Raw genomic sequence first — 51623 nt, 5'->3', positions numbered from 1 at the left:
GGTGGGGGGTGTGGAGGTGGAAGGGGTGGTTGCAGGTGGGGGGTTCGCGGTGGAGTTGCCGGGTGGGGATGGGGTGGGGTTGGGGGATGTGAGGGCTCGGGTGGAGACGGGGGATGGGTATTTGTTGTCGGAGGGGCCGGTTGTGGGTTGAGGGGGGGTGGTGGGGGTGGGTTTCGGTTGCGTTGTGGTCGCTCTGGCGAAGCCCGGCCCCCGGCGCGCGATTGTCTCAATGCCCCACCCCTGCTTGTCAAGACGGTGAAGCTGTCTTGACAAGCAGGGGTGGGGCAGGAGGGCGCTGTTTATCGGGGGCGGGAGGAGGTCTGGCTTCGCCAGCATCAGGCTGCGCCTGACACAGGCATCCTCGCTGCGCGTCGGACAAGGCATCGGCTGGCGCCGATAGGGCCCCAGGCGCTCCGCGCCGGAAGCGCGCAGGCGGGCTACGCCCAACGTGGGAACCCTCGACTCCGCCGTCGGGCAGGGCATCCTCGCTGCGCGTCGGACCAGGCATCGGCTGGCGCCGACAAGGCCCCAGGCGCTCCGCGCCGGATGCGCGCTGGCGGGCTGCGCCCGTGGCCGGATCCTCGCTGCGCGTCGGACAAAGCGGGCGGGCGCTCCGCGCCGGGTGCGCGTTGGCGGGCTTCGCCCAACGACGGATCCTCGCTGCGCGTCGGACTGGGCATCCTGGGCTTCGCCGTCGGACCAAGCATCCGCGCTGCGCGTTGGGATGGTGGTGGGCGGTTCGTGCTGGGTGTGGGTGGTGGACGTGTCGGTTGGGTGGCTGGGTCTCCTTGTTGGGTGGGGAGTGTGGTGGGTGGGTTAGTGGGTGGGCCAGACGACTCTGGCGGAGCCGCCGCCGCGGCGGGTGGGTTCTGCGGCGGCGTGTTGGTGGCCGTTGGGCAGGAGTTGGATGGCGGTGGTGGCGCCGATTTCCGTGGTGGCGGTGAACTTGTGGCCGAGTGCTTGCAGGGCGGTGGCTTCCGGGGTGGTCAGGAAGGCCTGTTCTGCTTGGGTGGTCGTGCTGTTGCGCTGGGAGGCGCGGGGGGCGGCGATGGCGTCCACCAGGGGTAGGTGGCGGTCGAGGGTGGCGGTGAGTACCTGGAGGACGGTGGTGATGATGCTGGCGCCGCCTGGGGAACCCAGGGCCAGTACGGCTTTGCCGTGGTTGAGGACGATGGTGGGGGCCATGGAGGAGCGGGGGCGTTTGGCGGGGCCGGGGAGGTTGGGGTCGGGGAGGCCGGGGGTGGTGGGGGTGAAGGAGAAGTCGGTGAGTTCGTTGTTGAGCAGGAAGCCTCGGCCGGGGACGACGATGCCGCTGCCGCCCTCCTGTTCGATGGTGAGGGTGTAGGCGACGACGTTGCCCCAGCGGTCGGCGGTGGTGAGGTGGGTGGTGTGCTCGCCCTCGTAAGGGGTGGGGGCGGGGACGCCGGAGGTGGCGCACGGAGTGGGGTTGCGGGGGTCGCCGGGCGCTACGGGGCTGGTGAGGGCCTTGTCGGGGGTGATGAGGCAGGCGCGGCTGTCGGCGAAGCGCTGCGAGAGCAGGTCGCGGGTGGGGACGTCGGTGAAGGCGGGGTCGCCGACCCAGCGGTTGCGGTCGGCGAAGGAGAGGCGGCTGGCCTCGAGGAAGCGGTGCAGGTACTGGGTGGGGGTCAGCGTGCCGACGTCCACGCCCTCCAGGATGTTGAGGGCCTCGCCGACGGTGGTGCCGCCGGAGGACGGAGGCGCCATGCCGTAGACGTCCAGGCCGCGGTAGGTGGTGCGGCTGGGCTCGCGGAGCGGGGCGGTGTAGCGGGAGAGGTCGGCCTTGGTGAGGTCGCCGGGGCGGACGACGCGGGTCGACGCCGGGTCGACGGGAGGGGTGCGGACGGTCTTCACGAGGTCGTCGCCGATGGGGCCGCGGTAGAGGGCGTCGGTGCCGTGGCGGGCCAGCTCGCGGTAGGTGTCGGCCAGGTCGGGGTTGCGGAAGCGGGTGCCGACGGCCGGGGCGGTGCCCTGCGGGAGGTAGAGGGCCCTGGTGGCCGGGAAGTCGGCGAAGCGGGCGGCGTTGTTGGCGACCTGCTGGTTGAACGTCGCGTCGACGGTGAACCCGTCGCGGGCGATCCGCTCGGCGGGCCCCAGCGCCTCGCGCAGGGAGAGGGTGCCCCAGCGGCGCAGGGCCTCCTGCCACGTCTTCGGCGTACCGGGCACGCCGACGGACAGGCCGCTGGTGACGGCCTGGTCGAACGGGATCGGGGTGCCGTTCTCCACGAACAGGTTCGCGGTCGCCGAGGCGGGCGCCGTCTCGCGGCCGTCCACAGTGGACACCCTGCGGGTGCGGGCGTCGTAGTAGACGAAGAAGCCGCCACCGCCGACACCCGCGGAGAACGGGTCGGTCACGCCGAGCGCGGCCGCCGTCGCGACGGCGGCGTCCACGGCGTTGCCGCCGTGGCGGAGCACGGAGATGCCGACCTCGGAGGCGTCCGGGTCGATGCTGGACACCGCGCCGCCCCAGCCGGTGGCCTCCGGCACGCGGGGCGGCGACTGGGCGGCCTGCGCGGTGCCCGGCAGCAGGACGGTGGACGCGACGAGCGCGGCGGCGATCAGACGGGTCATGGTGTCGTTCCTACCGGACGCGATCAGGGTCAGAGAACCTCCAGCGGGTCCAACTTCACCCGCACCGGGTCGGGGTCCTTGCGCGCGCTGCGCACGCCCAGGGCCTCCGTCAGCACCAGCGCCAGCGCACGCCCCTCGCTCCGGGACACCCGGACCAGCGCGCGCTCCTTCGTGCCCTCCTCGTCGAGCGGGACGGGGCCGAGGACCTCGCCGGTCGGGGGCAGCCGCAGCTCGTCCAGCAGGGCCGCGACCGCGTCCGGCGAGCCGTCGACGGTCGCCATCCGCACGGCGGGCGGGAACCCCAGCTCGGTGCGGGCTGCCAGCTCCTGGCGGGCGTGCCACACCGGGTCCCACCGGACCAGCGCCTGCACGGGCGCGAGCACCGAGTCGGCGATCACGACCACCCGGCCGCCGTCGGCACCCGGCTTCGCCAGCGCGGCGGCCGTCATCCAGCGCCGCAGCGCCTCCTCGGCCGCCCGCAGGTCGGCGCGGCCGAGCAGCGACCAGCCGTCGAGCAGCAGCACGGCCCCGTAGCCGCCCTCGGCCACCGGTTCGGCACCCGGTGTGGCCACGACCAGCGCGGGCCTGCCGGGCACCGACGCCAGCACCTCGTCACCGCCGGACGTGCGCACCGGGACGCCGGTGAACGCGCGGCCCAGCTCCTCCGCCGTCCGCCGGGCACCGACGACCTGCGCGCGCAGCTTCCGCGAGCCGCAGGCCGGGCAGCGGTAGGCGGCCTCGGTCGCACCGCACCAGCGGCAGTACGGCGGGCGCGGCACGCCGTCGTCCGAGCCGCCGGGCAGCGCGAGCGGCCCCGCGCAGCGGCGGCACCGGGTGGGCGCGCGGCAGCTGCCGCAGGCCAGCGCGGGCACGTACCCCCGACGCGGCACCTGGATCAGCACCGGCGCCTTGGCGGCCAGCGCGGCGCGGGCGGCGTCGAACGCGATCGAGGGCAGCCGGGCCGAGCGGGCCGCGGCGTCCTTGACCTCCTGCCAGTCGCTGTCCCCCACCGCGGCGACCCTCGGCGCGGCCGAGCGGAGGGTCTCGCGGGCGGCGACCACCTCGTGCGCCCAGTTGCTCTCCACCAGCAGCTGCGCCTCGGCGGTGCGGGCGAACCCGCCCGCGATGAACGCGGCCCCGGTGAGGTGCGCGCGCTGGACGAGGACGTCCCGGACGTTCGGGTACGGCATCCGCTGCTCGGAGTGCAGGTCGTCGCCGTCGTCCCAGACCACGACCAGCCCGAGGTCGGCCACCGGCGCGAACGCCGCCCCCCTGGTGCCGACCACGACCCGGACCGCGCCGCGCAGCACGGCGAGCCACCTCTTGTACCGCTCCGAGGGCCCCAGATCGGCCGAGAGCGCGACAACACCGCCCTCCCCCACCAACTCCGCGCACGCGGCGTGCACGCGCGTCACGTCGCGGTGGTCCGGCACCACCAGCAGCACGCCCTTGCCGGTGCTCGCCACCGTCGCGGCGGCCTCGGCCAGCCTGGTCGGCCAGTCCTCCGCGGGCAGCGCCTGCCACACCGCGCGGGCCTGCCGGCCGGTGCGCAGCGCGTCGAGCAGGTTCGGGCCGAACGGGTAGCGCGTCCAGCCCGGTGCCGTCGGCGCCTCCGGCGGCGGCGCGGGCTCCGGCGACGGCTGCGCCTCGGCACGGGCGTGCCGGGGCGGGATCGCCATCCGCAGCACGTCGATCAGCGTGCCCGCGAACCGGTCGGCGACCACCCGCGCCAGCTGGTGGACCTCCGGCGACAGCACGGCTTCCGGCGAGGTGACCCGTTCCAGGAACGCGAGCTTCTTGCCGTACTCCGACGCGTCCACCCGCTCCAGCACGTACCCGTCGACCAGCTGACCGGCGAACCGGACCCGGACCCGGCTGCCCGGCACCGCGTCCTGCGCCTGGTCTGCCGCGACCTGGTAGTCGAACGGCCGGTCGAGGTGCGCGAGCGGGACGTCCACGCAGACCCTGGCGACCGGCAGCACCTCGGCCGGGGTGCGCTCACCCCGCCTCGTCGTCGTTTTGCTCGCCATGGCTGTTGGTCTACCAGAGGGGTACGACAGCGCCGGACCGAGGCGCGGCGCCGGTGCCACCCGCTACCGTGCACGTCGAGCGCCACGGGGGGTGTGCCATGAGTCGGTTGTTCCTGATGTGCGGCTTGCCGGGGGCGGGCAAGACCACGCTGGCCAGGCGGTTGGCGGCGGAGCTGCCCGCGGTCAGGTTGTGCCCGGACGAGTGGATGGCGGGCCTGGGCGTCGACCTGTTCGACATCGCGTTCCGGGCCGAGCTGGAGGCGGTGTTCCGGCGGCACGCGCTGGAGCTGCTGGCGTCGGGGGTGGACGTGGTGCTGGAGAACGGCTTCTGGTCGCGGGCGGAGCGCGCGGAGCTGCTGCGGGACGGTCGGGCGGTCGGCGCGGCCGTGGAGCTGCGGTACCTCGACGTGCCGATCGAGGAGCTGGTCCGGCGGCTGGAGGTGCGCAACCGCGAGCCCGGCGAGGCCGTGATCACGCGGGCGATGCTGGAGGACTACGCCGGGCTGTTCGAGGCACCGGACGCCGCCGAGCTCGCACTGTTCGACCAGGGCTGATCCCGCCCGGCGCGGCGGAAACCGTTGGGCGGGAACGTTTTCAGCGCGGACGCGCGACCGCGGCCCGCTCGTCGTTCCACTGAGGACGTTGCCCGCGGGGATGCGGGACCACGAAGTGCCCGGCCCTTCCGGAGCGGTATTCGACACGCCCGGAGCGCGCGGCGGCGACAGCGGATCGACGAGTCCGCGAAGCTCGGATAGCGGATCCGGAACACCGTCGTCGTCGCGCCTTTCCGGCCGTCGAACTCGGCGTCGAACTCACCTCCGAACTCGCCTCCGATGAGCCGTTGTTCGACCCCCGTGCCGCAAACCGATCCGCCCGCTGTCGAAATAGGACCGTGATTGGGAGGCGGGAGCGCGCCCGTGATTGCCGCCAAAATGCGAAAAAGCACGGCGGACGAGCCGCCGTGCTTTACGCGCGAGTAAAACAGGAAAGTCAGGCGCCCGCCGCCTGGCGGAGGGCGTCCGCGCGGTCGGTGTGCTCCCAGGGCAGATCGATGTCCGTGCGACCGAAGTGCCCGTAGGCGGCGGTCGGCGCGTAGATCGGCCGCAGCAGGTCGAGGTCGCGGATGATCGCGGCGGGCCGGAGGTCGAAGACCTCGCTGATGGCCTGCTGGATCTTCGACGGGTCGACCGTCTCGGTGCCGAATGTTTCGACGAAGAGACCGACCGGAGTCGCCTTGCCGATGGCGTACGCGACCTGCACCTCGATGCGCGTCGCCAGGCCCGCGGCCACGGCGTTCTTTGCCACCCAACGCATCGCGTACGCGGCCGAACGGTCCACCTTGGACGGATCCTTGCCGGAGAAGGCACCGCCGCCGTGCCGCGCCATGCCCCCGTAAGTATCGACGATGATCTTGCGCCCGGTGAGGCCCGCGTCACCCATCGGGCCGCCGATGACGAACCGGCCCGTCGGGTTCACCAGCAGCCGCACGTCGGTGGCGTCCAGGCCCAGGTCGGCGATCTCGGGCGCGACCACGTTCTCGCGGATGTCGACGCCGAGCAGCTTTTCCAGGTCGATGCCGTCCGCGTGCTGGGTCGACACGACCACGGTGTCCAGCCGCACGGGCTGGTCACCGGCGTACTCGATGGTGACCTGCGTCTTGCCGTCCGGGCGCAGGTACGGCACCGAGCCGTCCTTGCGGACCGCGGTCAGCCTGCGCGAGAGCCGGTGCGCGAGCGCGATCGGCAGCGGCATCAGCTCGGGCGTGTCGGTGCAGGCGTAGCCGAACATCAGGCCCTGGTCACCGGCGCCCTGGCGGTCGATCTCGTCGGAGGAGTCGGAGACCCGCTCCTCGTAGGCGGTGTCGACGCCCTGGGCGATGTCGGGCGACTGCGACCCGATCGCCACGTTGACGCCGCACGAGTGGCCGTCGAAGCCCTTGGCCGAGGAGTCGTAGCCGATCTCGAGGATCTTCTCGCGCACGATGGACGGGATGTCGGCGTAGGCCTCGGTGGTCACCTCGCCCGCGACGTGCACCTGGCCCGTCGTGACCATCGTCTCGACCGCGACGCGGGAGCGGGGGTCCTTGCTCAGCAGTGCGTCCAGGATCGAGTCGCTGATCGCGTCGCAGATCTTGTCAGGATGTCCCTCGGTGACGGACTCACTGGTGAACAGCCTGCTTGCGTGCTGGCTCACGGCGTCTACCCCAAACCTTCGTATCTGCGCTGGACTTGGTCGAGTTTAACGAGCGTTCGCTCAACGATGCCTCAAGGTTCGACCAGGGCGCGGACCGCGTCCCACAGGACGGCACCGAGTTGCGCCTTGGAGCCGTGTGGGATAGGCGTCTCGGCCCCGGCGGAGGACAGCAGCCAGCCAGAGTTGTGCTCGACCTCGAAGGCCTTGCCGTCGCCGACCGCGTTCACCACCAGCAGGTCACAGCCCTTGCGCTTCAGCTTCGCCCGCCCGTAGTCGAGCACGTCGCCGCCCTCGTCGCCGGTCTCCGCGGCGAACCCGACGACGACCTGGCCGGGGCGGCGGCGCTCGACGAGCTCGGCGAGCACGTCCGCGTTGCGGGTCAACGCCACCGGATCGGGGTCGCGGTCGGTCTTCTTGATCTTGTGCCCGGTGAGCGAAACAGGGCGAAAATCCGCCACGGCGGCGGCCATGACCAGCACGTCCGCAGCGGGCGCGACCTCGTGCATGGCCCGGCGGAGCTCCTCGGCCGTGCCGACCCGGACCACGTCCACGCCCGCGGGCGCGACCAGGTCGGCGGTGTGCGCCGACACCAGCGTCACCCGCGCGCCGCGCTGGGCCGCGACCCTGGCCAGGGCGTACCCCTGCTTGCCCGAGGAGCGGTTGCCCAGGAAGCGCACCGGGTCGAGCGGTTCGCGGGTGCCGCCCGCGGACACGGCCACGTGCAGGCCCTCAAGATCGCGCGGGAGGGCTCCCGGACGCGCGAGCAGCAGCTTCGCCAGCTCCACGATCTCGGCGGGCTCGGGCAGCCTGCCCTTGCCGGTGTCCTTGCCGGTCAGCCTGCCGCTGGCGGGCTCGGCCACGACGACGCCGCGGGAACGCAGCAGCGCCACGTTGGCCTGCGTGGCCGGGTGCTCCCACATCTCGGTGTGCATGGCGGGCACCATCAGCACCGGGCAGCGGGCGGTGAGCAGCGTGTTGGTCAGCAGGTCGTCGGCCAGACCCCCCGCGGCCTTGGCGAGCAGGTTCGCCGTCGCGGGCGCCACGACCACCAGGTCGGCGGTCTGGCCGAGCCGCACGTGGGGCACCTCGGGCACGTCCTCGAACACACCCGTGTGCACGGGCTGGCCGGAGAGCGCCTCGAAGGTGGCCGCGCCGACGAACCGCAGCGCGCCGTCGGTGGGCACGACCCGGACCGAGTGGCCCGACTCGGTCAGCCTCCGCAGCACCTCGCACGCCTTGTACGCGGCAATGCCCCCGCCGACCCCGAGGACGACTCGGGGGCGGACAGGGGCATCCGGGTGGGGCTGGGTCGTCACTCGCCCTCGGTGTGCTCGAGCAGACCCGCGTGGATCTCCCGCAGCGCGATGGAGAGGGGCTTCTCGCGTGGGCCCGGCTCGACGAGCGGGCCCACGTACTCGAGCAGGCCCTCGCCCAGCTGGGCGTAGTAGTCGTTGATCTGGCGGGCGCGCTTGGCCGCGTAGATCACCAGCGCGTACTTCGAGCTGACCTGCTCGAGCAGGTCGTCGATGGGCGGGTTGGTGATGCCCTCGGGCGAACCCGTCAGCTGGCCCAGCTCGGTGTGCGTGGTCACTCGTCAACGCTCCTGCGGTTCGTGTATCGGCTGGGGTCGTCCCGCGCCACTCAAGATCATCGTCAAGCCGGAGGTCCGGCTATCGCACCTCGGGCTGCGGGCCGACCACCAAGTTTAGCAAATCGCGGGCCGCCGAGCGCACGTCGGCGTTCACGACGACCTCGTCGAACTCCTTCTCGGCCGCCATCTCCTCCCTGGCGATCTCGAGACGGCGCTCGATCACGTCGGGGTCCTCGGTGCCGCGGCCGACCAGGCGTTCGACCAGGTGGTCCCACGACGGGGGCGCCAGCATCACCAGCTGGGCCTCCGGCATCGCGGCCCTGACCTGGCGCGCGCCCTGCAGCTCGATCTCCAGCAGCGACGGCAGCCCGGACTCCAGGGCCCGCAGCACGGGGCCCCTGGGGGTGCCGTAGCGGTTGCCCGCGAACTCGGCGTGCTCCAGGAACTCGCCCGCGGCGGCCATCCGGTCGAACTCGACGCGGTCGACGAAGTGGTAGTGCTGCCCGTCGACCTCGCCCGGCCTCGGCTTCCTGGTGGTCACCGAGACGCTGAAGTGCACGTTCACCGGTCCCTGGCGGCGCAGCTCGGCCAGCACGCTGGACTTGCCCACGCCGGAGGGGCCGGAAAGTACGGTGAGGCGGGGCCGGGCAGATGAGCCCGACCCCGCCTCGGTGCCACTACTCACTCGCTGCTGAACTCGGCGAGCAGCGCCTTGCGCTGACGGTCGCCCAGGCCACGCAGACGACGGCTGGTAGCGATCTCAAGCCGCTCCATGATCTGTGCCGCACGAACCTTGCCGACGCCCGGAAGGGCCTCGAGCAACGCGGACACCTTCATCTTGCCCAGGATCTCGTCGCTCTCGGCGGCCTTGAGCACATCGGTCAGGTTCGTGCCGCCACGCTTGAGGCGCTCCTTGAGCTCAGCCCGAACGCGACGAGCGGCAGCAGCCTTCTCCAGCGCTGCGGCCCGCTGCTCCTCGGTAAGCTGGGGAAGGGCCACGATTTCCTCCGTGGTGTGGGAATTTAATTCAGGGATCTGTGCCGCGACCGTACCGACTGCAATTGCCTGGGTACAACGCGGGTCCGGAAGTCGATGGGTTTTGCTAAGACCCTTGCTTTCAACTTCGGCCCCAACCCAGTCGGGGTTGAGCTTTACAGCGATCAGTTGGTGCGCGGCGAGGGGTAGTAGTACCAACTCGCACCGACGGTCCTGTCACCGCCTCCGGGAACGCGATGACCACGACCTGTGTGGTATGCGCACCTCGGGCGGTAGAGCCGCCGGTGGCGTGGACCGTACCAGGGAACGTTTGCCCAGGTGAGCGGACACCGCAAGCGTGTCGGGAAACGGTCAGGGCCGCCCTGCGGCCGTCCAGGGCCCGCAGGACGGCCCCGACGGCCGTTTCGAGGGGTCAGGCCACCTCGTCGCGCACGCGCAGCGCAGCGGCCCGCAGGGAGGCCACGTCGGGGCCGTGCCGCAGCACGTCGCGCGAGGACGCGGGCAGCACGCCGCGCAGATCGGGCCCGAACAGACCGCGCAGGTCGGCCGCGGTGGCCCCCTGCGCGCCGAAGCCCGGCGCGAGCACCGGACCGTTCAGGTCGGACAGGTCGACGTCCAGGGTCGCCAGCGTCGCCCCGATCACCAGGCCGACGTCGCCCAGCGGCTCGGCGCCCGCGTTCGCCGCGGCCGCGCTGTCCACGACCGACTGCGCCACCGTGCGCCCGTCGGGCAGGACCGCGTGCTGCACGGTCGCACCCTCCGGGTTGGACGTCCGGGCGAGCACGAAGACGCCCCGGCCGCTCGCGCGGGCCGCCTCCACGGCCGGGTCGAGCGACCCGAAGCCGAGGAACGGCGAGACCGTCACGGCGTCGCCCGCGAGCGGCGAGCCGTCCGCGAGGTAGGCGGCCGCGTAGGCGGCCATCGTGGACCCGATGTCACCGCGCTTGGCGTCCACCAGCACCAGCGTGTCCGCCTCGCGCAGACCGGCGATCACGCGCTCCAGCACCGCCACGCCCTTCGAGCCGTGTGCCTCGAAGAACGCCGACTGCGGCTTGACGACGGCCACCTGTCCGCCCAGCGCCTCGACGCACGTCAGCGCGAACCGCTCCACACCGGACACGTCCTGCGGCAGCCCCCAGTCGCGCAGCAGCCCCGGATGCGGGTCGATGCCCACGCACAGGGGGCCGCGCTCGGCGACCGCTTTCGCCAGCCTGGCACCGAAGCTCACGCGCCCTCCCCCCGCAGCGAGGCCTGCAGCGACTGCAGGGAGCGGACGCCGATGTCGCCGCGGATCGCGGCCTCGATGCCATGCACGGCCGCCGCCGCGCCCTGGATCGTGGTCACGCACGGGATGTCCCGCGCGACCGCGGCGGTGCGGATCTCGTAGCCGTCGATGCGCGGCCCGCTGTTGCCGTAGGGCGTGTTTATGATCATGTCCACGTCGCCGGCGAGGATCATGTCCACGATGTTCTCGACGCCGTCGAAGTGCTTGCGCACCACCGTGCACGGGATCCCGTTGCGGCGCAGCACCTCGGCCGTGCCGGAGGTGGCCAGCACCTCGAAGCCGAGGTCGGCCAGCCGCTTCACCGGGAAGATCATCGCGCGCTTGTCGCGGTTCGCGACGGACACGAAGACCCTGCCGGAGGTCGGCAACGAGCCGTAGGACGCGGTCTGCGACTTGGCGAACGCCATGCCGAAGGACACGTCGATGCCCATCACCTCGCCGGTCGACTTCATCTCGGGGCCCAGCAAGGAGTCCACGCCCTTGCCCTCCGGCGTGCGGAACCGGTGGAACGGCAGCACGGCCTCCTTGACCGACACCGGGGCGTGCGCCGGCAGCTTCGCGCCGTCGCCGGTGGCGGGCAGGATCCCCTCGACGCGGAGCTCCTTGACCGTCGCGCCGAGCATGACCCTGGCGGCGGCCTTGGCCATCGACACGGCGGTCGCCTTGGACACGAACGGCACCGTGCGCGACGCGCGGGGGTTGGCCTCCAGGACGTAGAGCACGTCGTCCTTGAGCGCGTACTGGACGTTGAGCAGACCGCGCACGCCGATGCCCCTGGCGATGGCCTCGGTGGAGCGGCGGACCGCGTCGATGTCGGTCTCGCCGAGGGTGATGGGCGGCAGCGTGCAGGCGGAGTCGCCGGAGTGCACGCCCGCCTCCTCGATGTGCTCCATCACGCCGCCGATGAACACGTCGGTGCCGTCGTAGAGCGCGTCCACGTCGATCTCGATGGCGTCGTCGAGGAACCGGTCGACCAGCACCGGGTGCTCCGGGCTGACCTCGGTGGCGCGGGAGATGTACCCGGCGAGCGTCGGCTCGTCGTAGACGATCTCCATGCCGCGGCCGCCCAGCACGTAGGAGGGCCGCACGAGCACCGGGTAGCCGATCTCGTCGGCGATGGCCTTGGCCTCGTCGAACGAGGTCGCCATGCCGTACTTCGGCGCGGGCAGCCCGGCGTCGGTGAGCAGCTTGCCGAACGCGCCGCGCTCCTCGGCGAGGTGGATCGCCTCCGGCGGGGTGCCCACGATCGGCACGCCCGCGTCGGCGAGCCGCTGCGCGAGGCCCAGCGGCGTCTGGCCGCCGAGCTGCACGATCACGCCCGCGACCGTGCCGGAGCGCTGCTCGGAGTGCACGACCTCGATGACGTCCTCGAACGTCAGGGGCTCGAAGTACAGCCGGTCGGAGGTGTCGTAGTCGGTCGACACGGTCTCCGGGTTGCAGTTGACCATGACGGTCTCGAACCCGGCCGCCCGCAGAGCCATGGCGGCGTGCACGCAGGAGTAGTCGAACTCGATGCCCTGGCCGATGCGGTTGGGCCCGGAGCCGAGGATGAGGACCTTGGGCCGCTCGCGCTGCTCGGTCACCTCGGTCTCGGCGTTCGGGTCCAGCTCGTAGGCGCTGTAGTGGTAGGGCGTCTTCGCGGCGAACTCGGCCGCGCAGGTGTCCACCGTCTTGTAGACCGGTCGGACCCCCAGGCGGTGCCGCAGCGTCCGCACGCCGTCCTCACCGGCCAGCTCGGACCGCAGCACGGCGATCTGCCGGTCGGACAGCCCGGCCCGCTTCGCCTTGCGCAGCAAGGTCTCGTCCAGCACCGGGGCGGCCTCGATCTCGCCGCGCAGCTCGTTGAGCCAGGCGATCTGCTCGATGAACCACGGGTCGATGCCGGACGCCTCGTGCACCTGCTCGACGGTGGCGCCGAAGCGCAGCGCGCGGTCCACCGTGTACAGCCTGCCGTCGTGCCCGGCGCCCAGCGCCTCCAGGAGCCCTTCGAGGGTGGTGCCCTCGGGGTCCGGCCGCGTCCAGAAGCCCGCGTCCTTGGTCTCCATGGAGCGCATGGCCTTGCCCAGCGCCTCCACGAAGTTGCGGCCCATGGACATGGCCTCGCCGACGGACTTCATCGTCGTGGTGAGCGCGGGGTCGGCGCCGGGGAACTTCTCGAACGCGAACCGCGGGATCTTCACGACCACGTAGTCCAGCGTGGGCTCGAAGCTCGCCGGGGTCTCGCCGGTGATGTCGTTGCGGATCTCGTCGAGCGAGTAGCCGATCGCGAGCTTGGCGGCGATCTTGGCGATCGGGAAGCCGGTCGCCTTGGACGCCAGCGCGGAGGACCGCGAGACGCGGGGGTTCATCTCGATCACGACCATGCGGCCGGTGCCGGGGTGGATCGCGAACTGGATGTTGCAGCCGCCGGTGTCCACACCGACCTCGCGGATGACGTCGATGCCGACGTCGCGCATGTGCTGGAACTCGCGGTCGGTCAGCGTCATCGCGGGCGCGACGGTGACCGAGTCGCCGGTGTGCACGCCCATCGGGTCGATGTTCTCGATGGAGCAGACGACCACGACGTTGTCGTTGCGGTCGCGCATCAGCTCCAGCTCGTACTCCTTCCAGCCGAGCACGCTCTCCTCGATGAGCACCTCGGTGACCGGGGACTCCGCGAGGCCGGTCGCGGCGAGCCGCTCCAGCTGCTCGGGGGTGTGCGCCATGCCGGAGCCGAGGCCGCCCATCGTGAACGACGGCCTGATGACGACCGGGAGCCCGAGGTCCTCGACGGTGCTGCGGACCTCCTCCATCGTCTTGCACACGGCGCTGCGCGGGACCTCGGCGCCGATCTTGCGGACCAGCTCCTTGAAGATCTGCCGGTCCTCGCCGCGGTTGATGGCGTCGATGTCCGCGCCGATCAGCTCCACGTTGTACTTCTCCAGCACGCCGCGCTCGTGCAGCGCGATGGCCGTGTTCAGCGCGGTCTGGCCGCCCAGCGTCGCCAGGATGGCGTCCGGGCGCTCGATCGCGATGACCTTCTCGACGAACTCGGCCGTGATGGGCTCGATGTAGGTCGCGTCGGCGAACTCCGGGTCGGTCATGATCGTGGCCGGGTTGGAGTTCACCAGGCTGACCCGGATGCCCTCCTCGCGCAGCACGCGGCAGGCCTGGGTGCCGGAGTAGTCGAACTCGCACGCCTGGCCGATGACGATCGGGCCGGACCCGATCACCAGCACGTGCTTGATGTCAGTGCGCTTCGGCATCAGCGGGCCTCGCTCTTCAGGTGTCCCCCGGCGGAGCCGGACATCAGATCGCAGAACTCGTCGAACAGCGGGGCGGCGTCGTGCGGACCGGCCGCCGCTTCGGGGTGGTACTGCACGCTGAACGCGGGCACGTCGAGCGCGCGGACGCCCTCGATGGTGTCGTCGTTGGGGCAGTAGTGGCTCAGCAGGACGCGGCCGAAGTCGGAGGAGAACTCCTCCCCCGGCTCGCCCGCCAGCGCGAACCCGTGGTTCTGCGCGGTGATGGCGACCTTGCCGGTCCTCACGTCGATCACCGGGATGTTGATGCCGCGGTGGCCGTAGCGCATCTTGTAGGTGTCTCGGCCCAGCGCGCGGCCCAGGATCTGGTTGCCGAAGCAGATGCCGAACAGCGGGATCCGCCGCTCCAGCACCGACCTCGTCAGCGCGACGGCGTGCGTCTGGGTCGCCGGGTCGCCCGGACCGTTGGACAGGAACACGCCGTCGGCCTCGACCGCGAGCAGGTCGTCCACGGTGGACGTCAGCGGCAGCACGTGCACCTCGATGCCGCGCGCCGCCATCATCCGCGGGGTGTTCGACTTGATGCCGAGGTCCAGCGCGGCCACGCGGAAGCGCCGCTCGCCGACCGCGGGGACCACGTAGGACTCCGCCGTGGTGACGTCGCCCGCGAGGTCGGAGCCCTTCATCGGCGGGCTGTCCAGCACGCGGCCCACCAGGACCTCGTCGCTGTCCAGCGCGTCGCCGGAGAAGACGCCCGCGCGCATCGCGCCCTGCTCGCGCAGGTGGCGGGTCAGCATCCGGGTGTCCACGCCCGCGATGCCCACGACGCGCTGGCGGACCAGCTCCTCGTCGAGGCCGCGGACCGAGCGCCAGTTCGACGGCTTGCGGGAGGGGTCGCGCACGACGTAGCCCGCGACCCAGATGCGCGAGGACTCGTCGTCCTCGTCGTTCCAGCCGGTGTTGCCGATCTGCGGCGCGGTCTGCACCACGATCTGGCGGTGGTAGGACGGGTCGGTCAGCGTCTCCTGGTACCCGGTCATCCCGGTGGAGAACACGACCTCGCCCAGGCTCTCGCCCAGTGCGCCGTAGGCCTCGCCGCGGAACACGCGGCCGTCTTCGAGGACCAGTGCTGCCTTCGTCACGTCGTCGTGCCTCCCTTGGCGTCGGCGTTGAGCGCCTCGACCCACTGCTCGTACACGTCCTTGTCGTCACCGCGGAAACCGGTGTCCACCAGCTGCTCGCCCAGGTGCCACCGCACGACCAGCAGGCCGTCCTTGGTCATCACCTTGCCCGCGAGACCGCGGTCGGTGCGGGCGGAGCTGATCTCCCCCTTGGGGATCCACATCGCCGACGCGCCCGCGCGCTCGATGAGCACGCCCCGGTCGGTCAGCCGCAGCTCGGCCTCGGCGCGGTGGCCGATGTCGCCGACCGCGACCCGGTCCTGCCAGTTGTCGCCGATGGTCGTGCCGATGTACTGGCCGGTCGTCTCCAGCAGCACCGCACCGGTGTCGGTGGGCACGGCCGGGAAGTCGGCGAGCACGGCCGCCTGGCGGCGCGCGCGGCGCTGCCAGCCGTGCCACATGCCGTAGAGGCAGAGCGCGAAGAACGCCAGCACCGCCAGCGAGAGCAGAACCCTGGTCATGCCGGAATCCTCCCCGCCGTGACCCGGCCGCGCAGCAGGGTGGTCGTCACGACGCCCGGCAGCTCCATGCCCTCGAACGGGGTGTTGCCCGCGACGCTCGCCAGCTCGGCGCCGCGCACGGTCCAGGTGGCGTCCGGGTCGACCAGCACCAGGTTCGCCGGTTCGCCGACCTCGATCGGACGGCCGTGGTCGGGCAGCCCGGCGATCTCGGCGGGCCGCTCGCTCATGACCCGTGCGACACCGCGCCAGTCCAGCAGGCCGGTGCGGACCATGGCCTCGACGACCACGGACAGCGCGGTCTGCAGACCGAGCATGCCGGGGCGGGCGGCGGACCACTCGCAGTCCTTGTCCTGCACGGCGTGCGGGGCGTGGTCGGTGGCGACGCAGTCGATGACGCCCTCGGCCAGCGCCCGGCGCAGCGCCTCGACGTCGGCGTTCGTGCGCAGCGGCGGGTTGACCTTGTTGACCGGGTCGTAGGTGCTCAGCCGGTCGTCGGTCAGCAGCAGGTGGTGCGGGGTGACCTCGGCGGACACCTTCGTGCCCCGCGCCTTGGCCCACTTCAGCACGTCCGCCGTGCCGGTGGTCGACACGTGGCAGACGTGCAGCCTGGCCTCGGCGTGCAGCGCGAGCAGGCAGTCCCGCGCGACGATCGACTCCTCGGCGGCGGCGGGCCAGCCCTGCAGGCCGAGCCGCGCGGCCTGCTCGCCCTCGTGCGCCTGGGCGCCGACGGTGAGCCGGGGCTCCTCGGCGTGCTGGGCGACGACCACGTCCAGCGCCTTGGAGTACTCCAGGGCACGGCGCATGACCAGCGGGTCGTGCACGCAGTGGCCGTCGTCGGAGAACACCCGGACGTTCGCCGCGGACTTGGCCATCGTGCCCAGCTCGGCGAGCTTCTCGCCCTTGAGGCCGACGGTGACCGCGCCGACCGGGTGCACGTCCACCAGCCCGACCTCGCGGCCGCGGCGCCACACGTGCTCCACGACCACCGCGTTGTCGGCGACCGGGTCCGTGTTGGCCATGGCGAACACGGCGGTGTACCCGCCGAGCGCGGCGGCCCTGGACCCGGTCTCGACGGTCTCGGTGTCCTCGCGGCCGGGCTCGCGCAGGTGCGTGTGCAGGTCGACGAAACCGGGCAGCAGCACCGCGCCGTTCCCCTCGACGGTCTCCACGCCGTCCGCGGTGACCGCGCCGATCTCGGCGATGACGCCGTGGCGGACCAGCACGTCGACCGGGTCGCCCTCGCCGTAGGGGCGGACGTTGCGCAGCAGCAAGGTGTCCGGGGTTCTCGGTTCGCTCGCGAGCGCGCTCACGAAGCTTCCTCCTCATGGGCAAGCAGGTGGTAGAGGACCGCCATGCGCAGGTGGACGCCGTTGCGCACCTGGTCGGTGATGGCCGCGCGCGGGGAGTCGGCGACCGCCGAGGCGATCTCCATCCCGCGGAGCATCGGACCGGGGTGCAGCACGACGGCGTGCTCGGGCATGAGGCCGAGGCGGTTCTCGTTGAGGCCGTACGCGATCGAGTACTCGCGGGCCGACGGGAAGAACCCGCCGTGCATCCGCTCGGCTTGAACGCGCAGCAGCATGACCGCGTCCAGGCTGGGCAGTTCGGCGTCCAGTTCGTGCGACACCGTCACCGGCCAGTTCTGCACGCCCACGGGCAGCAGCGTCGGCGGGGCGACCAGCACCACGTCGGCACCGAGCGTGGCGAGCAGGTGCACGTTCGACCGGACGACCCGGCTGTGCAGGACGTCGCCGACGATCCCGATCCGGCGGCCCTCCACGGACCCGAGCCGTTCGCGCAGAGTGGCCGCGTCGAGCAGGGCCTGCGTCGGGTGCTCGTGCATCCCGTCGCCCGCGTTGACCACGGACGTGCCCGCCTCGGCGAGCCAGCCCGCGAGCCGGTGCGCCGCGCCGGAGGCGGGGTGCCGGACGACCACGCAGTCCGCGCCCGCGGCGGCCAGCGTCAGCGCGGTGTCCCGGAGGGACTCCCCCTTGCTGACGCTCGACCCGCCCGCGGACACGTTGACCACGTCCGCGCTCATCCACTTCCCGGCGATCTCGAAGGAGACCCTGGTGCGGGTGGAGTTCTCGTAGAACAGGGTGATGACGGTGCGGCCGCGCAGCGTCGGGAGCTTGCGGACCTCCCGGCCGAGCAGCGCGCGCTTGAGGTTGTCGGCCGTGTCGAGGATCGACGTGGCGGTCGCCCGGTCGAGCCCCTCCGTCGAGAGCAGGTGCCTCACTTCAGCACCACTCCGTCGCGCTGGTCGAACTCGACCAGCAGGACCGCCACGTCCTCGGTGCGCGCGGTTGGCACGTTCTTGCCAACGTAGTCCGCGCGGATCGGCAGCTCGCGGTGGCCGCGGTCGACGAGCACGGCCAGCTGGACCGCGCGGGGGCGGCCGTGGTCGCGCAGGGCGTCGAGGGCGGCGCGGATGGTGCGGCCGGAGAAGAGGACGTCGTCCACGAGCACCACCAGGCGGTCGTCGATCCCGCCTTCGGGCAGTGCGGTGGTCTCCAGCGGCCGGGTCGGGCCCCGCCGCAGGTCATCGCGGTAGAGGGTCACGTCCAGGGTGCCCGTGGGCACCTCGACGCCGCTGAACTCCGCGATCTTGAGGGCCAGTCGCCGGGCCAGGGGTGCCCCCCGACTCGGTATGCCCATCAGGACTACTGCGGGTGCGCTCGGTGCATCAAGAGCGGTCTTCTCGATGATCTGATGGGCCATTCGGGCGACAGTGCGTGCGACGTCACCGGCCGAGAGAAGCTCGCGCTCTCCAGCCGGATCCGTCGCACCACGTTGACGTGGCGCCACGGTTGGACCTCCTTCCCCGCCTCACGGGACGGGTCCTTAAAGGACGTCGGACACCCGGCTTCGACCGGGCTGACCTGCACGGTATCAGGCACGGAGCGCCCACCTTACGAGTGGTGTCGAGGCTCTCGCCCCCACGAGCCGACGAGATCAGCTTGACCTGGCGACCACGGAGAGCAATCATTACTCTGCGTATTGAGTCTGACCTCCCCGGCCCAGTCCCCTACCGGCTGACGGGGCGAATGAACGGAGAACCGCCATATGGGCGACTACGCCAAGGCGTTGGGGGCCAAGCTCCGCGCGATCCGGCAGCAGCAGGGTTTGTCCCTGCACGGCGTCGAGCAGAAGTCCGGCGGTCGCTGGAAGGCCGTGGTCGTCGGCTCGTACGAGCGTGGCGACCGAGCCGTGACCGTGCAGAAGCTGGCCGAGCTGGCCGACTTCTACGGGGTCCCGGTGGCCGAGCTGCTGCCGGAAGGCCGAGTGCCCTCGGGCGCGGAGCCCGCCACCAAGATCGTGATCAACCTCGAACGGCTGCAACAGCTACCGGCGGAGAAGGTCGGGCCGCTGGCGCGCTACGCCGCGACCATCCAGAGCCAGCGCGGCGACTACAACGGCAAGGTGCTCTCGATCCGCACCGAGGACCTGCGTTCGCTGGCGATCATCTACGACATGACCCCCGGCGAGCTCACCGAGCAGCTCATCGACTGGGGTGTGCTCCCCCCCGAGGCCCGTCCGGCCAAGGAGGACTGAACCGGCTAAGGCCACCCCGGTTCCCCGAGGTGGCCTTAGCCGGTCTTGCCAGTGCTCCTACAGGACGGCGCGCAACTGGTCCGCGATGACCGCGATCCGGCCGAGCACGCCGTTGACGAACCGCGGCGAGTCGTCCGTGGACAGGCCCTTGGCCAGCTCGATCGCTTCGTCGATCGCGACCGCGTCCGGCACGTCCGTCGCCCACAGCAGCTCGTAGAGGCCGATCCGCAGCACCGCGCGGTCGACCGCGGGCATCCGCTGCAACGTCCAGCCCTCGGCGTGCTCCGAGATCAGGTCGTCGATCCGCGCCTGGTGCGCGGTCACGCCCTCGACGAGCGTCACCGTGTAGTCGTTCACCGGCGGCACGTCGACCGACCCGATCCGCCCGGCGACCAGCGTCACCGGGTCCTGGCCGCGCAGGTCCGCCTCGAAGAGGATGTCGACCGCGCGTTTCCGGGCCTTGCTGCGTGCGCCCATGTCAGCTGTTCACACGGCCGAGGTAGCGACCGTCGCGGGTGTCGACCTTGACCTTCTCGCCCGTGGTGACGAACAGCGGCACCTGGATCTCGGCACCGGTCTCCAGCTTGGCGAGCTTGGTGCCGCCGGTGGAGCGGTCGCCCTGCAGGCCGGGGTCGGTGTGCTCGATCAGCAGCTCGACCGAGGTCGGGAGCTCCACGAAGAGCGGCACGCCCTCGTGGGTCGCGACCATGGCCTCCTGGTTCTCCAGCATGTAGCCCGCCGCGTCCGACACGGTCTCGCCGGGCACGGTGATCTGGTCGAAGGTGTCGCTGTCCATGAAGACGAAGTCGTTGCCGTCCTTGTAGAGGAACGTCATCGTCCGCTTGTCCACGGTGGCCGTCTCGACCTTCGTGCCCGCGTTGAAGGTCTTGTCCACGACCTTGCCGGACAGGACGTGCTTCAACGTGGTGCGCACGAAGGCACCACCCTTGCCCGGCTTGACGTGCTGGAACGCGGTGACGGTCCACAGCTGGCCGTCGAGGTTCAGCACCAGGCCGTTCTTCAGGTCGTTGGTCGTGGCCACGGTGGTGGTCTCTCCTGTTGTCCGAGGGGCAAGCCCGGCGAGGCGGGCGCTTAGACGACCACGAGTTCCTTCGTGGTCAGGGTGAGGAGCTCCGGCGCGTTCCCACGCACCACGAGCGTGTCCTCGATGCGGACACCGCCCTTTCCCGACAGGTAGACGCCGGGCTCGACGGTGACCGCCATACCGGCGGAAAGTGTACCTTCACCCGACTTCGACAACGCCGGAGCCTCGTGGATCTGCAGTCCGACGCCGTGGCCGAGCCCGTGCAGGAACCGCTCGCCGTGCCCGGCGTCCTCGATGACGCGGCGCGACGCGGCGTCCACCGCCCGCACGTCGACACCGGGTCCGAGCGCCTCCCGACCGGCCGCCTGCGACCGCGCGACCAGCTCGTACAGGTCCCGCTGCCAGTCCGCGGCCCGGCCGAGGACGAGGGTGCGCGTCATGTCGGAGTGGTAGCCGTCGACCAGCGCGCCGAAGTCCAGCTTCACGAAGTCGCCGGGCTTCGCGACGGCGTCGGTCGGCGAGTGGTGCGGGATCGCCGAGTTCGCGCCGACCGCCACGATCGTCTCGAACGACGGCCCGTCCGCCCCGTGGTCGAGCATCCGGTTCTCCAGCTCGCGCCCGATCTCCCGCTCGGTCCGCCCGGCCCGCAGGCCGCCGTGCTCGATCAGGTCCACCAGCGCCCGGTCCGCCGCCGCGCACGCCATCCGCAGCGCCTCCACCTCGGCGTCGTCCTTCACCACCCGCAGCTCCTCCACGAGCCCCGGCGCGCGCGCCAGCTCCACCCCGGCCGCGGCCCGCCCGATCCCGTCGAGCCCGTCCACGGTCACGTGCCCGCTCTCGAACCCCAGCCGCCGGACCCCGTCCCGGCCCGCCCGCGCCGCCAGCACGAGGTCGCACGGCCGGTCGACGACGCGCTCCAGGTCGGGCACCTGCGCCTGCGACTGGGTCAGGTACCGCCCGTCGGTGCAGAACACCGACTCCTCCTCCGACCCGGCCGACACCAGCAGCGCCGCGTTCGACCCGGTGAACCCGGTGAGGTAGCGGACGTTGAGCAGGTCGGTCACCAGCAGGGCGTCGAGGTCCTGTTCGCGGAGCTTGGCGCGCAGTGCGGCGCGGCGCGGGGCGTGCAGCGGCATACCTCGCAGCGTAGGGCGATCCGACGGGTTGCACAGGCCTGCGGAAGTCGGTGTTCGGGTCCCGGCACCGCTCCGGCGACCGGCTGACGGGGCATTACGCTGTTCGCCATGGGTGCGTGGCTGATCCGCGGGGTCTGGATGGGCTTGCTGCACGGTGCCGTGCAGGCCGGGGTGGTGGCCGTCAACGTGCGCAGCCCCGAGGCGAGCTCGTCGGTCCGGGTGATCGCGTTCGGGCTCGTGGTGGTGGTCGCACTGCTGTGGGGCGCGCTGGACGCGTGGCGCGGGATGGACGGGCGGGGGCTGTGCTGGTTCTTCGCCGCGCTGGTCGCGGGACCGCTGGCGGGGGTGCTGGGGGTGCTCGGCACCGGCCTGCTGGTGGACCAGACGGGCACCGAGTCGTTGTGGCCCGCGTTGACCGGCGGGGCCGCGTTCACCGCGCTGGTGGTGCTGGTGTCCGCCGCCATCGGGATGGGGGTCGGGAACCTGCTGCCCCAGCCCGACGAGTCGCACCAACCCTAGCGGCGGGACAGGTCGCCCGCCTGGTCGTAGGACTTCCACTCCTGGGCGGTGGCCTGCTTGACCGTCGAGGAGTTCAGGGCGGCGACGGACTCGTCGCCGATGAGCCACACCTTGCCGCCGTCCAGGAGCACGCCGACCTTGCCGTCCGGTGAGCGGACCGCCTGCGCGCCGGACGGGATGTTCGCGACGACCGGGAGCTGGTCGACGATCGCGGGACGGCGGTCGAGCACGACGCCCGCCAGCCGGTCGGTGACCGAGCGCCGTTCCAGCCGCACGACCTTGCCGTCGTGGACGAGGTCCATCGTGCGCTCCGGCGACGGCACGGCGAAGCCGTCGAGCACGGACGCGGCCTCCTTGGAGGCGCAGCCGGGGACGCCCGCGAGGTCCATGCCGAAGTGGGCCAGGTCCGTCGGCGCGCCCGCCGCGCCGTCCACGGTGGCCCGGACGACGTCGACCGGCACCCGACCGCACGGGTCGTCGGTGGCGATCGGCGCGTGGCCCTCGGACGTGCGCACCAGCCCCGGCCCCTCGCGCCACGGGCCGGGCACGGTGATCTGCTTGTACGGCTGGGCGGTGAAGTCGGAGTTCCAGAACGTGATGCTGGTGCCGGACTCGGTCTCGTGGGCGATGGCGAACGCGTTCAGCGCCCCCACCCACATCCAGTCCGCGCTGAACGCGTCGACCACGGACCGGGCGCGCGGCGCGTTGGTGACCGACACGGTCGCGAAACCCCTGTCCCCCAACGCCTGCACGCCCGACTGGAACAGCGGGTCCTTCGACCGCAGCACGAACTGGCCCGCCCCGTTCCACCCCGCGGCGCGGCCGGTGGTGTCGGTGAACATCAGGTAGAACCAGCCGTCCAGGTGCAGCGCGGCGGGCTGCCCGACGCCGTAGGTGTTGTCGCGGATCGTGTCGTACGCGGGCCCGATGATCGGCTGGCCGTTGTGCGCGCGCTGCCACGAGATGCCGTCCGCGCTGGTCGCGATACCGATCCCGTTGCCGTGCGCGTGCTCGCCGGACGCGCCGGTGTAGTAGAGGTAGTAGGTCGAGCCGACGTGGATGACCGACGGGTCGCAGGTGTGCATCCCGTCGAACCCGTTCACGCTGCCGCTGAGCACGGGCAGCGCCATCGAGCCGTCGGGGGCGGCGAACGGGCCGGTCAGCGACGCGCTCTCGGCGTACAGGAGGTCGTCGCCCGCGGGGACCGCGACACCGAGCTGGCTGCACCACCACATGCGGTCGCGACCGTTCTCGACCAGCACCGTGGGGCCGTAGTTGTAGGGCGAGTCACCACCACCCGCCGCGACGACCCCCGCGCTGCCGCGGGCGCGGTCGGAGGCGAGCGGGATCGCGTCCGGGGGTTGCGTGCGCTTCTGCTGCTGTTGCTGCTGCTGTGCGACCGGCGGGGCGATGGGGCCGGTGCCCTCGGCCTGGGTCATCGCGACACCGGTGCTGCACGAGGACAGCAGGGCAGCTGCGGCGACCAACGCCAGGAGCCGGAGAGGCCTCGGCATAGCGGGGACGTTCCTCCACTCGATCGGCGAGCGAACCTGGGACGGTCTTCGGCGGGCGAACCGGGACGGTCTTGGGCGGGCGGACCGGGACGGTCTTCGGTGGGCGAATCGGGGACAGTCTAGAGAGTTGTTCACCCGTCCAGGCGACTAGTCGGCACTGGTGTCGTCACTGGTGGCGACTAGTTCGATTTCGAAGCCGTCGTGGTTCTCAAGGTAGGCAGCGTAGTGGTCGGGGCCGCCCGCGTGGGGGTGGCGGTCGGGGAACAGGAGGGTCCAGCCGTTGCGCTGGGCCGCCTCGGTGAGGGTGTCGAGGGTGGATCGGGGGTTGACGTGCAGGGCTAGGTGGTTGAGGCCGGGACTGGTGCGGTGGTGGGTTGTGCCGGTGAGGGCGGGGGACTGCTCCACGACGATGTAGGTGGGGCCGAGGCGCCAGCTGATCCCGGCGTCCCAGCGCTGGTGTTCGGACCAGCCGAGTTGGCGGAGGAGCCACCCCAGGGTGTCCTCCGCTCGGGTGAGGTGGGGTACCCAGAGTTCTACGTGGTGGAGGAGGCCGTGGTTCATCTGTTGCCTTGGGGGTGTGGGGGGCGTGGGGGCACCCCAGGCGCCGAGTGTTCTATGCCCACTCCTGCTTGTCAAGACGGTGAAGCTATCTTGACAAGCAGGAGTGGGCATAGAGATGGTTTTTCGGCGGGGTGCTTGGGGGAAGGGTGGGTTTCGGGGGCATCAGGCTGCGCCTGACAGGGCATCCTCGGCTTCGCCGTCGGACCAGGCATCCTTGCTGCGCGGCGGACAAGGCGGGCGGGCGCTCCGCGCCGGGTGGGGGTGGCGGGCTGCGCCCGGCGGGGGGACCCTCGGCTTCGCCGTTGGGCAGGGCATCGTCGCTGCGCTGTCGGACAAGGCGGTGGGGCGCTCCGCGCCGGATGCGCGTTGGCGGGCTGGCGTGGGGACCGTCGGCTTCGCCGTTGGGCAGGGGATCCTCGCTGCGCGTCGGACCAAGCGGCGGGCGCTCCGCGCCGGGGGCGAGGTGGCGGGCTGTGCCCTGTCCGGAATCCTCGGCTTCGCCGTTGGACAAAGCATCCTTGCTTCGCGGCGGACACGGCCCCAGGCGCTCCGCGCCGGATGTGCGCTGGCGGGCTGCGCCCAACGTGGGGACCCTCGGCTCCGCCGTCGGGCAGGGCATCCTCGCTGCGCGTCGGACAGGGCATCCGAGCTTCGCCGGACAAAGCGGGTGGGTGCTTTGTGTTGTGGGTGGGGTGGTGGTGCCCCGCGCCAGTGGGTGGCTGGCGCGGGGCCTGGGGTTAGGGGGTGGTGGTGGTTAGGGCGCGGAGGGCTAGGGAGTAGCCGTGGATGCCTAGGCCGAGGATGGTGCCGGTGGCTACTGCGGAGATGTAGCTGTGTTGGCGGAAGTCCTCGCGCTTGTGCACGTTGGAGATGTGGACCTCGATGAGCGGTGCCGTCAGTTGGGAGCAGGCGTCGCGGACGGCGATGGAGTAGTGGGTCCAGGCGGCTGGGTTGAGGACGACGGGGTACTGGTGGTCGGCGGCCTCGTGGAGCCAGGTGAGCATCTCGCCTTCGAAGTCGGTTTGGCGGACGTCCACCTCCAAGCCCAGTTCGTGGCCGGTGCCCTCGCAGAGGGCGACGAGGTCGGCGTAGGTGGTGTGGCCGTAGACGTCGGGTTCGCGGGTGCCGAGACGGCCGAGGTTGGGGCCGTTGAGGACGAGGACCTTCACAGGACGATGCCTCCGGCGGAAGACGTGGGTTCGGCGGCGACCGCGGAGTAGGCGGCGGCGATGAGGGAGGGGTCGGGGCCTTCGAGGCGGCCGGGTTTGGCGAGGCCGTCGAGGACGACGAAGCGGAGGACGCCGGAGCGGTTCTTCTTGTCGACGCGCATGCCCTCCAGGAGCTGGGGCAGCGCGGTCGGGTCGTAGCTGGTGGGGAGCCCCAGGCTCGTCAGCACGGTGCGGTGGCGGTCGGCGGTGGCGTCGTCGAGGCGACCCGCGAGGCGGGCCAGTTCGGCGGCGAAGACCAGGCCGACGCTGATGGCGGCGCCGTGGCGCCACTTGTAGCGCTCGCGGCGTTCGATGGCGTGGCCGAGGGTGTGGCCGTAGTTCAGGATCTCGCGCAGGTCGGACTCGCGCAGGTCGGTGGAGACCACGTCGGCCTTGACCTGGATCTTGCGGCGGACCAGCTCCTCCAGGACGTCGCCGGACGGGTCCAGCGCGGCCTCGGGGTCGGCCTCGATGAGGTCGAGGATGGCGGGGTCGGCGATGAAGCCGCCCTTGACGATCTCGGCCATGCCCGCGACGAGCTCGTTGCGGGGCAAGGTGTCCAGGGTGGCGAGGTCGACGAAGACGGCGGTGGGCTCGTAGAACGTGCCGACGAGGTTCTTGCCCGCGGCGGTGTTGACGCCGGTCTTGCCGCCGACGGCGGCGTCGACCATGCCGAGCAGCGTCGTGGGCACGTTGACCAGCTTCACCCCGCGCATCCAGGTGGACGCGACGAACCCGGCGAGGTCGGTCACCGCTCCCCCGCCGAGGCCGATCACGGCGTCGGAGCGGCCGAGGCCGATCTTGCCGAGGACGTCCCAGACGAACGCGGCGACGGGCAGCTCCTTGCCGTCCTCGGCGTCGGGGATCTCGACGCGGTGCGCGTCGGCCCCGGCCTCGGCGAGGGTCTCGCGCAGCGCCTCGGCGGTCTCGACGAGCGTGGGCGGGTGGATGATCGCGATCTTGGCGATCCCCCGCACGGCCTCCGTCATGTCGCCGAGCAGGCCGCGACCCACCACCACGTCGTACGGTCGCTCCGCGGCCACGCGGATCCGCACCGGCTCGCCCATCACTGTTCTCCCTCGTTCACGGTTGGGCCCATTCGACCACGTTCGGTTCCAGCGCGGAGGCGCCCCACACCGCCGCCAGCAGCTCGGCCTGCTCGCCCAGCGCCTTGCGCGCCGCACCCCTGATCCGGCTCCAGCCCCGCACGGCGAACGTCACCGTGCGGCCGCTGAAGGAGTACCGCCAGTCCCCCACGACCTCGCCGTGCACGACCAGCGCGCCGGGGCTGCCGACCGGCCGCCACACCCGCTTGGCGACGGCGGCGTCCGGTGCCACCAGCCACCGGGGGCCGAGCAGGTACGGGTCGCGGTGGAACAGCAGCAGCGCCGCGGGCGGCGGTGGCGCCTCGCCGACGTCTTCCGACACCAGCAGCCCGCGCCCGTCCACGGTGACCGGCCGCAGCTCCTGTGGCCACGCGGCCCGCGGACCGGCGCCGAGCCACTTCTCCGCGTCCGCCTTGGCGAACGGCCCGACCAACCGGGCGTAGGCGCGCAGCAGCGTCGGCTCGCCCGCGTCCTCGACCACGGGAAGCGGGCCGGTCGGCTTGCGGAACACCAGCCTCGCCCCCACGTGCTCCAGCTCGAGGCCCGCGAGCAGCGTGCCGAGCCGGAACAGCCCGTCCACCACGTGATCGGCCCCGCAGGGCTCGCACCACGGCGTCCAGTCGGCGGGCAGCAGCGGGCTGACCGCCGCGGACAGCTCGCCCTTGGTGGCGCGGTCGCCGGGGAACTCGCGGCGCAGCAGCTCGATCAACAGGTCGAGGTGCCCGAGGTCGGGCGGGTCGAACCCGCCGACCCAGGCCGCGAACTGGCGCGGGGTGCGCGGTCGCAGCTCCCGCCGCAGCACGGGCAGGTCCGCCCGCCGGTGCAGGTGCGGCGCACCGCGCAGGCTGAGCACGCGCACCAGCCCGTCGAGGTCCACCGGTCCGGTGCGCACCGCGATGCCCACTCCGCCGGTCTTGGGCGGGCTGTCGACGAACCCGAGCGCCAGCGCCTCGACGTCGTCGAGCGCGACGCCGCCGTGCAGGCCCTGCACCGCCGCCCGGTGTGCCAGGACCTGGGCGCGCGTCGCCTCCACGGGTCAGCGCGGTTCGAGCACGGCGTCGACGACCTGCTCCGGTTCGAGGCTGTCGGTGGCGACCTCGATGGTCGCGACCTCCCGGTAGAGCGGGAGCCGCGCGTCCAGCAGCGCCTTGAACGTCGCCCGCGGGTTGATGCCGGTGAGCAGCGGCCGCGAGTTCGACAGGCCGGTGCGCTTCACGCCCTCGGCCATGCCGACGTTGAGGAACACCACGGCGTGCCCGGCCAGCAGCTGCCTGGTCGCGGCGGACAGCACCGCGCCGCCGCCGAGCGCCAGCACGCCCTCGTGCGTCTTCAGCCCGTCCGCGACGGCCTGCTCCTCCATCGCCCGGAACACCGGCTCGCCGTCGGAGGTGAAGATGTCCGAGATCGGCTTGCCCGCCGTCGCCACGATGTCCTCGTCCACGTCGCGGAACGGCACGCCGAGCCGTTCCGCCAGCAGTCGGCCGACGGTCGTCTTGCCCGCGCCGGGCGGACCGAGCACCACGTAGACCGGCGTGCTCACAGGCCCTCCCAGCGGGCTTCGAGTGCTTCGAGGTAGGACGCCACGTTGCGCCTGGTCTCGTCGATCGAGTCGCCGCCGAACTTCTCCAGCGCCGCCTCCGCGAGCACGAGCGCGAACACCGACTCCAGCACGACGCCCGCGCGCGGCACCGCGCACACGTCCGAGCGCTGGTGGATCGCGACCGCGGCCTCGCCGGTGCGGACGTCCACAGTGGACAGTGCTTTCGGGACGGTCGAGATCGGCTTCATCGCGACCCTGGCGCGCACCGGCTCGCCGTTGGTGATGCCGCCTTCGAGCCCACCGGCGCGGTTCGACCGGCGGCTGACGCCGGACGGGCCCTTGCCGCGGTCGATCTCGTCGTGGGCCTGGCTGCCCCACCGGGTCGCCGACGTGAAGCCGTCGCCGATCTCCACGCCCTTCATCGCCTGCACGCCCATCAGCGCGGCGGCCAGCCGCGAGTCGAGCCTGCGGTCCCAGTGCACGTGCGAGCCCAGGCCCGGCGGCAGGCCGTAGGCGATCACCTCGATCACGCCGCCGACCGTGTCACCGGCCTCCTTGACCGCCTCGACCTCGGCGACCATGGCCGCGGTGCCCGCCGGGTCGAACGCGCGGACCGGGCTCGCGTCCACCGCGTCCAGGTCACCGGGGCCGGGCACGGCCGAGCCCTCGGGCGTGGAGGCGCGGCCGATGGAGACCACGTGGCTGACGATGTCGACGTCGAACACCTGCTTGAGGAAGCGCCGGGCGACGGTGCCGAGCGCGGTGCGCGCGGCCGTCTCGCGGGCGCTCGCCCGCTCCAGCACCGGGCGGGCCTCGTCGAAGCCGAACTTCTGCATGCCCGGCAGGTCGGCGTGGCCGGGCCGCGGCCTGGTCAGCGCCTCGTTGCGACCGGTCGGCTTGAGCAGGCCGGGATCCACCGGGTCGGCGGACATGACCTTCTCCCACTTCGGCCACTCGCTGTTGCCGATGGTGACCGCGATCGGGCCGCCCTGGGTGAGGCCGTGGCGCACACCCCCGAGGATGGCCACCTCGTCGGCCTCGAACCCCATCCGCGGGCTGCGGCCGAAGCCCAGCCTGCGGCGTTCCAGTTGGACGGTGAGGTCCGAGGTGGTGACCTCCACCCCCGCGACCATGCCTTCCAGCACGGCGACGAGAGCGGGCCCGTGTGACTCCCCAGCGGTGATCCAGCGCAGCACGGGAGGATCCTTTCACAGGGTGAACACCGCGATGACCCAGGTCGAGGCCAGCAGTCCGGGTCCGTGCGGAATCCCGCCATTCGGACGGCCGAGCGCCACCAGCAGGGTGAACGCGGAGGCGAGCAGGGCGCCGACCGGCACCGCCGCGTAGGAGACCGCGCCCAGCACGGCGCCGAGCGGGGCGGCCAGCTTCACGTCGCCGCCGCCGAGCGCCGAGGGCGCGAGCAGCCGGACGACCAGGTGCGCGGCGCCCAGCAGCAGACCGCCGACGGCCGCGCGGAGCACCACCTGCGGACCGGCGGGCAGCAGGAGCGCCACCGCGACCGGGTAGGCGGGCAGGGTCAGGGCGTCGGGTAATCGCCGGTGGAGCAGGTCGGTCGCGGTGAGCAGCACCGCGAGCCAGCCCAGCGCCAGCGTCAGCGCGAGCCAGTGCGGCGGCGGGTGGCGGAGCGCGGCGACCGTCCAGAGCAGCGACGTCGGCAGGGCGCACCAGAGCCAGTGCACGTCCGCGCCGCGGCGCAGGCGGCGCAGCAGGAGGGCGCCGGCCGTGCCGGCCAGGAATCCGAGAGCGGTCCAGTGCATGCGTCCACGGTCCGGCCCAACCCCGCCGTCCGGCAAGGACGAGCACCGCCGAACGGACCGTTCACGGAGTCCCGGACGGGTGAACCTGGTAACGGGGGTTCACCGGATCGACGCACGGAACCCTTGCCAGGCGTCACGCGGGTGCCCTTCGATGCGCCACATGCGTCGAAGGGACACCCGCGTGAGGTCAGCGCTGCCAGGAGAAGAGCTGCTCACCGACCCCGACGGTCGAACCCTCGGCGAGGTCGCCGAGCCCGTCGGCCGGGGCGTCCAGCGCGATGACCGGGCAGATGGGCGCGAACCCGGCCGCCTCGACCTCGGCCGGGTCCCAGCTGACGACGGTCTGGCCCGCGCGCACGGTCTCGCCCTTCACCACGTGCAGGGTGAAGCCCTCGCCCTTGCGCTTGACCGTGTCGATGCCCAGGTGCACGAGCACCCCGGCGCCGCTCTCGGTGGCCACGACGAACGCGTGCGGGTGCAGCGTGACGATCGTGCCGTCGACCGGGGACACCACGTCCGCGGCGACCCTGTCCGGTTCGACCGCGATGCCCGGACCCACCATCGCCTGGGCGAAGACCGGGTCGGGCACCTCGGTCAGCGGGACGACCCGGCCCGCGACCGGGCTGCCCACGCTGAGCGTCACAGGAGGTCCTCGATGTCGCTGGCGATCGTGTCGGCCTCCGGGCCCACGATGACCTGCACGACGTTGCCCTGACGCATGACCCCGTGGGCTCCCAAGGACTTCAGCGCCTTTTCGTCGACAACCGAACCGTCGTTGAGCTCACACCGCAGGCGGGTGATGCACGGCTCGATCTCGATGATGTTGGACGCCCCGCCGAGCGCAGCGAGGATCTTCTCCGCCTTCTCGTCAGCCACTTCGTGTCCTCTCTCGACTGGTGACACCGCTTGGCCACGGTCACGTAACGGCGGTTGACACCCGCTCCGCGCGGAGAGCATTCTCCCCGCACAAACTGGTCTAGACCGGAAAGTACCAATGAGGTCGTCGGCAAGCGAGCGCGGGGAGGTGCACATGGGCGAGAGGGAGACTCCGACGAGGATCGTCGACGGTCCCAAGCCCAAGCACGCCCAGCTCCGCGACATCCTGCGCAGGCTGGCCGAGCAGGAGCTGCCCCCCGGTTCGCCGATCCCGTCCGAGCGCGACCTGGCCGACCGGTACGAGGTGTCGCGCATCACCGTACGAGCAGCCGTCGGACAGCTCGTCGCCGAGGGTCTCCTGACGAGGGCCAAGGGGCGCGGCACCTTCACCGCCCGCCGCCGGTTGGACGTCCAGCTGTACCTGGAGTCCTTCACCGACGACATGCGCAAGCGCGGCATGATCCCGGCGACCGAGGTCCTGAGCTGCGACGAGGCGCTCCCGCCGGACTCCGCGGCGAGCGCCCTCGACCTGCCCGCACGGGAGCGGGCCTACCAGCTGGTGCGCCTGCGCCGCGCCGACGGCGTCCCGCTGGCCGTGGAACGCGGCTGGTACAACCCGCGGATCGTGCCGGAGCTGCGCCGCCACGACCTGTCGACGTCCCTCTACACGTTGATCGCCGACACCTACGGCGTGCAGCTCGACCACGCCAAGCAGACGGTGTGGGCCGAGAGCGCCGACGCCGAGACCGCGAAGCTGCTCGGCATCCGCAAGGGCAGCTCCCTCCTCGTCTTCCGCCGCGTCGCCAGCTCGCATGGCAGACCGGTGGAGGACATGACTTCCTGGTACCGGGGCGATCTTTACCAGGTGACGATGCAATTGGACCGGACCGTCCCGGGTTCCGGACCGCACTCCGCCAAGGGAGGTACTCGATGAGCGCCAGCGCCCCACAGGTGACCGGCGGTCGTGAGATCAAGGGACTCGCCACGCTCCAACGCTTCGGTCGCAGCCTCATGCTGCCGATCGCCGCGTTGCCGGCAGCCGGTCTCTTGTTGCGACTCGGTCAGGCCGACTTGCTCGGCAAGGACGGTCTGGGTTGGGACAAGGTGGCCGCGGTCATCGGCGCGGCAGGGGATTCCATCTTCGGAAACCTCCCCCTGCTCTTCGCCGTGGGCATCGCGATCGGCTTCGCCCGACGCGGCGACGGCTCCACCGGCTTGGCCGCCGTCGTCGGCTACGTGGTGCTCCAGGGCGTGTTCAAGGCACTCTCGCCGCTGGTCCTCCCGCTCGCCGAGGGCGCTCTGCCCGCCGATCAGAAGTTCATCGACTACCGGGTCCTCGGCGGCATCGTCGTCGGTCTGATCACGGCGGTGCTCTGGCAGCGGTACCACCGCATCAAGCTGCCCCCGTACCTGGCCTTCTTCGGCGGTCGCCGGTTCGTGCCGATCATGGTCGCCGGCGTGATGATCATCGTCGGCGTGGTCCTCGGCCTGCTCTTCCCGCTGTTCAACAGCGGCCTGACCAGCCTGGGCAACGCGATCACCGGCAGCACGATCATCGGCGCGGGCCTCTACGGCATCGTGAACCGCCTGCTGATCCCGCTCGGCCTGCACCACATCGTCAACAACGTCGTGTGGTTCCAGTTCGGCGACTTCACCGACGCCACGGGCAAGGTCGTCCACGGCGACATCAACCGGTTCCTGGCCCACGACCCGTCCGCGGGCACGTTCCAGACCGGCTTCTTCCCGATCTTCATGTTCGCCCTGCCCGCCGCCGCGCTCGCCATCTGGCAGACCGCTCGCCCGTCGCAGAAGAAGATCATCGCGGGCATCATGGGCTCCGCGGCACTGACGTCCTTCATCACCGGTGTGACCGAGCCGCTCGAGTTCGCGTTCATGTTCGTGGCGTGGCCGCTGTACCTGATCCACGCGGTCCTGACCGGCACCTCGCTGGCCATCGCCAACGCGCTGGGCATCCACGACGGCTTCTCGTTCTCGGCCGGTGCGATCGACTTCATCCTGAACTGGAACATCGCCACCAAGCCGTACCTGCTGATCGTGCTCGGCCTGGTCTACGCGGCGATCTACTACTTCCTGTTCCGCTTCGTCATCACCAAGTGGAACCTGAACACCCCCGGCCGCGAGGACGACGAGGACCCGGAGGCCGACCCCAGCGTCGTCACCGCCTCCGAGACCTCCACGACCTCCGGCAAGCCGCTGAGGGACTGACTCCCCTCGGGGAGCACCAATGGAAAGGACGGATCATGCCTGAGCGACGGGTCACCGTGGCGAGCAAGGTCGGCCTGCACGCCCGCCCAGCCGCACTGCTGGCGAAGGCGGCGGCAGGTCAGCCGGTGAAGGTCACCATCCGCAAGGACGACGGCCAACCGGTGGAGGCCGCAAGCGTGCTCGGCCTGATGACACTCGGCGCGATGCACGGCGACGAAGTGGTGCTGACCGCCGACGGCGAAGGCGCGGACGCCGCGCTCGAAGCCATCGCAACAATCATCTCCACCGACCTCGACGAGGGCTGATTCGCCCGAGCCGCACCAAAAAGAGGCCGTGTGTCCACAAAGGACACACGGCCTCTTGGCATCCAAGACAAACAAACGGCACCATGCGACGCTTACCAAGCAAAGCGAAGCGAAGCAAGCACAACCCCCTCCACATTGGGCGCAGCCCGCCAGCGCGCATCCGGCGCGAAGCGCCTGGGGCCTTGTCCGCCGCGCAGCAAGGATGCCCTGTCCGACGCGAAGCGAGGATGCTTGGTCCGACGGCGCAGCCGAGGATGCCTTGTCGAGCGAAGCTCGATGCTTGGTCAGGCGAAGCCTGATGCTTGGTCAGGCGAAGCCTGATGCTGGCGAAGCCAGACTTCCCCTCTGCCCCCGATCCACAGCACCCTCCTGCCCGATCTTCGTTGTCAAGATGGCTTTATCGTCTTGACAACGAAGATCGGGCATTGAGACAATCGCGCGCCGGGGCTGGGCTTCCCACCATCACCCCACCGGCAACGGCAACAAATCCCCCGTAGCCGCCCGAAGCGCCTTCCTCATCGCCTCCCGAGGCGCTTCCCGCCCCGTGAACTGCTCCACCTGCCCGAACGCCTGGTGCAGCAACATGTCCAGCCCCGTGGCCATCGTCCGCCCACGTCCCATCACCGCGACCCCCAACGGCGTCGGCCACGGGTGGTAGATCACGTCCAGCAAACAGGGCGCCGAGGCGAGCAGATCCGCCACCGGCTCCGTGGCCGAGGGCGGCACCGTGCTCACCACCACGTCCACCGCCCCGGCGAGCGCCCCGAAGTCGGCCTCAGCCCACCCCACAAGGGACAGCGCGATCCCCAGCCGGGAAGCGCAGGCGACGGCCTCCACCACCCGCGCCACGTCCCGCACGACCAGGTCCACCTCGGCCACACCCAGTTCCGCGAACGCCGCCAGCGCCGCGGTGGCCGTCCCCCCGGCCCCGAGCAGCAGCCCGCGTCCACCACCGGAGGACCCGCCGGAGAACCCGCCCGCGTACCGCAGGGCCCCGACCACGCCGTCCACGTCGGTGCAGTCCGCCCGCCACCCGCCGTCGACCCGCACCAGCGTGTTCGCCGCACCCACCACCGCGGCCCGTTCCGTCACCGACGAGGCGACGGCCAGCGCCGCGCGCTTGCCCGGCATCGTCACCGACAGCCCCACCCACGACGGGTCGAGCCCGGCGACCAGGCCGGCCACTCCGACCTCGTCGCACTCGAGGCGCGTGTAGGTCCAGTCGAGACCGAGCGCCTCGTAGGCGGCGTTGTGCAGGACGGGCGACAGCGAATGCGACACCGGCGAACCGATGACGGCGGCACGGGACACCACGACTCAGAAGACGCCTTCCGCGCGAGCCTTGTCGACGGCCTTCTCGTGCTCGTCCAGGGTCTCGTTGAAGCACGAGGTGCCGTCCTTCTGGCACTTCACGAAGAACAGCCACTTGCCGGGTTCCGGCTTGATCGCGGCGGCGATGGCCTCGCGGCTGGGCGAGCCGATCGGGGTCGGGGTCAGGCCGGGTTTCACGTAGGTGTTGTACGGGCCCGCCGCCTCTCGGTCGGCGTCGCTGGTCGTGATGTTCGGCTTGTCCAGCTTGTAGTTGACGGTGGAGTCGAGCTCCAGCTTCTGGCCGATCGCGAGCCTGCTGGTGACGACCCTGGCGACCTTGCCGAAGTCCTTGCCGATGCCCTCCTTCTCCACGAGGGAGGCCATCACCAGGATCTGGTAGGGCCGGAAGCCGGTCTCCTTGCTGCCGGAGGGGATCCCGTAGCTCTGCAGGCGGGTCGCCGACGTCGTGATGACGCTCTTGAGCAGCTCCACCGCCGTCGCGCCGGGCTTGAGCTGGTAGAGGCCGGGGGCGATGAGGCCCTCGAGGCGGCGGTCCTTCTCGACGTTGGCCGCGTCCGCGAGCGCCCAGTCCGGGATGCCGAGGGCGGCCGGGTCGGCGGTGTCCGCGGCGGTGCGCAGCTCCTCCGGGGTGACGCACTTCTTCACGCCGTCCAGCTCGACGCAGCTGGCCTCCGAGAGCAGCGAGAGGATGCCCTTGGTGACCTTGCCGTCACCGCCGGTGATGTCGTGCAGGACGTTGCCGCCCTTGACCTCCAACGGCGTGATCTTGGTCTTGGGGTCGATCATCCTGGCGACCGCGGCCGTGCCCGACATCTTCGTCTTCATCAGGTAGAAGCCGGGCTGGATCGAGGTCACCCGGTCGTCGGTCTTGCCCGCCTCGGTGAACGCGCGCGAGCTGGCCGTGACGCCCTGCTCCTTCAACGTGGTCGCGATGGCGGTGACCGGGTCGCCGTCCTTGACCTCGATGACGACGTCGGTCTCGCCCGCGCCCTCGTAGTCCTCGAACGAGCCGATGCCCCGGAGCTCCTGGTAGCCGTAGTAGGCCCCGACACCGCCGATCCCGAGCACGAGCGCCACGACGACCCACAGGATCGTCCGCTTGCGCCTGACCTTGGCGCGGCGGGCGGCCACGGCCGCCTTGCCACGCGCCGGTCGTGGGCGTTCGTCGTGGTGCGCGTCGGGATCGGTGAACAACCCGAGGTCGTCCGTCACGAGCTCTCCTCGCTAACGCTCGGACGCAGTGCCGAGCCGATGAGCTCGCTCACGTGCCGTCCTTCGCTCCGGGGGCTCGACCCTCCTCAGCGGATCGAGCCACGAATCGCGCGCGTGCGTCGAGCCAGGACTGCAGAATCTCCACCGCAGCGGCCTGGTCCACGACTGCACGTTGTTTCTTGCCCCGCACCCCGCGTTGCGCCAGTACACGGCTCGCGACGACCGTCGTCAACCGTTCGTCGGTGAGCCGTACGGGTACCGGCGCTATCCGACCGGCCAGCTCCGCAGCGTACGCGGTGGCCAGCTCGGCGGCCGGTCCGTGCCGACCGGCCAGGGTCCTCGGCAATCCGACCACGACCTCGACCACGTCGTGCTCGGCTATGAGCCCGGTGAGTTCCGTCAGGTCCCCACCGTTCTTTTCGTCACGCACCAGAGTAGCGAGTGGGGTGGCGAGGAACGGCGTGGGATCGCTGATCGCGACGCCCACCCGAACGGACCCGACGTCGACGGCCAGCCGCCTGCCGCGGCCGGGGTCGTCGACGCCGGGTCGATCGGGGCTGGTCAACGGGCTTCGACCGCGCGGTCCAGCTCGGCGCGCAGGGCCGTGATCGCCGCCGGGATGCCCGACGGGTCGGTGCCGCCGCCCTGCGCGAGGTCGGGCTTGCCGCCACCGCGGCCGCCCAGCGCCGGGGCGAACGCGGGCACGAGCTTGCCCGCGGCCAACCCCAGGTCACGGGCGGCGGACGTGGTCGCCACGACGAAGCTGGCCTTGGCGCCGTCCGGCGCGAACAGGGCCACGACGCCCGCGCGGGAGCCGAGGCGGTTGCGCACCTCGGAGCCCAGCGTGCGCAGGTCGGCCCCGGACGTGCCCTCCGGCAGCGCGAGCGCCACCAGCGCCACGCCGCGGACGTCCAGCGCGCTGTCGGCGAGCTGACCGGCCGAGGACAGCAGCTGGGCACCGCGCAGGCGCTCCAGTTCCTTCTCGGCGACGCGCAGCCGCTCCACCAGCGCCTCGACGCGGCCGGGCACCTCGGCGTTCGGCACCTTCAGCAGTCCCGCGACGTTCTGGACGAGCGCGCGCTCCTGGGCGAGGAAGCGGAACGCCTCGATGCCGACGTAGGCCTCGATGCGGCGCACGCCGGAGCCCACGGACGACTCGCCGAGCAGCGTGACCGGGCCGATCTGGGACGAGTGCTCGACGTGCGTGCCACCGCAGAGCTCGCGCGACCAGGGGCCGCCGATCTCGACGACGCGCACGGACTCGTCGTAGGTCTCGCCGAACAGGGCGACCGCGCCGAGCTCCTGCGCGCCGTTCATGTCCGTGTAGACCACTCGGACCGGCAGGTCCTTGCGGACCGCGAGGTTCGAGACCTCCTCGATCTCGCTGCGGGTCTCGTCGGACAGGCCGCCGGTCCACGCGAAGTCGAGCCGCAGGTAGCCGGGCTTGTTGTACGAGCCGCTCTGCAGCGCGGACGGGCCGAGCACCTGGCGCAGGGCGGCGTGCACGACGTGCGTGCCCGAGTGGCCCTGCCGGGCCCCCGTGCGCCACTCCTGGTCGACGCGGGCCTCCACGTGCTGGCCCTCGGCGATCTCGCCGCTGACCACGCGCACCTGGTGCACCCACAGCTTGCGGGCGACCTTCTGGACGTCCACGACCTCCAGCTCGGCGCCGTCGGCCACGATCACACCCGCGTCGCTCTCCTGGCCACCGGACTCGGCGTACAGGGGCGTGCGGTCGAGGACGACCTCGACGATCTCGCCCTCGCGGGCGGAGCGGACCCGCTTGCCCTCGCTGACGATGCCGCGCACGGTCGCCTCGGCGGCGAGGTCGGTGTAGCCGACGAACTCGGTCGCGCCGAGGTCGAGCAGCTCGCGGTAGACCGTCTGGTCGCCGTGGCCGGTCTTCTTGCCCGCCGCGTCGGCCTTGGCGCGGGCGCGCTGCTCGGCCATCAGCTTGCGGAAGCCGTCCTCGTCCACGGTCAGGCCCGCTTCCGAGGCCATCTCCAGCGTGAGGTCGATCGGGAAGCCGTACGTGTCGTGCAGCTGGAACGCCTTGTCGCCGGGCAGCGTGGCGCGGCCGTCGGCCTTGATCTGGTCGGCGGCGGTCTCGAAGATCCGCGACCCGGCGGCCAGCGTCTGAAGGAAGGTGTCCTCCTCCGCGCGCATGATCTGCTGGATGCGGACGAAGTTCTCGACCAGCTCCGGGTAGGCCTGGCCCATCGTGTCCCGGACGACCTCGGCGAACGTCGGCAGCACCGGCTCGGTCACGCCCAGCAGGCGCGAGGAGCGCACGATGCGGCGCAGCAGCCTGCGCAGCACGTAGCCGCGGGCCTCGTTGCCGGGGGTCACGCCGTCGCCGATCAGCAGGACGCTGCTGCGGGCGTGGTCGGCGATGACGCGGAACCGCACGTCGTCGGTCTTGTCGGCGCCGTACTTGCGGCCGGACAGCTCCTCGGCCCTGTTGATGACCGCGCGCACCAGGTCGGTCTCGTAGACGTTGTCCACGCCCTGGAGCAGGAACGCGACCCGCTCGACGCCCATGCCGGTGTCGATGTTCTTCGCGGGCAGCTCGCCGAGGATCGGGTAGTCCTTCTTCGCGCCACCCGGTCCGCGCTCGTTCTGCATGAAGACCAGGTTCCAGATCTCCAGGTAGCGGTCCTCGTCGACGACAGGACCACCCTCCTGCCCGAACTCCGGACCGCGGTCGTAGTAGATCTCCGAGCACGGGCCGCACGGGCCGGGCACGCCCATCGACCAGTAGTTGTCCTCGACGCCGCGGCGCTGGATGCGCTCGGGCGGCAGGCCCGCGACCTTCTGCCAGAGGTCGAAGGCCTCGTCGTCGTCGTGGTAGACCGTCGCCCACAGGCGCTCCGGGTCGAACCCGTACCCACCGTCAGCCTGGGACTTCGTGATCAGCTCCCAGGCGAGCCGGATGGCGTCTTCCTTGAAGTAGTCGCCGAACGAGAAGTTGCCCGCCATCTGGAAGAACGTCAGGTGCCGGGTGGTCTTGCCGACCTCTTCGATGTCGCCGGTGCGCACGCACTTCTGGACGCTGGTGGCGCGCTTGTAGGGCGCCGGGGCCTCACCGAGGAAGTACGGCTTGAACGGCACCATGCCCGCGTTGACGAACAGCAGGTTGGGGTCGTCCAGCAGCAGCGACGCGCTGGGCACGACGGTGTGGCCCGCGCGCTCGAAGTGGTCGCGGAAGCGCTTGATGATCTCGTGGGTCTGCACGGGGAAGTCCTTCAGGGGTATTGCGGTCGGAGGGGCGCGGGAAGGCGAACGGCGAGTGGCTCAGCCGTCCGCCCGACGCGCTCGCGCGCCGGTGCCCCTGCGCGGGGCGGGCTCGGTCGAGTACCGGCCGGGGGTGAACCCGGTCTGCCTCTCGACGGACTCCTGCAGCTCGTGCTCGCGCTCGGACATCCCGGCGCGCACCTCGGCGCCGAAGGAGCCCAGCGCGCTCGCGAGCTCGCGCAACCCGTTGCCGACGTTCTCGCCGATGCCCGCGGGCGTCGCCTGGTGGGCGACCTGCCCCGCCTTGCGCACGACGAACACCCCTGCCGCGGCACCCGCGGCGAACCAGAACAGCCGGCTCATCGCTTGCCCCCGCGGGGACGGCGGCGGGTGTGCTTGTTCGGGGACTCGGCTGCCTTGCGGCGGGCGCGGACGGCCTTGCTCACGCCGTAGGACAGCGCGGCGGCCTTGACCAGCGGTCCGCCCAGCGTGGCGGTGAACAACGAGGTGAGCGCGGAGACGTTGCCGGTGACGGCGCGGGCGTTCGCGGTGATGCCGTCGACGCGTTCCAACTGCGTGTTCACGTGGGTCAACGTCTGGTTGGCCTCGGTGAACAGCGGGTCGGTGTTCTCGTGCGCCTTGCGGATCGCGATCGTGGCCTCGTCCAACGTCTTGCCGAGCTTCAGCAACGGAATCGCCAGCAGCAGCACGAGCAGCACGAAAGCGCCTGCTGCTACCAGCGCGGCGATCTGCCCTGGCGACACTGATCCTCCTGGGGAACGCAAGATGTGGAAGGGTCACAAGGTTAGCGTGCGTCCCCCGAATGGACCCGATTGGATCGCCGTTGGTCCGACTAGCGTGGTCACCGGCAGTGAAGTGATCGTTACAGCGGACTGGAGGACCGGTGCGCCCGGTGACCAACCTGGACGACTACCGCGCCGTGTCGAGGCCTGGTGCGAACCGTCCGCTGGAGCACGGTGACCTGCTCGGGGTGCCCGCTCCCCCGCTGCCGGAGCTGACCGGCGGGTGGTCGGCGCGCCGGGTCGACCCGGACACGTTCGACCTCCAGCTGGTGCACGGCTGGATGCAGTCGCCGCACGTCGCGGCGTTCTGGCAGCAGGCGTGGTCGCGCGAGCTGTGGGACGCGGAGCTGCGCCGCCAGCTCGCGGGCGTGCACTCGCTGCCGTGCCTGGTGGGCCGCGACTCGACGCCGATGCTGTACCTGGAGATCTACCGCGCGGCCCGCGACCAGGTGGCCCGCTGCTACCGCGCCCTGCCGCACGACCTGGGCGTGCACGTGGCCGTCGGCGACCTCGCGCTGACCGACCGGGGGCTGGTGCGGGCGGTGCTGCCGGTGCTGACCGCGGCCCTGTTCGCCGCCGACCCGGAGTGCACCCGCGTGCTGCTGGAGCCGGACGTGCGCAACAAGCGGGCGATCGCGTCGTTCCAGGCGGGCGGGTTCGAGCCCGTCGGCGAGATCCTGCTGCCGGGCAAGGTGGCGCTGCTGATGATCCACTCCAGGTAGGGGGCCTCCTCAGCCGCCGCCGGACGACCGCTGGAGCCACTCGGCCCTGGTGAGCGCGTACTCGACCTCGCCGTGCCCGCTGCCGTCGATCGGGTGCGCCCAGTCGAGGTGGAAGATCCGGACCTGCTTGAGCCCGGCCTTCTCCATGACCCGCCTCGACCCGGTGTTGACCACCATGGTCTCGGCGTACACGCGGTCCAGTCCCTGCTCGGTGAACCCCCGCTCCACGAGCGCCTTCGCGCCCTCGGTCGCGTAGCCCCTCCCCCAGCAGGCGCGGGTGAGGCGGTAGCCGAGTTCGGCGTGGCCCGGCCGTTCGTCCGGGCGGACCAGGAGCGACAGCCAGCCGAGGAACGTGCCCGCCCGGTCCTCGGCCGCCAGGACGCCGAGTTCGGGGTGGTCGACGTGCCGGCGCAGGAACTCCAGCACCTCGGCGCGTGGGGTGGGGACACCGCCGGTGAGGTACCGCATGACCTCCGGGTCGCCGTCGAGCGCGACCAGGTCGTCGGCGTCGGACTCGGTGAAGCGGCGCAGCACCAAGCGCTCGGTCTCCAGGACCGGGTCAGCCACCGGCGGCCTCCCACTCCTGCCGGGTGAGCGCGTACTCCACGTCGCCGTGCTCGCTGCCCTCGATCGGGTACGGCCAGTCCTGGTGGAAGATCCGGACCTGGCGGAGGCCCGCCTTCTCCATGACCCGGCGGGAAGCGGTGTTCACGACCATCGTCTCGGCGTAGACGCGTTCGACGCCGAACTCGCGGAAACCCTTGTCGATCAACGCCTTCGAGCCCTCGGTGCCGTAGCCGAGACCCCACGCGGCCTTGGCGAACCGGTAGCCCAGCTCGACGTGGCCCGGCGGGTCGTGGGGCTGCGGGCGGAAGTGGAACCAGCCGAGGAACGTCCCCGCGCGGTCCTCGGCGACCCAGAAGCCGAAGCCCGCGAACCGCTCGTAGTAGGCGAAGTACGCGGGCAGGTGGTCCTCGACGATCTCGGCGCGCGGGGTCGCGACCCCGCCGGTGATGTACCGCATCACGTCCGGGTCGCCGTCGAGCGCGACGAGGTGGTCCGCGTCGGACTCGGTGAACCGGCGCAGCACCAGGCGTTCGGTCTCCAGGAAGGTCGTCATGCCCGTGCCAGGGTCAGGTAGGCGAAGCCGAGGTAGCCGCGGTAGCCGTGCAGCCAGAGGTCGCGGTGGTCGTCCACGACCTTGCGGACGGCGGCGGCCTCGGGGTGGTCGGGGTGCTCCAGCAGCCAGCGCTCGCGGCTCGCGCACCAGCGGGACTCGAAGCTGTCCCACTCGTCCTGGTTGGCCGTGGCCAGCGACAGGAGCCGGAACCCGGCGGCCATCGCCAGGTCGACGAGTTCGCCGATCGTGCCGTGGTCGTCGGGTTTCGCGCCGAAGCGCTCCAGGAGGACGTCGCTCGGCGGCTTCTCCCAGAACGCGTCGCCGAGCAGCAGCTGCCCGCCGGGTCGGATCCGCCGGTGCATGGCCGCCAGGGTCTCGCGGGTGTGGCCCCAGGCGTGGCTGGAACCGATGGACACGGCCACGTCGACCGGCTCGGACTCCCACGTCGTGAGGTCGGCCAGTTCCAGCCGGACGTTCTTGCCGAGCCCGCGCGAGGTCGCGTTCGCCCGACCCCTGGCGATGCCGGTCTCGTCGCCGTCCACGCCGACGGCCCGCGCCGTCGGCTCGTGCTCGACCATGCGCAGCAGCAGTTCCGCCCAGCCGCAGCCGTAGTCGACGATCTTCTGCTCGGCCAGCCGCAGGGTGCCGATCAGCTCGTAGGCGCGCGCGTCAGACATAGGGGCGTTGAAGTCGAGGAGGGCGTGGCCGTTCACGGGTGCGGGAGTCACCGGGCCACGGTGACACCGGTTCCCGGGAACGGCCACCGGATTTACTCCTCGCCGCGGATGACCCTGCGCAGCTTCGGCAGCCGTTCGGACAGCACGCGCTCGCCGCCGCGCGGGGTCGGCTCGTAGTAGTCGCGGCCGACCAGGTCGTCCGGCGGGTACTGCTGGGTGAGCACGCCGCCGGGCACGTCGTGCGGGTAGCGGTAGCCCTGCGCGTTGCCGAGCTTGGCCGCGCCCGCGTAGTGGCCGTCGCGCAGGTGCGCGGGCACGGCACCGGTCGCGCCCTGGCGGACGTCCGCCATCGCGGCGCCGATCGCGGTGGTCACGGCGTTCGACTTCGGCGCCGTCGCCAGGTGGATCGCGGCCTGGGCCAGGTTGAGCGTGCACTCCGGCATGCCGATCGTCTGCACCGCCGACTGGGCGGCCGTCGCGACCAGCAGCGCCATCGGGTCCGCCATGCCGATGTCCTCGCTGGCGTGGATCACCAGGCGGCGCGCGATGAACCTCGGGTCCTCGCCCGCCTCGATCATCCGGGCCAGGTAGTGCAGCGCGGCGTCCACGTCGGACCCGCGGATGGACTTGATGAACGCGCTCGTCACGTCGTAGTGCTGGTCGCCGTCGCGGTCGTAGCGCACCGCCGCCCGGTCGACCGTCGCCTCCAGCAGCGGCAGGTCGACCACGCCGTCGTTCTCCTGCGCCGCCGAGTCCGCCGCCGCCTCCAGCGCCGTCAGCGCCCGCCGCGCGTCACCGCCCGCGAGCCGCACCAGGTGGTCCTCCGCGTCCTCCGCCAGGCTCACCTTCCCGCCCAGCCCCCGCTCGTCGGACACCGCCCGGCGGATCAGCTGCCGGACGGCCTCGTCGGTCAGCGGCTTGAGCTGCAGGACGAGCGACCGGGACAGCAGCGGCGACACCACCGAGAAGTACGGGTTCTCCGTCGTCGCCGCGACCAGCAGCACGATCCGGTCCTCCACGGCCCCGAGCAGCGCGTCCTGCTGCGTCTTCGAGAACCGGTGCACCTCGTCGATGAACAGCACGGTCTGCTCCCCCGACCGCACCAGTCGCTTGCGCGCCTCGTCGATCACCGCCCGCACCTCTTTGACCCCCGCGGACAACGCCGACAACGCCGAGAACCGCCGCCCCGTCGCCTGCGACACCAACGTCGCCAACGTCGTCTTGCCCGTGCCCGGCGGCCCGTAGAGCATCACCGAGGCCGGCGCCGCCCCCTCGACAAGCCGCCGCAACGGCGCCCCCGGCCCCAACAGGTGGTCCTGCCCGACGACCTCGTCCAGGGTCGCCGGCCGCATCCGCACCGCCAACGGCGCGTTCGCCGCTATGCGCGCCTGCCGCTCTTCCGGATCGACCCCGAACAAACCCTCGTCGAACAGCCCTTCGTCCACGTGCCCGAACCTACCGGGGAGGTACGACAGGGACGAAAGTTACACGCTGGGTATTCGGTCGAACACGGTTAGCATCGATTCCGCGGCGAACAGGGGGCTGACCGATGGCGACCAGGAGTGGCGGGCAGGCGGAGTTCAACGACAGCAGCGCGCGGCCGAACGCGAGCGGCTCAGGCGCCAGCGGGCGGTCGAGGCGGACCGAAAGGCCGAGGACAAGGCGAAGCGCGAACGACACCTGGCCAAGCGGGCCGCGGCCGTCGAGCGCAAGTCGGCCGAGGTCTCCGGACGGGTCGCCGAACTGTCGTCGATCCTCACCGGCGGCATCGCCAGGCGGGCCCGGTTCGACGTCCGCTCGCTGCGCAGGCGGGCCGACGTGCCCGCACTCGACCTGGGTGAGCTCGCCCGTCCACAAGCCAGGCCGGACTGGGAGCAGTTCGCACCACGACCGCCCGGCCCGGTGGGTCGCCTGTTCGGCGGTCGAGGGCGGTACGACACCCGGCTGGTCGAGGCGCGGGCTGCCTTCGAGCTGGCCAACCAGCGCCACGACGCGAAGGAGGTCGCTCGACAGCAACAGGTCGTCGAGCTCCGCCGGAAGCACGACGAGGAGCGGAGGCGGCTGGAGAACGAGGTGGCCGAGCACAACCGGGGAGTCGACGAGCTGGCCAGGGCCCTGCGGAGCAGGGACAGGTCCGCGGTGGAGGACTACCTCGTCCGCGTGCTCGCTGCCACCCCGCTCCCGGCGAAGTTCCCGCGGCACAACGAGGTGACGTTCAACCCCAACGGCGAGCAGGTCGTCGTCCGCGTCGAACTGCCTCCGCGCGACGTCGTTCCTGCGGTCCGCGGGTACCAGTACGTGCGGACCAAGGACGAGGAACGCCCCCTCCCCCGTCCGGCGAAGGAGATCGGCGAGCTGTACCGGTCCGTCGTCAGCCAGGTGTCGCTGCTGTACGTGCGCGATCTGTTCGACGCCGATGGGAAGCTGGAGACCGTCGGGTTCAACGGGCACGTGCGGGCCACCAACCCCGCGACCGGCAAACGGGAGTTCCCCTGCCTGATCAGCCTCCAGGTCGAGCGGACGAGCCTGGCGGAGATCGACCTGGCCCACGTGCGGCCCGACGTGTGCCTGCGCCACCTGGACGCCCTGGTCTCGCCGCACCCGTACGAGCTGGAACCGATCAAGCCCCTGCTGGACTTCGACCTGAGCAGGTACGCGTTCGTGGACGGCTTGGACGCGGTGTCGCTGCTCGACTCCCGTCCGGACCTCATGGACATGTCGTACACGAACTTCGAGCACCTCGTGAAGCAGGTGTTCGAAGCGAGCGGCCTCAAGGGGTGGACGACGCAGCAGAGCAACGACGACGGTGTCGACGCGGTCATCGTCAACGAGGATCCGCTGGTCGGCGGCCTCTGCGTCGTGCAGGCCAAGCGCTACAGCAAGGTGGTGGGCGTGAGCCACGTCCGCGAGCTGGTCGGCGCCATGGACGAGAAGCGCGCCGGACGCGGGATCCTGGTGACCACGTCCTGGTTCACCGCGGGCTGCTGGACCAAGGCCGCCGAGAACAACCGGATCGAGCTGATCGACGGACCGAGGCTGATCCACTTGATCAAGCAGCACCTCGGCAAGGAGGTCCTGATCGGGATCAAGAACCGCCCGAAGGAGACCGGACCGAAGCCCTGACGGAGATCGCGCAGGTCACAGCCCTGATCGTGGTCCGGTGTGCCAGAATGGCGTTCCGTGCCGTCATCTCCCGTTCACGCGCGCGCCGTGTTGCTCGCGGGCCCCTCCGGCTCCGGCAAGTCCCATCTCGCCGCCCACCTGGGTTGGCCGGTCCTGCGGTTGGACGACTTCTACCTCGACGAGGACGACCCGCTGCTGCCCCGTGACGCCGCCGGGCGGCCGGACTGGGACGCGGAGGGGTCGTGGGACACCGGGGCGGCGTTGGCCGCGGTGGTGGAGTTGGCGCGGGTCGGACGGGTGGAGGCGCCGACGTACTCGATCGGCGAGAGCCGCAAGACCGGGTGCCACGAGGTCGTGCTGGGGGACGCGCCGGCGTTCATCGCGGAAGGCCTGTTCGCGGACCGGTTGGTGGCCGGGTGCCGGGAGGCGGGGGTGCTGGTGGACGCGATCGTGCTGGCGCCGAACGCGGGGGTGACGTTCGCGCGGCGGTTCGTGCGCGACGTGGTGGAGGCGCGCAAACCGGTGGGGGTGCTGGTGCGGCGGGGGCTGCGGTTGTTGCGGGAGCAGCCGGAGGTGGTGCGGCGGTGCGCGGCGGCGGGGATGCGGGTGCTGACGCCGAAGCGGGCGCGCGGTGAGCTGGAGGCGCTTCGGGTGCCGGTGCGGGTTCAGGTCGTGGCCAGGAGCTCACGTGACCGGTGGACGTCCCGGGCGACCTCCCCTACGTAGAACTCGGCAGGCAGGTCGCCGTCCAGCGAACCGGGCACGATGGTGGGGTGGTAGCCCACGATCCCGGCGGCACGCGCTCGTTCGTTCGCGAGCACCGGCCCCGCCCTCACCTTCGCGGCGACGACCCTGGACCGGTTCCTCGCAGCCGCGAAGGACGGCAGGCTCCGCGGCTGGTGACCAGTCGCGCCGGACCAGCGTGAACGGCCCGGTGCCACAGGTCGCGAGCTAGTCCAGCCGGAACCCGTAGGGCAGCTCCAGCCGGTGCGCCGCCAGCAGTTCGGTGTCCGCCAGGATCTCGCGGGTCGGGCCGTCGGCCACGACGACGCCGTCGTCGATGACCACGCTGCGGGTGCACAGCTGCAGGGCGTAGGGCAGGTCGTGGGTGACCATGAGCATGGTGCGGTCCAGTCCCAGCAGGACCTCGGCCAGCTCGCGGCGCGCCACCGGTTCCAGGTTGGCCGACGGTTCGTCGAGCACGAGGATCTCCGGGTCGCACGCGAGCACGGTGGCGAGCGCGACGCGGCGGCGTTGGCCGCCGGACAGGTGCAGGGGTGAGCGGTCGCCGTAGGCGCCCATGCCGACGGCGTCCAACGCGGACCGCACACGGGCGTCGAGCTCGGCGCCGCGCAGGCCGAAGTTGGCCGGGCCGAACGCGACGTCCTGGCGCGCGGTCGGCATGAACAGCTGGTCGTCGGGGTCCTGGAACACCACGCCGACCCGGCGGCGGATCTCCTTGAGGTTGGCCTTGTCGACGGGCAGCCCGGCGACCTCGATCCGGCCGGAGCCGCCGGTGATGACGCCGTTGAGGTGCATGACGAGGGTGGTCTTGCCGGCGCCGTTGGGGCCGAGCAGCGCGACCCGCTCACCGGGGCGCACGCGCAGGTTCACGCCGAACAGGGCCTGGTGGCCGTCGGGGTAGGCGTAGGCGAGGTGCTCGACCAGCAGGGCGGTCCCGGACCCGACGACCCGTTCGGGCGGCGGCGTGCTGGTCCCGGTCATCTCGGGCATCGTGCCACTCCAGCCGCGGGACACCATCGCGAGGTGCACGCGCTCGCCGCGTTCGTAGGAGCGGATGAACAGGCTGCCGATGCCGCGGGCCGTGGCGCCGAGCTGCCACAGGAACCGCGGGTCGTGGCCGCGCGAGATGCGCGCGACCCGCATCCGCTGGGCCTCGCCGACGATGACCTCGGCGTAGCGCAGCATCAGCGTCGCGATGGTGATCAGCACCGACGGCGTGCGCAGGCGCTGCATGCCCAGCAGCAGGTCGTGCGGGGCGGTGGTCGCGGCGAGCGTCAACGACACCAGCACGCCGATCGTCCCCTTGGCCAGGATGTTCCACCCGGCCAGCGCGCCCTCGACGGACACCGCGACGCCCAGGAGGTCGACGCGCCTGCCGTGCCCGACCAGCGGGAGCAGCACGGCGAGCACCACGAACGGCACCTCGATCAGGGCGCGGGCCGCGAACCAGCGCACCGGCACCCGCGCGACCCACCACACGGCCATGATCGCGAGCAGGTAGACCCCGAACGCCCAGAACGCCTCGCGCGGCGTCGCGACCACGCACAGCACGGCCGCGAAGGCCGCGACGATCTTCAGCTGCGGAGGCAGCCGGTGCACCGGCGAGTCACCGGGCCGGTGCAACACACCGTGCCCGTGGCCGGCGCCCACCTCCTACTTCCCCTGCGGGGAACGCTTGCGCAGCAACCAGAACAGCCCGCCCGCCAGCGCGAGGGTGGCGACCACGCCGAGCACGCCCGCGACCCCGGTGAACCGGTCGTCGCCGCCCACCGCGTAGTCCGCGAACAGCGACCCGCTCAACGGGCTGTCCTTCGCGTGCTCCGCGATGCCGTGCACCTCGGTCACGTGGTCGAGACCGTCCGGGTTGGAGTTCGCGAAGTACGAGACGAAGCCCGCCAGCACCAGCGAGACGATCGCGAACCCGATGAAGAACCGCTTCATGCCCTCAACTCCAGGTTCTGCGGGGTGGTCCTGCGGAGCAGGTAGACCAGATCGGGGCGGATCGAGGACACGGCCGTCACCGTCGCCGCCGTGATCAGCCCCTCGCCGATGCCGATCAGCACGTGCACGCCCACGATCGCCGCGGCGACCGTGCCCAGCGACACCCCGCCCTGGCCGCCGATCGCGTACTCCAGCACGAACCCGCAGGACGCGACCACCGTGTTGACCAGCGCGGACACGAACGCCACCGCCGCGATCCCGCCCTTGCCCCTGCGGGCCAGCCCACGCAGCGCCATCGCGACCAGGTACCCGGTCGCCGTGCCGATCAGGGCCATGTTCGTGACGTTCGCGCCGAGCGCGGTCACGCCGCCGTCGGCGAACAGCAGGGCCTGCAGCACCAGCACGATCGTCACGCACAGCGCGCCGACCCACGGCCCGACCAGGATCGCCGCCAGCGCGCCGCCCAGCAGGTGGCCGCTCACGCCGGGCAGCACCGGGAAGTTCAGCATCTGGGTGGCGAACACGAACGCCGCCACCAGCCCGGCCATCGGCGCGGTCTTGTCGTCCAAGTCGCCGCGGGCCTTGGCCAGCGCGATCCCGACCCCCACGACCGCGACCACGACGAACAGCAGCGACGTCGGCGCGTTGAGCAGGCCGTCGCTCATGTGCATTGCGATGGTTTCGGACACGGGGTCACGGTAGTTGCCAACCACCCGTTGTGGCCAGGGCGTGGCAACAAGTGTGCCGCCGGATACCGCCGGTCGGGTAGGGGTGGGCCGGTCGCACAGGTGGCGCTCGTACGTCGCCGGTGTCAGCCAGGTCACGTGGCCGCGCGGCACCGGAAGCCCTCCACCGCTGCCGTGTCGACAACGCCCCCCCTGTCCGACCGGCCCAGCACGACCAGCTCGTCGGGGCACGGGCCCGTGCCCCGACGAGGGTCAGCCGGTCACACGGCCACCAGGCGCCTGCGCTCCACCTGCCCGACCTGCTCCGCCCGCGCGGGCGGGTAGTGCGACAGGTCCACGCCGAACGCGTTCAGCTTCGGCACGTCGGCCGAGACGCCGCCGTCCAGCACGGTGTCCAGCTGGTTCTGGGCGTCCTTGTAGTTCGCCGCCTGGGCCTTGTCGAGGAACGCGGTGAAGGACTTGTACTCGGCGGTGGTCTTGTCCAGCACCGCGGCCGCGACGGCCGTGACGTAGGCCTCGTACCTGAAGTTGAACGTGATCTTGCGGACCGTCGCGCAGTCCGAGGTGAACTCGCTCTGCTGGGAGTCGACGGTGAGGTGGTAGTACTTCAGCTTCGGGAAGTACCGGTAGTCCGGGGCGCCGTCGGAGTTCTGCTGGACCGCCTCGTGGCACTGGCCGAGCAGGTCGACGGAGTAGGTGCGGACGCGGTCGTCCCAGCTGGTCCGCAGGGTCGTGCCGACGCCGCTGATGAACGCCGTCACGCCGCCGATGACCGAGCTGGGCACGGTGACCGCGTCGAACAGCAGCTTGACGAAGTCCGCGCTGAACTCGGCCACCACCTGGGTCTCCGAGTAGGTCTCCTCGGTGATCGCGTAGTCGGTGAGCCCACCGGTCTCCTGGAGCAGGTACTGCATGTAGTGGGTGACCGTCAGGTCCCACTGCGTCGCGGGCTTCGGGTCGCCCTTCAGCGGGGTGATCTTGCCGTTCTGCATGGCGGTGAACACCTTGACGCGCAACGTGGAGAAGAAGTTCGCGATCTTGTCGAACACCTCGGTGCCGGTCTTGTACTCGGCGCTGTGGTTGACCAGGTCGGAGGACAGGTTGACGAACGAGATCAGGCCGTCGGAGTCCTGGAAGGCGTTGGCGGGCGCCGCGGCGACGGCCTCCACCGGCTCGGCCAGGATCGCGGCCAGGCGCTCCTGCGCCACCGCGAGCCCGCCCGCGGGTGCCGCGCCCACGTCCGTCCCCAGTTCGTTCGGGGGCACGGACGGCGGGTGGCAGTCGACGCGGTTGGTGGTGATGCCGGGGACGTACGGCGGCGGGACGGCCGGGACCCAGAAGTAGACCCCGCCCGGCCGGTACTCGCTGCCGTTGGGGTTGACCCTGGGTTCGGGCGACGTGCTCGGGACGCCGACGACGAGCGTCGGGCGCTCCCAGAACCCCGGCGGGTTGGTCGACACCGGGACCCACCAGGAGCCGGTCGCGAGCCTGGCCACCTCGTAGTGCTCGTGGTAGGAGGTCGACCACGACCAGTGCGTCATCCGCCTGAACCTGCCGCCGCCCGCGTATTCGTACACCGCGACCCCGTTCCAGCTCGAGATCGTGGTTCCGGGCAAGTAGAGCGTGTTCCACATAGGACTGTCCTCCGGTCCGGCGCGGCCGTCGGCGGCGCGCGCCGGACCAGTGTGTGGCTCTCCGCACCCGCCCGGCATCGTCCCGATCGACTACCCCGTGTCCGACAACCGCAGCTCCACCCAGCCGCCACCCGTGCGCGTGACGCCGTCGGCGAGCCGGTGCGCCCGTGCCATCGCCGGGTCCACCGCGGTGCACAGCCGGGACAGGACGGCGTCGGCGGACATCCGGCGGTGCCAGGTCCAGATCGTCTGCCACGGCCCGAACGCGACGGGCACCTCGCGCCAGGCGATCCCGCACCGGTACCGGTAGAGCACGCCCTCCACCATCGACCGCGCGTCCGCGAACGGCCGCCCCGGTCGGCCGGTCCGGGCGGGGAACAGGCCCCGGACCGGTGACCAGTCGTCGTCGGACAGCAGCCGGAACCGCCGGACGAAGCCCGGCGGCGGGGTGTTTGTCGGACACGGAGCCGAGTGGTCGGCGAGGTTCAGCTCGCGCCAGCCCGACCGCCCGGCGGCCGCGGCGGCCAGTTGGGAGGACACGCCGAGCTTGAGCAGGATCGACCGGATGTGCGCGCGGGCGGTCGCGATGGTCACCCGCTCCTGCCGGGCGATCTCCGCCGCCGCCCGGCCAGCGGCCAGGCCGGTGAGCACGGTCCGCTCGCGCGGGGTGAGCCGGTCGAGCCGCTCGCGCAGCCGGGCGCGTTCGCACAGCTCCCGCACCAGCTCGGTGGAGCGCGTGGTCGTGGTGAGCCCGCGCTGGACCGCGGCGAGGAGGTCGGGCACCGGGAGGTCCCGGTCGACCACGCTGGTGGCGCCCGCGTGCACGGCCACGATGAGCTCGTGCGGGCGGCGCACCGAGCCCACCACCACCGTCGGCAGCGCCCGCGCGACGCACTCGGCCACCACGTCGGTCGAGGACGTCCCGTCGTCGTGGATGATCACGGCCGCGCACTCGGCCACCCCGGCGGGCTCGTGCACGCAAGTCCACCCGAGCGTCGAGAGGCCCGCGGCGAGGACGGCGCGCAGCAGCCCGGTGCCCACCAGGCGCACAACGCGCACGTCCACGTGGGACAGCGGTCCACCTCCCCGAGCCGGTCGCCGACGCGACGGTCGCCGCTCGGCCCGGTCGACAGCAACGGGATCGGGGCGGAGGTAGCTCTTCGGGTGAACCGACGGCCTCTCGAACGGGAACCGCGGCCCAGGGCGTGCGTCGAAGTCTCGTTCGATGGGAGTCGCGCCTGAGGTGGTTCCTGGCGGTGCGGCCGACTGGCCCGCATACCGCTGTTGTATGCGGGCCAGTCGGCCGTGCCCCCAGGGGCCGCGTCAGGCCCGGCTACCGCGAACACGGACTTCGATACACGCCCTAGTAGGACTTCGTTAGGTGCTGTTGAGCTGGGGTTTTGTTGGACTGCCTGTGGGCTGGACGGGTTGTCGGCAGGTATGGCAGCAACCTGTCCA

The 51623-nt window shown here is 71.7% G+C and carries 50 protein-coding genes and 2 pseudogenes; 9 read left to right on the top strand and 43 right to left on the bottom strand.

The annotated features are described in order from the left end of the window. Nucleotides 1–816: 816 nt before the first annotated feature. Together ggt and CLV43_RS46825 are read right to left on the bottom strand one after the other, a co-directional pair. A complete protein-coding gene (ggt, locus tag CLV43_RS46830; RefSeq protein ID WP_106197048.1) occupies nucleotides 817–2589 on the bottom strand; it encodes a gamma-glutamyltransferase in 1773 nt (590 codons plus the stop codon). Between the two features lie 29 nt (nucleotides 2590–2618). After that, nucleotides 2619–4619: a primosomal protein N' gene (locus CLV43_RS46825; protein WP_106197047.1), complete on the bottom strand. Its 2001-nt coding sequence runs from the start codon at nucleotides 4617–4619 to the stop codon at nucleotides 2619–2621. Nucleotides 4620–4717: 98 nt separating this feature from the next. Here CLV43_RS46825 and CLV43_RS46820 point away from each other — a divergent pair, with 98 nt between their 5' ends. After that, nucleotides 4718–5173, top strand: a complete 456-nt coding sequence (locus tag CLV43_RS46820; RefSeq protein WP_106197046.1) for a P-loop nucleotide/nucleoside kinase family protein — start codon at nucleotides 4718–4720, stop codon at nucleotides 5171–5173. A gap of 436 nt (nucleotides 5174–5609) precedes the next feature. On the opposite strand, the gene metK is transcribed toward CLV43_RS46820, so the two are convergent. The 12 genes from metK to pyrR form a co-directional block, all read right to left on the bottom strand. Then, nucleotides 5610–6812 (bottom strand): methionine adenosyltransferase, encoded by a 1203-nt coding sequence (gene metK / locus CLV43_RS46815; protein ID WP_170156316.1) that lies wholly within the window; start codon nucleotides 6810–6812, stop codon nucleotides 5610–5612. 71 nt (nucleotides 6813–6883) lie between these two features. Continuing rightward, a complete protein-coding gene (gene coaBC / locus CLV43_RS46810; protein ID WP_106197045.1) occupies nucleotides 6884–8128 on the bottom strand; it encodes a bifunctional phosphopantothenoylcysteine decarboxylase/phosphopantothenate--cysteine ligase CoaBC in 1245 nt (414 codons plus the stop codon). Further along, complete coding sequence (gene rpoZ, locus CLV43_RS46805) at nucleotides 8125–8403, bottom strand: DNA-directed RNA polymerase subunit omega (protein ID WP_106197044.1); 279 nt, start codon at nucleotides 8401–8403, stop codon at nucleotides 8125–8127. Before rpoZ ends, coaBC begins: the two co-directional genes overlap by 4 nt. A gap of 79 nt (nucleotides 8404–8482) precedes the next feature. After that, on the bottom strand, nucleotides 8483–9088 hold the full coding sequence (gmk, locus tag CLV43_RS46800) for a guanylate kinase (protein ID WP_106197043.1): 606 nt from the start codon (nucleotides 9086–9088) through the stop codon (nucleotides 8483–8485). Next, nucleotides 9085–9402 carry an integration host factor, actinobacterial type gene (mihF, locus tag CLV43_RS46795; RefSeq protein WP_106197042.1) on the bottom strand — a complete coding sequence of 106 codons (318 nt, stop codon included), beginning with the start codon at nucleotides 9400–9402 and terminating at the stop codon, nucleotides 9085–9087. Before mihF ends, gmk begins: the two co-directional genes overlap by 4 nt. Nucleotides 9403–9811: 409 nt before the next feature. Then, nucleotides 9812–10627 carry an orotidine-5'-phosphate decarboxylase gene (gene pyrF, locus CLV43_RS46790; RefSeq protein ID WP_106197041.1) on the bottom strand — a complete coding sequence of 272 codons (816 nt, stop codon included), beginning with the start codon at nucleotides 10625–10627 and terminating at the stop codon, nucleotides 9812–9814. Next, nucleotides 10624–13929 (bottom strand): carbamoyl-phosphate synthase large subunit, encoded by a 3306-nt coding sequence (gene carB, locus CLV43_RS46785; RefSeq protein WP_106197040.1) that lies wholly within the window; start codon nucleotides 13927–13929, stop codon nucleotides 10624–10626. Before carB ends, pyrF begins: the two co-directional genes overlap by 4 nt. After that, nucleotides 13929–15068, bottom strand: a complete 1140-nt coding sequence (carA, locus tag CLV43_RS46780; RefSeq protein ID WP_106197039.1) for a glutamine-hydrolyzing carbamoyl-phosphate synthase small subunit — start codon at nucleotides 15066–15068, stop codon at nucleotides 13929–13931. The genes carB and carA overlap by 1 nt, the downstream gene beginning before the upstream one ends. Beyond that, nucleotides 15065–15568: a PH-like domain-containing protein gene (locus tag CLV43_RS46775; protein ID WP_106197038.1), complete on the bottom strand. Its 504-nt coding sequence runs from the start codon at nucleotides 15566–15568 to the stop codon at nucleotides 15065–15067. The genes carA and CLV43_RS46775 overlap by 4 nt, the downstream gene beginning before the upstream one ends. Further along, a complete protein-coding gene (locus CLV43_RS46770; protein ID WP_106197037.1) occupies nucleotides 15565–16878 on the bottom strand; it encodes a dihydroorotase in 1314 nt (437 codons plus the stop codon). The genes CLV43_RS46775 and CLV43_RS46770 overlap by 4 nt, the downstream gene beginning before the upstream one ends. Further along, the gene (locus CLV43_RS46765) at nucleotides 16875–17807 is read right to left on the bottom strand and encodes an aspartate carbamoyltransferase catalytic subunit (protein WP_106197036.1); all 933 of its coding nucleotides are present in this window, start codon (nucleotides 17805–17807) and stop codon (nucleotides 16875–16877) included. The genes CLV43_RS46770 and CLV43_RS46765 overlap by 4 nt, the downstream gene beginning before the upstream one ends. Beyond that, nucleotides 17804–18376 (bottom strand): bifunctional pyr operon transcriptional regulator/uracil phosphoribosyltransferase PyrR, encoded by a 573-nt coding sequence (pyrR, locus tag CLV43_RS46760; protein WP_106197035.1) that lies wholly within the window; start codon nucleotides 18374–18376, stop codon nucleotides 17804–17806. Before pyrR ends, CLV43_RS46765 begins: the two co-directional genes overlap by 4 nt. 258 nt (nucleotides 18377–18634) lie before the next feature. Between pyrR and bldD the strand changes: the two genes are divergently transcribed. Next, entirely contained in the window at nucleotides 18635–19123 is a 489-nt protein-coding gene (gene bldD, locus CLV43_RS46755; RefSeq protein ID WP_015103676.1) for a transcriptional regulator BldD, read from the top strand. Between the two features lie 57 nt (nucleotides 19124–19180). Here bldD and nusB read toward each other — a convergent pair whose 3' ends face one another. The 3 genes from nusB to CLV43_RS46740 are packed head-to-tail and all read right to left on the bottom strand — an operon-like array spanning nucleotide 19181 to nucleotide 21304. After that, nucleotides 19181–19600 carry a transcription antitermination factor NusB gene (gene nusB / locus CLV43_RS46750; RefSeq protein ID WP_106197034.1) on the bottom strand — a complete coding sequence of 140 codons (420 nt, stop codon included), beginning with the start codon at nucleotides 19598–19600 and terminating at the stop codon, nucleotides 19181–19183. Nucleotide 19601: 1 nt separating this feature from the next. Beyond that, on the bottom strand, nucleotides 19602–20165 hold the full coding sequence (efp, locus tag CLV43_RS46745) for an elongation factor P (protein WP_106197033.1): 564 nt from the start codon (nucleotides 20163–20165) through the stop codon (nucleotides 19602–19604). A 50-nt stretch (nucleotides 20166–20215) separates the two neighbouring features. After that, on the bottom strand, nucleotides 20216–21304 hold the full coding sequence (locus CLV43_RS46740) for a M24 family metallopeptidase (protein ID WP_106197032.1): 1089 nt from the start codon (nucleotides 21302–21304) through the stop codon (nucleotides 20216–20218). Between the two features lie 108 nt (nucleotides 21305–21412). Between CLV43_RS46740 and CLV43_RS46735 the strand changes: the two genes are divergently transcribed. Continuing rightward, complete coding sequence (locus tag CLV43_RS46735) at nucleotides 21413–21823, top strand: B-4DMT family transporter (RefSeq protein WP_106197031.1); 411 nt, start codon at nucleotides 21413–21415, stop codon at nucleotides 21821–21823. Here the strand turns inward: CLV43_RS46735 and CLV43_RS46730 are convergent. The 10 genes and pseudogenes from CLV43_RS46730 to CLV43_RS46685 form a co-directional block, all read right to left on the bottom strand. Continuing rightward, nucleotides 21820–23337: a glycoside hydrolase family protein gene (locus CLV43_RS46730; RefSeq protein WP_106197030.1), complete on the bottom strand. Its 1518-nt coding sequence runs from the start codon at nucleotides 23335–23337 to the stop codon at nucleotides 21820–21822. The genes CLV43_RS46735 and CLV43_RS46730 overlap by 4 nt on opposite strands. 147 nt (nucleotides 23338–23484) lie before the next feature. Further along, nucleotides 23485–23892, bottom strand: a pseudogene (locus CLV43_RS46725) (VOC family protein); the annotation flags it as partial. Between the two features lie 743 nt (nucleotides 23893–24635). Further along, nucleotides 24636–25067 (bottom strand): type II 3-dehydroquinate dehydratase, encoded by a 432-nt coding sequence (gene aroQ, locus CLV43_RS46720; RefSeq protein ID WP_106197028.1) that lies wholly within the window; start codon nucleotides 25065–25067, stop codon nucleotides 24636–24638. Further along, nucleotides 25064–26173, bottom strand: a complete 1110-nt coding sequence (gene aroB, locus CLV43_RS46715; protein WP_106197027.1) for a 3-dehydroquinate synthase — start codon at nucleotides 26171–26173, stop codon at nucleotides 25064–25066. The genes aroQ and aroB overlap by 4 nt, the downstream gene beginning before the upstream one ends. Nucleotides 26174–26189: 16 nt before the next feature. Continuing rightward, the gene (locus tag CLV43_RS46710) at nucleotides 26190–27245 is read right to left on the bottom strand and encodes a DNA glycosylase AlkZ-like family protein (RefSeq protein ID WP_106197026.1); all 1056 of its coding nucleotides are present in this window, start codon (nucleotides 27243–27245) and stop codon (nucleotides 26190–26192) included. 3 nt (nucleotides 27246–27248) lie between these two features. Further along, on the bottom strand, nucleotides 27249–27752 hold the full coding sequence (locus tag CLV43_RS46705; RefSeq protein WP_106197025.1) for a shikimate kinase: 504 nt from the start codon (nucleotides 27750–27752) through the stop codon (nucleotides 27249–27251). Then, nucleotides 27749–28948, bottom strand: coding sequence for a chorismate synthase (aroC, locus tag CLV43_RS46700; protein ID WP_106197024.1), 1200 nt, complete (start codon nucleotides 28946–28948; stop codon nucleotides 27749–27751). The genes CLV43_RS46705 and aroC overlap by 4 nt, the downstream gene beginning before the upstream one ends. A gap of 12 nt (nucleotides 28949–28960) precedes the next feature. After that, nucleotides 28961–29530 carry a prepilin peptidase gene (locus CLV43_RS46695; protein ID WP_106197023.1) on the bottom strand — a complete coding sequence of 190 codons (570 nt, stop codon included), beginning with the start codon at nucleotides 29528–29530 and terminating at the stop codon, nucleotides 28961–28963. Nucleotides 29531–29717: 187 nt separating this feature from the next. Further along, a complete protein-coding gene (locus tag CLV43_RS46690) occupies nucleotides 29718–30173 on the bottom strand; it encodes a PTS sugar transporter subunit IIA (protein ID WP_106197022.1) in 456 nt (151 codons plus the stop codon). Continuing rightward, a complete protein-coding gene (locus CLV43_RS46685) occupies nucleotides 30170–30406 on the bottom strand; it encodes a PTS sugar transporter subunit IIB (RefSeq protein WP_106197021.1) in 237 nt (78 codons plus the stop codon). The genes CLV43_RS46690 and CLV43_RS46685 overlap by 4 nt, the downstream gene beginning before the upstream one ends. 154 nt (nucleotides 30407–30560) lie before the next feature. Here CLV43_RS46685 and CLV43_RS46680 point away from each other — a divergent pair, with 154 nt between their 5' ends. From CLV43_RS46680 to CLV43_RS46670, 3 genes are read left to right on the top strand one after another with little or no spacing between them, the layout of a single operon-like run. Then, complete coding sequence (locus CLV43_RS46680; protein ID WP_106197020.1) at nucleotides 30561–31340, top strand: GntR family transcriptional regulator; 780 nt, start codon at nucleotides 30561–30563, stop codon at nucleotides 31338–31340. Next, nucleotides 31337–32632 carry a PTS transporter subunit EIIC gene (locus tag CLV43_RS46675; protein ID WP_106197019.1) on the top strand — a complete coding sequence of 432 codons (1296 nt, stop codon included), beginning with the start codon at nucleotides 31337–31339 and terminating at the stop codon, nucleotides 32630–32632. The genes CLV43_RS46680 and CLV43_RS46675 overlap by 4 nt, the downstream gene beginning before the upstream one ends. Nucleotides 32633–32667: 35 nt before the next feature. After that, nucleotides 32668–32937: an HPr family phosphocarrier protein gene (locus tag CLV43_RS46670; RefSeq protein WP_106197018.1), complete on the top strand. Its 270-nt coding sequence runs from the start codon at nucleotides 32668–32670 to the stop codon at nucleotides 32935–32937. A 462-nt stretch (nucleotides 32938–33399) separates the two neighbouring features. Here CLV43_RS46670 and CLV43_RS46665 read toward each other — a convergent pair whose 3' ends face one another. Genes CLV43_RS46665 through CLV43_RS46640 form a run of 6 tightly spaced genes read right to left on the bottom strand, consistent with a single transcriptional unit; the run spans nucleotide 33400 to nucleotide 39479 of the window. Beyond that, a complete protein-coding gene (locus tag CLV43_RS46665; protein ID WP_106197017.1) occupies nucleotides 33400–34251 on the bottom strand; it encodes a shikimate dehydrogenase in 852 nt (283 codons plus the stop codon). 3 nt (nucleotides 34252–34254) lie between these two features. Continuing rightward, nucleotides 34255–35481 (bottom strand): endolytic transglycosylase MltG, encoded by a 1227-nt coding sequence (mltG, locus tag CLV43_RS46660; protein ID WP_106197016.1) that lies wholly within the window; start codon nucleotides 35479–35481, stop codon nucleotides 34255–34257. A 49-nt stretch (nucleotides 35482–35530) separates the two neighbouring features. Further along, on the bottom strand, nucleotides 35531–36046 hold the full coding sequence (gene ruvX / locus CLV43_RS46655) for a Holliday junction resolvase RuvX (protein ID WP_106197015.1): 516 nt from the start codon (nucleotides 36044–36046) through the stop codon (nucleotides 35531–35533). Then, a complete protein-coding gene (gene alaS, locus CLV43_RS46650) occupies nucleotides 36043–38715 on the bottom strand; it encodes an alanine--tRNA ligase (RefSeq protein WP_106197014.1) in 2673 nt (890 codons plus the stop codon). Before alaS ends, ruvX begins: the two co-directional genes overlap by 4 nt. Before the next feature lie 60 nt (nucleotides 38716–38775). After that, the gene (locus tag CLV43_RS46645) at nucleotides 38776–39078 is read right to left on the bottom strand and encodes a hypothetical protein (protein ID WP_106197013.1); all 303 of its coding nucleotides are present in this window, start codon (nucleotides 39076–39078) and stop codon (nucleotides 38776–38778) included. Next, a complete protein-coding gene (locus tag CLV43_RS46640; RefSeq protein ID WP_106197012.1) occupies nucleotides 39075–39479 on the bottom strand; it encodes a DUF948 domain-containing protein in 405 nt (134 codons plus the stop codon). The genes CLV43_RS46645 and CLV43_RS46640 overlap by 4 nt, the downstream gene beginning before the upstream one ends. 149 nt (nucleotides 39480–39628) lie before the next feature. On the opposite strand from CLV43_RS46640, the gene CLV43_RS46635 reads away from it, so the two are divergent. Beyond that, the gene (locus CLV43_RS46635) at nucleotides 39629–40240 is read left to right on the top strand and encodes a GNAT family N-acetyltransferase (RefSeq protein WP_245887551.1); all 612 of its coding nucleotides are present in this window, start codon (nucleotides 39629–39631) and stop codon (nucleotides 40238–40240) included. A gap of 9 nt (nucleotides 40241–40249) precedes the next feature. Here the strand turns inward: CLV43_RS46635 and CLV43_RS46630 are convergent, their stop codons facing one another. From CLV43_RS46630 to CLV43_RS46615, 4 genes are read right to left on the bottom strand one after another with little or no spacing between them, the layout of a single operon-like run. Further along, complete coding sequence (locus CLV43_RS46630; RefSeq protein WP_106197011.1) at nucleotides 40250–40807, bottom strand: GNAT family N-acetyltransferase; 558 nt, start codon at nucleotides 40805–40807, stop codon at nucleotides 40250–40252. Next, a complete protein-coding gene (locus CLV43_RS46625; protein ID WP_106197010.1) occupies nucleotides 40800–41360 on the bottom strand; it encodes a GNAT family N-acetyltransferase in 561 nt (186 codons plus the stop codon). Before CLV43_RS46625 ends, CLV43_RS46630 begins: the two co-directional genes overlap by 8 nt. After that, the gene (locus CLV43_RS46620) at nucleotides 41357–42088 is read right to left on the bottom strand and encodes an SAM-dependent methyltransferase (protein ID WP_245887550.1); all 732 of its coding nucleotides are present in this window, start codon (nucleotides 42086–42088) and stop codon (nucleotides 41357–41359) included. Before CLV43_RS46620 ends, CLV43_RS46625 begins: the two co-directional genes overlap by 4 nt. A gap of 41 nt (nucleotides 42089–42129) precedes the next feature. Further along, complete coding sequence (locus CLV43_RS46615) at nucleotides 42130–43482, bottom strand: replication-associated recombination protein A (RefSeq protein WP_106197008.1); 1353 nt, start codon at nucleotides 43480–43482, stop codon at nucleotides 42130–42132. Here CLV43_RS46615 and CLV43_RS46610 point away from each other — a divergent pair. Both CLV43_RS46610 and CLV43_RS46605 read left to right on the top strand, forming a co-directional pair. Next, nucleotides 43418–45160 (top strand): restriction endonuclease, encoded by a 1743-nt coding sequence (locus tag CLV43_RS46610; protein WP_106197007.1) that lies wholly within the window; start codon nucleotides 43418–43420, stop codon nucleotides 45158–45160. The genes CLV43_RS46615 and CLV43_RS46610 overlap by 65 nt on opposite strands. A gap of 87 nt (nucleotides 45161–45247) precedes the next feature. After that, on the top strand, nucleotides 45248–45886 hold the full coding sequence (locus CLV43_RS46605) for a nucleoside/nucleotide kinase family protein (RefSeq protein WP_245887549.1): 639 nt from the start codon (nucleotides 45248–45250) through the stop codon (nucleotides 45884–45886). Nucleotides 45887–46111: 225 nt separating this feature from the next. Here the strand turns inward: CLV43_RS46605 and CLV43_RS48355 are convergent, their stop codons facing one another. The 6 genes and pseudogenes from CLV43_RS48355 to CLV43_RS46580 form a co-directional block, all read right to left on the bottom strand. Continuing rightward, nucleotides 46112–46885 carry an energy-coupling factor ABC transporter ATP-binding protein gene (locus CLV43_RS48355; RefSeq protein WP_170156317.1) on the bottom strand — a complete coding sequence of 258 codons (774 nt, stop codon included), beginning with the start codon at nucleotides 46883–46885 and terminating at the stop codon, nucleotides 46112–46114. A gap of 21 nt (nucleotides 46886–46906) precedes the next feature. Then, a pseudogene (gene cbiQ / locus CLV43_RS48350) lies at nucleotides 46907–47503 on the bottom strand (cobalt ECF transporter T component CbiQ); the annotation flags it as partial. 54 nt (nucleotides 47504–47557) lie between these two features. Next, nucleotides 47558–47845 carry a PDGLE domain-containing protein gene (locus CLV43_RS46595; RefSeq protein WP_106197004.1) on the bottom strand — a complete coding sequence of 96 codons (288 nt, stop codon included), beginning with the start codon at nucleotides 47843–47845 and terminating at the stop codon, nucleotides 47558–47560. Further along, a complete protein-coding gene (locus CLV43_RS46590; RefSeq protein WP_106197003.1) occupies nucleotides 47842–48534 on the bottom strand; it encodes an energy-coupling factor ABC transporter permease in 693 nt (230 codons plus the stop codon). Before CLV43_RS46590 ends, CLV43_RS46595 begins: the two co-directional genes overlap by 4 nt. A gap of 257 nt (nucleotides 48535–48791) precedes the next feature. Next, complete coding sequence (locus tag CLV43_RS46585) at nucleotides 48792–50165, bottom strand: hypothetical protein (RefSeq protein WP_106197002.1); 1374 nt, start codon at nucleotides 50163–50165, stop codon at nucleotides 48792–48794. A gap of 90 nt (nucleotides 50166–50255) precedes the next feature. Continuing rightward, the gene (locus CLV43_RS46580) at nucleotides 50256–51230 is read right to left on the bottom strand and encodes a transposase (protein ID WP_106197001.1); all 975 of its coding nucleotides are present in this window, start codon (nucleotides 51228–51230) and stop codon (nucleotides 50256–50258) included. Nucleotides 51231–51623 lie beyond the last annotated feature (393 nt).

The organism is Umezawaea tangerina (assembly GCF_003002815.1).
In the GTDB taxonomy this organism is placed as follows: Bacteria; Actinomycetota; Actinomycetes; order Mycobacteriales; family Pseudonocardiaceae; genus Umezawaea; species Umezawaea tangerina.
This window is presented reverse-complemented; position numbering and strand designations above follow the sequence as displayed.

What these genes read in the sequence shown, in the direction of transcription:
- ggt (WP_106197048.1), bottom strand. Translation starts at nt 2,589, where the DNA reads ATGACCCGTCTGATCGCCGCCGCGCTCGTCGCGTCCACCGTCCTGCTG.
- CLV43_RS46825 (WP_106197047.1), bottom strand. Translation starts at nt 4,619, where the DNA reads ATGGCGAGCAAAACGACGACGAGGCGGGGTGAGCGCACCCCGGCCGAG.
- CLV43_RS46820 (WP_106197046.1), top strand. Translation starts at nt 4,718, where the DNA reads ATGAGTCGGTTGTTCCTGATGTGCGGCTTGCCGGGGGCGGGCAAGACC.
- carB (WP_106197040.1), bottom strand. Translation starts at nt 13,929, where the DNA reads ATGCCGAAGCGCACTGACATCAAGCACGTGCTGGTGATCGGGTCCGGC.
- CLV43_RS46775 (WP_106197038.1), bottom strand. Translation starts at nt 15,568, where the DNA reads ATGACCAGGGTTCTGCTCTCGCTGGCGGTGCTGGCGTTCTTCGCGCTC.
- bldD (WP_015103676.1), top strand. Translation starts at nt 18,635, where the DNA reads ATGGGCGACTACGCCAAGGCGTTGGGGGCCAAGCTCCGCGCGATCCGG.
- nusB (WP_106197034.1), bottom strand. Translation starts at nt 19,600, where the DNA reads ATGGGCGCACGCAGCAAGGCCCGGAAACGCGCGGTCGACATCCTCTTC.
- CLV43_RS46740 (WP_106197032.1), bottom strand. Translation starts at nt 21,304, where the DNA reads ATGCCGCTGCACGCCCCGCGCCGCGCCGCACTGCGCGCCAAGCTCCGC.
- CLV43_RS46735 (WP_106197031.1), top strand. Translation starts at nt 21,413, where the DNA reads ATGGGTGCGTGGCTGATCCGCGGGGTCTGGATGGGCTTGCTGCACGGT.
- CLV43_RS46730 (WP_106197030.1), bottom strand. Translation starts at nt 23,337, where the DNA reads ATGCCGAGGCCTCTCCGGCTCCTGGCGTTGGTCGCCGCAGCTGCCCTG.
- aroB (WP_106197027.1), bottom strand. Translation starts at nt 26,173, where the DNA reads ATGGGCGAGCCGGTGCGGATCCGCGTGGCCGCGGAGCGACCGTACGAC.
- CLV43_RS46695 (WP_106197023.1), bottom strand. Translation starts at nt 29,530, where the DNA reads ATGCACTGGACCGCTCTCGGATTCCTGGCCGGCACGGCCGGCGCCCTC.
- CLV43_RS46680 (WP_106197020.1), top strand. Translation starts at nt 30,561, where the DNA reads ATGGGCGAGAGGGAGACTCCGACGAGGATCGTCGACGGTCCCAAGCCC.
- CLV43_RS46675 (WP_106197019.1), top strand. Translation starts at nt 31,337, where the DNA reads ATGAGCGCCAGCGCCCCACAGGTGACCGGCGGTCGTGAGATCAAGGGA.
- CLV43_RS46670 (WP_106197018.1), top strand. Translation starts at nt 32,668, where the DNA reads ATGCCTGAGCGACGGGTCACCGTGGCGAGCAAGGTCGGCCTGCACGCC.
- CLV43_RS46645 (WP_106197013.1), bottom strand. Translation starts at nt 39,078, where the DNA reads ATGAGCCGGCTGTTCTGGTTCGCCGCGGGTGCCGCGGCAGGGGTGTTC.
- CLV43_RS46625 (WP_106197010.1), bottom strand. Translation starts at nt 41,360, where the DNA reads ATGACGACCTTCCTGGAGACCGAACGCCTGGTGCTGCGCCGGTTCACC.
- CLV43_RS46610 (WP_106197007.1), top strand. Translation starts at nt 43,418, where the DNA reads ATGCGCGCCTGCCGCTCTTCCGGATCGACCCCGAACAAACCCTCGTCG.
- CLV43_RS48355 (WP_170156317.1), bottom strand. Translation starts at nt 46,885, where the DNA reads ATGACCGGGACCAGCACGCCGCCGCCCGAACGGGTCGTCGGGTCCGGG.
- CLV43_RS46595 (WP_106197004.1), bottom strand. Translation starts at nt 47,845, where the DNA reads ATGAAGCGGTTCTTCATCGGGTTCGCGATCGTCTCGCTGGTGCTGGCG.
- CLV43_RS46585 (WP_106197002.1), bottom strand. Translation starts at nt 50,165, where the DNA reads ATGTGGAACACGCTCTACTTGCCCGGAACCACGATCTCGAGCTGGAAC.